51 protein-coding genes and 5 pseudogenes are annotated in these 47848 nt (G+C 58.4%); 31 read left to right on the forward strand and 25 right to left on the reverse strand.

Annotated features, from left to right (window positions below; translation table 11 throughout):
• The 5 genes from AC1DJO_RS28435 to AC1DJO_RS28455 form a co-directional block, all read left to right on the forward strand.
• A partial coding sequence (locus AC1DJO_RS28435) for a TCP-1/cpn60 chaperonin family protein (protein WP_477973971.1) occupies nt 1-339 on the forward strand: 339 nt, incomplete at its 5' end.
• A 59-nt stretch (nt 340-398) separates the two neighbouring features.
• Nucleotides 399-644, forward strand: a complete 246-nt coding sequence (locus AC1DJO_RS28440; RefSeq protein WP_477973972.1) for a hypothetical protein — start codon at nt 399-401, stop codon at nt 642-644.
• A 42-nt stretch (nt 645-686) separates the two neighbouring features.
• Nucleotides 687-1109 (forward strand): hypothetical protein, encoded by a 423-nt coding sequence (locus tag AC1DJO_RS28445; RefSeq protein WP_477973973.1) that lies wholly within the window; start codon nt 687-689, stop codon nt 1107-1109.
• An 89-nt stretch (nt 1110-1198) separates the two neighbouring features.
• A complete protein-coding gene (locus AC1DJO_RS28450) occupies nt 1199-2293 on the forward strand; it encodes a glycosyltransferase family 4 protein (RefSeq protein WP_477974003.1) in 1095 nt (364 codons plus the stop codon).
• 16 nt (nt 2294-2309) lie between these two features.
• Entirely contained in the window at nt 2310-4514 is a 2205-nt protein-coding gene (locus tag AC1DJO_RS28455; RefSeq protein ID WP_477973974.1) for an amylo-alpha-1,6-glucosidase, read from the forward strand.
• 28 nt (nt 4515-4542) lie between these two features.
• Here AC1DJO_RS28455 and AC1DJO_RS28460 read toward each other — a convergent pair whose 3' ends face one another.
• Nucleotides 4543-4764, reverse strand: a complete 222-nt coding sequence (locus AC1DJO_RS28460) for a hypothetical protein (protein WP_112389076.1) — start codon at nt 4762-4764, stop codon at nt 4543-4545.
• 215 nt (nt 4765-4979) lie between these two features.
• Here AC1DJO_RS28460 and AC1DJO_RS28465 point away from each other — a divergent pair, with 215 nt between their 5' ends.
• The 11 genes and pseudogenes from AC1DJO_RS28465 (at nt 4980) to AC1DJO_RS28515 (ending at nt 13803) form a co-directional block, all read left to right on the forward strand.
• Nucleotides 4980-5456 carry an Hsp20 family protein gene (locus AC1DJO_RS28465; RefSeq protein WP_477973975.1) on the forward strand — a complete coding sequence of 159 codons (477 nt, stop codon included), beginning with the start codon at nt 4980-4982 and terminating at the stop codon, nt 5454-5456.
• Between the two features lie 98 nt (nt 5457-5554).
• Nucleotides 5555-6064 carry an Hsp20/alpha crystallin family protein gene (locus AC1DJO_RS28470; protein ID WP_168600395.1) on the forward strand — a complete coding sequence of 170 codons (510 nt, stop codon included), beginning with the start codon at nt 5555-5557 and terminating at the stop codon, nt 6062-6064.
• Between the two features lie 74 nt (nt 6065-6138).
• A complete protein-coding gene (locus tag AC1DJO_RS28475) occupies nt 6139-6897 on the forward strand; it encodes an NADH dehydrogenase ubiquinone Fe-S protein 4 (RefSeq protein ID WP_348633587.1) in 759 nt (252 codons plus the stop codon).
• A gap of 9 nt (nt 6898-6906) precedes the next feature.
• Nucleotides 6907-7260: a DNA-directed RNA polymerase subunit omega gene (gene rpoZ / locus AC1DJO_RS28480; RefSeq protein ID WP_477973976.1), complete on the forward strand. Its 354-nt coding sequence runs from the start codon at nt 6907-6909 to the stop codon at nt 7258-7260.
• A 3-nt stretch (nt 7261-7263) separates the two neighbouring features.
• Nucleotides 7264-7629: pseudogene (locus tag AC1DJO_RS28485) on the forward strand (SPW repeat protein).
• A gap of 105 nt (nt 7630-7734) precedes the next feature.
• Nucleotides 7735-9120 carry a DegQ family serine endoprotease gene (locus AC1DJO_RS28490; protein ID WP_477973977.1) on the forward strand — a complete coding sequence of 462 codons (1386 nt, stop codon included), beginning with the start codon at nt 7735-7737 and terminating at the stop codon, nt 9118-9120.
• A 141-nt stretch (nt 9121-9261) separates the two neighbouring features.
• Nucleotides 9262-10185, forward strand: a complete 924-nt coding sequence (locus AC1DJO_RS28495; protein ID WP_477973978.1) for a DnaJ C-terminal domain-containing protein — start codon at nt 9262-9264, stop codon at nt 10183-10185.
• Between the two features lie 2 nt (nt 10186-10187).
• Nucleotides 10188-10520, forward strand: a complete 333-nt coding sequence (locus AC1DJO_RS28500; protein ID WP_477973979.1) for a chaperone modulator CbpM — start codon at nt 10188-10190, stop codon at nt 10518-10520.
• A gap of 295 nt (nt 10521-10815) precedes the next feature.
• On the forward strand, nt 10816-12258 hold the full coding sequence (locus AC1DJO_RS28505; RefSeq protein ID WP_477973980.1) for a DUF7125 family protein: 1443 nt from the start codon (nt 10816-10818) through the stop codon (nt 12256-12258).
• Nucleotides 12255-13304: a sensor histidine kinase gene (locus AC1DJO_RS28510; RefSeq protein ID WP_477973981.1), complete on the forward strand. Its 1050-nt coding sequence runs from the start codon at nt 12255-12257 to the stop codon at nt 13302-13304. Before AC1DJO_RS28505 ends, AC1DJO_RS28510 begins: the two co-directional genes overlap by 4 nt.
• Before the next feature lie 136 nt (nt 13305-13440).
• Nucleotides 13441-13803: a response regulator gene (locus tag AC1DJO_RS28515; RefSeq protein ID WP_477973982.1), complete on the forward strand. Its 363-nt coding sequence runs from the start codon at nt 13441-13443 to the stop codon at nt 13801-13803.
• Nucleotides 13804-13929: 126 nt separating this feature from the next.
• On the opposite strand, the gene AC1DJO_RS28520 is transcribed toward AC1DJO_RS28515, so the two are convergent.
• From AC1DJO_RS28520 to AC1DJO_RS28535, 4 genes and pseudogenes are all read right to left on the reverse strand, one after another.
• The gene (locus tag AC1DJO_RS28520; protein WP_477973983.1) at nt 13930-14133 is read right to left on the reverse strand and encodes a hypothetical protein; all 204 of its coding nucleotides are present in this window, start codon (nt 14131-14133) and stop codon (nt 13930-13932) included.
• Nucleotides 14134-14182: 49 nt separating this feature from the next.
• Complete coding sequence (locus tag AC1DJO_RS28525; protein WP_477973984.1) at nt 14183-14608, reverse strand: response regulator; 426 nt, start codon at nt 14606-14608, stop codon at nt 14183-14185.
• Nucleotides 14605-15731 (reverse strand): annotated as a pseudogene (locus AC1DJO_RS28530) (PAS domain-containing protein). Before AC1DJO_RS28530 ends, AC1DJO_RS28525 begins: the two are co-directional and overlap by 4 nt.
• A gap of 62 nt (nt 15732-15793) precedes the next feature.
• Entirely contained in the window at nt 15794-17554 is a 1761-nt protein-coding gene (locus tag AC1DJO_RS28535; protein WP_477974004.1) for a PAS domain-containing sensor histidine kinase, read from the reverse strand.
• Nucleotides 17555-17808: 254 nt separating this feature from the next.
• Between AC1DJO_RS28535 and AC1DJO_RS28540 the strand changes: the two genes are divergently transcribed.
• Entirely contained in the window at nt 17809-18045 is a 237-nt protein-coding gene (locus tag AC1DJO_RS28540) for a hypothetical protein (RefSeq protein ID WP_112445734.1), read from the forward strand.
• Nucleotides 18046-18201: 156 nt separating this feature from the next.
• Here AC1DJO_RS28540 and AC1DJO_RS28545 read toward each other — a convergent pair whose 3' ends face one another.
• From AC1DJO_RS28545 to AC1DJO_RS28555, 3 genes are read right to left on the reverse strand one after another with little or no spacing between them, the layout of a single operon-like run.
• The gene (locus AC1DJO_RS28545) at nt 18202-19518 is read right to left on the reverse strand and encodes a hypothetical protein (RefSeq protein WP_477973985.1); all 1317 of its coding nucleotides are present in this window, start codon (nt 19516-19518) and stop codon (nt 18202-18204) included.
• On the reverse strand, nt 19518-20117 hold the full coding sequence (locus AC1DJO_RS28550; protein ID WP_477973986.1) for a hypothetical protein: 600 nt from the start codon (nt 20115-20117) through the stop codon (nt 19518-19520). The genes AC1DJO_RS28545 and AC1DJO_RS28550 overlap by 1 nt, the downstream gene beginning before the upstream one ends.
• A 5-nt stretch (nt 20118-20122) precedes the next feature.
• Nucleotides 20123-20677 carry a hypothetical protein gene (locus AC1DJO_RS28555; protein ID WP_477973987.1) on the reverse strand — a complete coding sequence of 185 codons (555 nt, stop codon included), beginning with the start codon at nt 20675-20677 and terminating at the stop codon, nt 20123-20125.
• 96 nt (nt 20678-20773) lie between these two features.
• Here AC1DJO_RS28555 and AC1DJO_RS28560 point away from each other — a divergent pair, with 96 nt between their 5' ends.
• A complete protein-coding gene (locus tag AC1DJO_RS28560) occupies nt 20774-21406 on the forward strand; it encodes a hypothetical protein (protein ID WP_477973988.1) in 633 nt (210 codons plus the stop codon).
• 17 nt (nt 21407-21423) lie between these two features.
• Nucleotides 21424-24402, forward strand: a complete 2979-nt coding sequence (locus AC1DJO_RS28565; RefSeq protein WP_477973989.1) for a TrlF family AAA-like ATPase — start codon at nt 21424-21426, stop codon at nt 24400-24402.
• A 9-nt stretch (nt 24403-24411) separates the two neighbouring features.
• Here the strand turns inward: AC1DJO_RS28565 and AC1DJO_RS28570 are convergent, their stop codons facing one another.
• Entirely contained in the window at nt 24412-25701 is a 1290-nt protein-coding gene (locus tag AC1DJO_RS28570; RefSeq protein WP_477973990.1) for a hypothetical protein, read from the reverse strand.
• Between the two features lie 342 nt (nt 25702-26043).
• On the opposite strand from AC1DJO_RS28570, the gene AC1DJO_RS28575 reads away from it, so the two are divergent.
• From AC1DJO_RS28575 to AC1DJO_RS28590, 4 genes are all read left to right on the forward strand, one after another.
• Nucleotides 26044-27138: an ABC-three component system protein gene (locus AC1DJO_RS28575; RefSeq protein ID WP_477973991.1), complete on the forward strand. Its 1095-nt coding sequence runs from the start codon at nt 26044-26046 to the stop codon at nt 27136-27138.
• Nucleotides 27126-27617, forward strand: a complete 492-nt coding sequence (locus AC1DJO_RS28580) for an ABC-three component system middle component 2 (RefSeq protein ID WP_477973992.1) — start codon at nt 27126-27128, stop codon at nt 27615-27617. The genes AC1DJO_RS28575 and AC1DJO_RS28580 overlap by 13 nt, the downstream gene beginning before the upstream one ends.
• Nucleotides 27614-29461, forward strand: coding sequence for an AAA family ATPase (locus tag AC1DJO_RS28585; RefSeq protein ID WP_477973993.1), 1848 nt, complete (start codon nt 27614-27616; stop codon nt 29459-29461). Before AC1DJO_RS28580 ends, AC1DJO_RS28585 begins: the two co-directional genes overlap by 4 nt.
• A gap of 173 nt (nt 29462-29634) precedes the next feature.
• Nucleotides 29635-30735 carry a hypothetical protein gene (locus AC1DJO_RS28590; RefSeq protein ID WP_477973994.1) on the forward strand — a complete coding sequence of 367 codons (1101 nt, stop codon included), beginning with the start codon at nt 29635-29637 and terminating at the stop codon, nt 30733-30735.
• Nucleotides 30736-30764: 29 nt separating this feature from the next.
• Here AC1DJO_RS28590 and AC1DJO_RS28595 read toward each other — a convergent pair whose 3' ends face one another.
• A complete protein-coding gene (locus AC1DJO_RS28595) occupies nt 30765-31910 on the reverse strand; it encodes an RHE_PE00001 family protein (RefSeq protein ID WP_477973995.1) in 1146 nt (381 codons plus the stop codon).
• A 478-nt stretch (nt 31911-32388) separates the two neighbouring features.
• Nucleotides 32389-33180, reverse strand: a complete 792-nt coding sequence (locus AC1DJO_RS28600; protein ID WP_477973996.1) for an alpha/beta fold hydrolase — start codon at nt 33178-33180, stop codon at nt 32389-32391.
• 142 nt (nt 33181-33322) lie between these two features.
• Between AC1DJO_RS28600 and AC1DJO_RS28605 the strand changes: the two genes are divergently transcribed.
• Together AC1DJO_RS28605 and AC1DJO_RS28610 are read left to right on the forward strand one after the other, a co-directional pair.
• Nucleotides 33323-33790 (forward strand): MarR family winged helix-turn-helix transcriptional regulator, encoded by a 468-nt coding sequence (locus AC1DJO_RS28605; RefSeq protein ID WP_442208021.1) that lies wholly within the window; start codon nt 33323-33325, stop codon nt 33788-33790.
• Nucleotides 33791-33944: 154 nt separating this feature from the next.
• Nucleotides 33945-34085, forward strand: coding sequence for a hypothetical protein (locus AC1DJO_RS28610; protein ID WP_477973997.1), 141 nt, complete (start codon nt 33945-33947; stop codon nt 34083-34085).
• A gap of 135 nt (nt 34086-34220) precedes the next feature.
• Here the strand turns inward: AC1DJO_RS28610 and AC1DJO_RS28615 are convergent, their stop codons facing one another.
• On the reverse strand, nt 34221-35132 hold the full coding sequence (locus AC1DJO_RS28615; RefSeq protein WP_477973998.1) for a LysR family transcriptional regulator: 912 nt from the start codon (nt 35130-35132) through the stop codon (nt 34221-34223).
• A 96-nt stretch (nt 35133-35228) separates the two neighbouring features.
• On the opposite strand from AC1DJO_RS28615, the gene AC1DJO_RS28620 reads away from it, so the two are divergent.
• From AC1DJO_RS28620 to AC1DJO_RS28630, 3 genes are all read left to right on the forward strand, one after another.
• On the forward strand, nt 35229-35558 hold the full coding sequence (locus AC1DJO_RS28620) for a nuclear transport factor 2 family protein (RefSeq protein WP_477973999.1): 330 nt from the start codon (nt 35229-35231) through the stop codon (nt 35556-35558).
• A complete protein-coding gene (locus tag AC1DJO_RS28625; RefSeq protein WP_112444912.1) occupies nt 35555-36343 on the forward strand; it encodes an SDR family oxidoreductase in 789 nt (262 codons plus the stop codon). The genes AC1DJO_RS28620 and AC1DJO_RS28625 overlap by 4 nt, the downstream gene beginning before the upstream one ends.
• Nucleotides 36344-36474: 131 nt before the next feature.
• A complete protein-coding gene (locus AC1DJO_RS28630; RefSeq protein ID WP_112444914.1) occupies nt 36475-37056 on the forward strand; it encodes a DNA-3-methyladenine glycosylase I in 582 nt (193 codons plus the stop codon).
• A gap of 707 nt (nt 37057-37763) precedes the next feature.
• Here the strand turns inward: AC1DJO_RS28630 and AC1DJO_RS28635 are convergent.
• The 3 genes from AC1DJO_RS28635 to AC1DJO_RS28645 all read right to left on the reverse strand — a co-directional run bounded on the left by AC1DJO_RS28635 (nt 37764) and on the right by AC1DJO_RS28645 (nt 40087).
• Complete coding sequence (locus AC1DJO_RS28635; protein ID WP_112539132.1) at nt 37764-38327, reverse strand: hypothetical protein; 564 nt, start codon at nt 38325-38327, stop codon at nt 37764-37766.
• 75 nt (nt 38328-38402) lie between these two features.
• A complete protein-coding gene (locus tag AC1DJO_RS28640; protein WP_477974000.1) occupies nt 38403-39338 on the reverse strand; it encodes a pirin family protein in 936 nt (311 codons plus the stop codon).
• 89 nt (nt 39339-39427) lie between these two features.
• On the reverse strand, nt 39428-40087 hold the full coding sequence (locus AC1DJO_RS28645; RefSeq protein ID WP_477974001.1) for a hydrolase: 660 nt from the start codon (nt 40085-40087) through the stop codon (nt 39428-39430).
• Nucleotides 40088-40224: 137 nt separating this feature from the next.
• Between AC1DJO_RS28645 and AC1DJO_RS28650 the strand changes: the two genes are divergently transcribed.
• Nucleotides 40225-41100, forward strand: coding sequence for a LysR family transcriptional regulator (locus AC1DJO_RS28650; RefSeq protein ID WP_112444960.1), 876 nt, complete (start codon nt 40225-40227; stop codon nt 41098-41100).
• A gap of 14 nt (nt 41101-41114) precedes the next feature.
• Here the strand turns inward: AC1DJO_RS28650 and AC1DJO_RS28655 are convergent, their stop codons facing one another.
• Nucleotides 41115-42032 (reverse strand): alpha/beta hydrolase, encoded by a 918-nt coding sequence (locus AC1DJO_RS28655; RefSeq protein ID WP_112539128.1) that lies wholly within the window; start codon nt 42030-42032, stop codon nt 41115-41117.
• 22 nt (nt 42033-42054) lie between these two features.
• Entirely contained in the window at nt 42055-43011 is a 957-nt protein-coding gene (locus AC1DJO_RS28660) for a quinone oxidoreductase family protein (protein ID WP_112444962.1), read from the reverse strand.
• Nucleotides 43012-43281: 270 nt separating this feature from the next.
• On the opposite strand from AC1DJO_RS28660, the gene AC1DJO_RS28665 reads away from it, so the two are divergent.
• On the forward strand, nt 43282-44022 hold the full coding sequence (locus AC1DJO_RS28665) for an SDR family NAD(P)-dependent oxidoreductase (protein ID WP_477974002.1): 741 nt from the start codon (nt 43282-43284) through the stop codon (nt 44020-44022).
• A gap of 457 nt (nt 44023-44479) precedes the next feature.
• On the opposite strand, the gene AC1DJO_RS28670 is transcribed toward AC1DJO_RS28665, so the two are convergent.
• The 3 genes from AC1DJO_RS28670 to AC1DJO_RS28680 form a co-directional block, all read right to left on the reverse strand.
• Nucleotides 44480-44902 (reverse strand): type II toxin-antitoxin system VapC family toxin, encoded by a 423-nt coding sequence (locus AC1DJO_RS28670; RefSeq protein ID WP_112444926.1) that lies wholly within the window; start codon nt 44900-44902, stop codon nt 44480-44482.
• Nucleotides 44899-45153, reverse strand: coding sequence for a type II toxin-antitoxin system Phd/YefM family antitoxin (locus tag AC1DJO_RS28675; RefSeq protein WP_112444963.1), 255 nt, complete (start codon nt 45151-45153; stop codon nt 44899-44901). Before AC1DJO_RS28675 ends, AC1DJO_RS28670 begins: the two co-directional genes overlap by 4 nt.
• 480 nt (nt 45154-45633) lie before the next feature.
• On the reverse strand, nt 45634-45768 hold the full coding sequence (locus tag AC1DJO_RS28680) for a hypothetical protein (protein ID WP_442208017.1): 135 nt from the start codon (nt 45766-45768) through the stop codon (nt 45634-45636).
• 236 nt (nt 45769-46004) lie between these two features.
• On the opposite strand from AC1DJO_RS28680, the pseudogene AC1DJO_RS28685 reads away from it, so the two are divergent.
• Nucleotides 46005-46049, forward strand: a pseudogene (locus AC1DJO_RS28685) (hypothetical protein); the annotation flags it as partial.
• Nucleotides 46050-46126: 77 nt separating this feature from the next.
• On the opposite strand, the pseudogene AC1DJO_RS28690 reads toward AC1DJO_RS28685, so the two are convergent.
• From AC1DJO_RS28690 to AC1DJO_RS28710, 5 genes and pseudogenes are all read right to left on the reverse strand, one after another.
• Nucleotides 46127-46306, reverse strand: a pseudogene (locus tag AC1DJO_RS28690) (putative quinol monooxygenase); the annotation flags it as partial.
• A gap of 246 nt (nt 46307-46552) precedes the next feature.
• Complete coding sequence (vapC, locus tag AC1DJO_RS28695; protein ID WP_112444930.1) at nt 46553-46954, reverse strand: type II toxin-antitoxin system tRNA(fMet)-specific endonuclease VapC; 402 nt, start codon at nt 46952-46954, stop codon at nt 46553-46555.
• Nucleotides 46954-47184 carry a type II toxin-antitoxin system VapB family antitoxin gene (gene vapB / locus AC1DJO_RS28700; RefSeq protein ID WP_037086583.1) on the reverse strand — a complete coding sequence of 77 codons (231 nt, stop codon included), beginning with the start codon at nt 47182-47184 and terminating at the stop codon, nt 46954-46956. Before vapB ends, vapC begins: the two co-directional genes overlap by 1 nt.
• A gap of 102 nt (nt 47185-47286) precedes the next feature.
• Nucleotides 47287-47706, reverse strand: a pseudogene (locus tag AC1DJO_RS28705) (GNAT family N-acetyltransferase); the annotation flags it as partial.
• Nucleotides 47703-47848: type II toxin -antitoxin system TacA 1-like antitoxin (locus tag AC1DJO_RS28710; RefSeq protein WP_477974005.1), on the reverse strand; the 146-nt coding region annotated here is incomplete at its 5' end. The gene AC1DJO_RS28710 and the pseudogene AC1DJO_RS28705, both read right to left, overlap by 4 nt.

The raw sequence follows: 47848 nt of genomic DNA on the forward strand, positions 1-47848 counted from the left end.
ACCGCCAACCAAGACCAGAAGGTTGGTATCGAGATCGTCCGCAGGGCGATCGAGGCCCCCGTTCGCCAGATCGCCGAAAACGCTGGTGCCGAAGGCTCCGTCATCGTCGGCAAGCTGCGTGAAAAGACCGACTTCTCCTTCGGCTGGAATGCGCAGACCGGCGAATATGGTGATCTCTATGCTCAGGGCGTCATCGATCCAGCCAAGGTCGTGCGGACCGCGCTTCAGGATGCTGCGTCGGTCGCCGGTCTGCTGGTGACCACGGAAGCGATGATCGCCGAGAAGCCCAAGAAGGACGCCTCACCCGCCCTGCCCGCTGGCGCCGGCATGGACTTCTAAGAGGTAATTGCTGGGGCTCGCCCGTCGACGCGGGCGAGCTCCGATAAGGAGGTGAAAGGATGGTTCATGCAATAACAAAACCTTTGCCAACTCCTTTCGACAGCCGTGATCTTGCCGTCTGTCAGAGGGTTTTCGATGATATCCGGTCGGGCGCCGGAATTACCAGGGAGTCCGAGGAAGCGGAGCGAATGGCGGCCATAACAGTGGAATTATACAGGCAAGGTGTTCGCGAGCCGAGCCATCTCAGAACAATGGTCGAGTCCGCGCGAGGTCTGTTCGGGCGCCAGGGAATTTTACAAAGCTGAGCCAAACAACAACGTCAATTTGGCATCACATGGGGTCAAGCTATGAGAAAGGAAAGCTTCGAAAATTCAACACCAGTGAACGCGGCAGCAGCAATCAGCGCTGCTCATCTGCTGCATCCGGGCAGGCATTTTGCTCATCCGCGCGACGTTCTTGCGGCCGACGAAATCGGCAGGGACGAGAAACGCGCCCTTCTTGCGTCCTGGGCATCCGACATCTTCGCCATCGAATCCATTCCGGCCCTTCGCCTTTATCCAGGTACGGACAAGGCCGTCTCCTATGACGAGATCATCGAAGCGCTGAAGACGTTGGACCGGTCTGATATGCTGCCCGGAAAGCAGGACGCATCCCGTAATCAAGACAATCAAAGATGCCGCCGTCGCCGAGTTCAATCACGTCGGTTTGGCGGCCTTGGTCTGTGCAGCTATCGGAAAGGAGGACGCCACCGACAACCATTCGAGATATAGAAATCCAATCTGACGTGCCGCGTGCCTCTTTGAGGACGCGGATCTGGTTTTTGCCGACGACTCTTTGCTCAATAGAGGAGGTTTTGCCGATGAAGATCGCTCAGATCGCACCACTTGCCGAAAGTGTTCCGCCCAAGCTCTATGGCGGTACCGAACGCATCGTATCCTATCTCACTGACGCACTCGTCGCCCAAGGTCACGACGTCACACTTTTTGCCAGCGGAGATTCGATCACCGCCGCGAAGCTCGTATCGTGCTCAGATGTGGCGCTCCGTCTTAATCCTGCCGTTAAAGATCATCTGCCCCATCAGGTTGTGATGTTGGAGGAAATTCGCCGGCGGGCGCACGAATTCGATGTGCTGCACTTCCACATCGATCTACTACATTTCCCGCTGATCCGCGAGTTCGCCGACCGCACGGTGACGACGCTGCACGGCCGCCTTGACCTGCCGGACCTCAAGCCCTTCTACTCGGCTTTTCCCGATATCCCGCTGGTGTCAATCTCCGATGATCAGCGCCGCCCACTGCCGCCGGTCAACTGGTCAGGGACGGTTTATCACGGCCTGCCTCGCGAGCTGCTGCCATTCACGGAAAAGCCGAAGGGCAACTACCTCGCGTTCCTCGGGCGAATATCGCCGGAGAAACGGCCTGACCGGGCAATCGAAGTCGCGGCGAAAGTTGGCATGTCCTTGAAGATGGCCGCAAAGATCGACAATGCCGACAAGGCCTATTGGGAAACGGTGATCGAGCCGATGGTGAGACGCCATCCGAACGTCGAATTCATCGGCGAGATCAACGAGCGTGAGAAAGCCGACTTCCTCGGCAATGCCGGCGCCCTGCTCTTCCCGATCGACTGGCCCGAGCCGTTCGGACTGGTGATGATCGAAGCGATGGCCTGTGGCACGCCCGTCATCGCCTTCGGATGCGGCTCCGTGCCGGAGGTCATCGACAACGGTATCTCTGGAATCCTCGTCGATAGCGTGGCCGACGCGGCCGAGAACATCGAATGGGCGCTCAAGATGGATCGAAAGAAAGTCCGCGCGACATTCGAGGCGCGTTTTAGCGCCGAGCGGATGGCACGAGATTATCTGGACATCTACCGCAACCTTCCTGGCGTGCGCACCAAGGCGGCCCCACTACGCCGTGCCAACGGGCAGGACCTCGATCTGCAGGTCGTTGCATAATCCGGAGGCCAGTAGCATGTCGATCGCTTCTGTACACGACGCTTCCGAGCCAGCAGGCGGCCACGCACCGATGGCGCAATTTTTCATTCCGGCCACAGCATCACTGCAAGAGCGACGGCCGCGCACCCTGAAGCACGGCGATACATTCGCCGTCTTCGACCACAATGGTGACGCGCTTTCTGGGCCCGGCAGCCCGGAAGGCGTTTTCCATCGGGACACGCGGTACCTCTCCCACCTCCATCTGACGATTAATGGCAAGCGCCCGATGCTTCTCTCGTCGACGCTGCGCGACGACAATGCGACGCTGACCTGCGATCTCACCAATCCCGACCTCTTTGATGAGAAGGGGAAGCTCACACTTGAGCATGATCTCATTCATATGCGCAGGACACGCTTTCTGTGGAATGCCGGTTGTTACGAGCGCTTGGCCGTAAGGAACTACGACGAGCGACGACAACAAGTGCGTATCGAAATTTCGTTCGAGGCGGACTTCGCCGATCTGTTCGAGGTTCGCGGAACCGTCAGGGCGAGGAGGGGCCGCCATCTTCCGTCCGTGATGGAACAGGATCGCGTTCTTCTCTCCTATATCGGCCTCGACGATCTGAAGCGCGTCACGCAGTTGTCGTTCGATCCCCGCCCAGACGAACTTGGGAGTGATCATGTCATTTATGATCTTGATCTGGCGCCACATGAAACGCGGTCGCTGTTCATCCAGATCTGCTGCGACCAAGACAAAGACCGGCCTCTCGGCTACCAGTCTTTCTTTCTGGGCCTACGGGATGCGCGCCGTGCATTGCGCTCCTCTTCCTCCCGCGCGGCATCGATCGTCACATCCAACGAAATATTCAACGAGGTGGCGCGGCGCAGTGTCTCCGATCTATATATGCTAACGACCGATAAGCCCGAAGGTCCCTACCCCTATGCCGGCATCCCCTGGTTTAGCACTGTTTTCGGACGTGATGCGCTGATTACAGCGCTCGAAACGCTGTGGCTTGATCCGCACATTGCCCGCGGTGTCCTTGGCCATTTGGCCGCAAACCAGGCCACGGAAGTCGATCCGGCTGCAGACGCCGAACCTGGAAAGATCCTCCACGAAGTGCGCTATGGCGAAATGGCTGAACTGGGTGAAGTGCCCTTCCGCCGCTATTACGGCAGCATCGATTCCACGCCGTTGTTCGTCCTGCTGGCAGGGGAGTACCTGAGGCGAACAGGCGACCTTGCCACGATCAACCATCTTCTGCCAAATATCGAGGCAGCGCTCACCTGGATCGACGAGCACGGCGATCGCGATGGCGATGGTTTCGTGGAATACGGGCGGTTAACGCAAGAAGGCTTAATCAATCAGGCCTGGAAAGACAGCCACGACTCGGTATTCCACGCCGATGGTACGCTCGCCAAAGGCCCGATCGCCATTGCCGAGGTTCAGGCCTACGTCTACGGTGCCTGGCAGTCCGCAGCCGAGATCTTCCGCCGGCTCGGCAGACCTGAACGCGCGGCAAAGTTCCTAGCACGGGCCGAAGGCCTGCGTCGTGCCTTCGATACGAGTTTCTTCGATGAGGAACTCGGCACCTTTGTGCTCGCGCTCGATGGGAATAAGCGGCCTTGCAGGGTCCGCTCTTCCAATGCCGGTCATGCCCTGTTCACCGGTATCGCCTATCCCGAGCGAGCCGTCCAGGTTGCCAGGACACTGATGAGCGCCTCGTCCTTCTGCGGTTGGGGCATCCGAACCATCGCCTCCACCGAGGCACGCTACAATCCGATGAGCTATCACAATGGCTCGGTTTGGCCGCATGACAATGCAATGATCGCCAGCGGTCTCGCCCGATATGGCTACCGGGCTGAAGCGGCGCGCATTTTCGAGGGGCTCTTTGCCTCGTCGACATATATCGACCTGCGCCGCCTTCCGGAACTCTTCTGCGGCTTGCCACGCCAGCGGGCTCAGGGACCGACCTTCTATCCTGTTGCTTGCTCTCCGCAGGCGTGGGCGGCCGCAGCACCGCTGCTTCTTCTGCAATCCTGCCTCGGCCTGGACTTCGAACCGAACGCCCTGCTCATCAGCTTCACGGAGCCGCAACTGCCCTCCTTCATGGATGAGGTGATCCTGCGACACCTGCAGGTCGGAAACGGCTCGGCCGACATTGCCTTACGCCGCTCGGGACGCAGCGTCGTGGTAGACACCCTCGGTCGACGGGGCGAGGTTCGCGTACTGACCACCGCTTAGGCAAGCCGCTTCCAGACAGGCGTCTTGCCTAGTCCAGTTCGTCGTTGTCTGAGACCAGCAGGTCAATCAACAAGGCGATTTTGCCCGTGGGTGGCGGCCGTCGTTCATTCATCAACGCTTCGTCATTGTTGACCCATGCGAAAGCTTCCGCCAGTTCAGCCTGACTGGCACCAGTGGCCACGACATCAGCTATCAAAGTTTCGTCGACAGGTCCGAGGATGTCGATGACGTCTTCGGAGGTCATTGTCATGCCGATTCCTCCTTTTGTGTCACCACACGAATCTGGTGGCCCAAACAAAAAAATCAAATTTTTTACACCAGGCAATTCCACAGCTCTTGAAACTGCAAGCCACTGAATTATATTGATATTGTTCGATCGCCCAATGGGGATCGACAGGTCCAGGAGGCGCCATTGTGCTCTTGGCGCCTCTTTGTATCCATGTTGCTTACAAGGAGGATATGGTTATGAGGACAAACCTCGATTTTTCTCCCCTGTTCCGATCGAGCATCGGCTTCGACCGAATGCTGAACGCGCTCGAGGCTGCAAGCCGCATCGAGACGATCGACAACTGGCCGCCTTACGACATCGTCAAGACCGGTGAGGATGAGTACCGCATTGCCATGGCAGTGGCGGGCTTCACGCAGGACGAACTGACGATCACGCAAGAGCAGAACATGCTCTTCGTATCGGGTCAGAAGGCGAATGCCGACGATGTGCAGTATCTGCATCGCGGCATCGCCGGCCGCTCGTTCCAGCGCCGGTTCGAACTTGCCGACCACGTCAAGGTCGTCGGCGCCGGTATCGTCAACGGTCTGCTGACCATCGATCTCAAGCGCGAAATCCCTGAAGCGATGAAGCCGCGCCAGATCGCGATTTCGACCGACACGGCTATGCCGCAGGCCGAGATCAAGCAGATCGAAGCAGAGAAGCACGCGGCTTAAGCTCCAGCAACAGCATAGTCGGGAAAGACGGCGCCGGGTATATCGTCCGGCGCCACCAGAGAAGCTTTGCCAATCGAACCAACGGAAAGGAGAAAACCATGAGTGTTCGTGATCTGATTCCCTGGGGCCGAAACAATGGCAACCAGGCCCCGACTGTCCTGCGCGACGACGACCGGGATCCCTTCCTGTCGCTGCATCGCGAGGTGAACCGCCTGTTCGACGACGTCTTCCGCGGCTTCGGCTCCGGCCTGCCGGCCTTCGGAAGCGCTTCTGCCTTCGGCGCCGGCTGGCCGAACGTCGAGATCGCCGATACCGACAAGGAGATCAAGGTGACCGCCGAGGTGCCCGGCCTTGAAGAAAAGGACATCGAAGTCCTGCTCAACGACGGCGTGCTGACGCTGAGAGGTGAGAAGCGCTCCGAGAACGAAGACAAGGATCGTCAGTTCTCCGAGCGCTACTACGGCCGTTTCGAGCGCCGCATCCCGCTTGGCGTCGAGGTCGATGAAGACAAGGTCGATGCCAGCTTCAGGAACGGCGTTTTGACCGTGACCCTGCCGAAGACCGAGAAGGCGCAGACGCAGGTCAAGCGGATCGCCATCAAGAGCTAACCGAACCAGCCTGCCCGGCGGCCGGCCTTGTTAGGGGCCGCCGGCATCCTTCGCCAATAGGGAGGGATAAAATGATGGAGATTATTAGAGAGACACACACCAAACCAAGCAAAAGCCTCGCTTCCGTTAGCCAGGCCTCCAATGATAACCGGCGGAAGCGTCTCGCTTTCGGCCGCTCCGTGTTTCCCGAAGACGTCGTGGCCCGCATCTTCAGACCATCACACTCGGTGATGACATCGGGCAAAGCACGAATGAACGGCTGGCTGCTTGTCTTCGAGCGCCGCAGCGCGCCGTTCATTGAGCCTTTGATGGGCTATACGGGCACCACGGATACGCTGACGCAGGTGGAGCTGGAGTTTCCAACGCTGCGATCCGCCATCCGCTATGCCGAGCGGCAAGGCCTGACCTATGTCGTGCAGGGTCCGGCAAGCAAAGCTGCGGCCCTGACAAAGAAAGGAATTCGTCGCCGATTGAACCGGCCATCTCACGCCTTCTCCGATGCGACATTGGAGCGGCTCGGCCTCGCCGCGCTTCAGGAGAGCTACGGTCAGGCAATGGTCGAGGCGGCGGAACGGCACGATGCTTCCGGTCCCGCCACATGGTCATCGCCCATAGATGTCATCCGTGATCCGACGCTGTCTCTCGAAGCAAAGCGCTCGATCCTGATGAACTGGGCATGGACCGAATATCTGATCGACCAGGCGACCAACGAAGGCATGCCGGTGAACAATCGTCCGTCCCGCCTTAATGAGGTCGAGCAGGCGCTGCTTGCGCTCGAAGGAGACGTTGAGCGCAGGCAGGACCGTACCACTGCCGATCGGAAAGCTGCATGAGGTGCACCCATGGACCCGCATGTCGTTTTCGGTTGCCAGGAGATTGTGCCGAACAGGTTTACGCTGACGATGGCCGCAGCTGCCCGTGCCCGTGCCCTCAACCGCGGTGCGGGGCCGAGGCTTGATCTGCCGCATGCCAGTGTAAGCGATCTTGCGCTGCGTGAGATCGCCCGTGGCGCGTTCAGCCACGACGAGCTCGCGCCGTTCTTGCCCGAATTGGCAGCAACAACGCTTCCTCCGGCTCCTAATCCAACCACAACAAGAGCTTCGCGGCGACGGCGCGGCAAGCGCCGCCGCCGCACCCGCCTTCTGTCCGCAGGAGACGGTTCAATGATGATGCAACCAACCGATGAGGAGAAATGAACGATGCTGAAGTCCCTGTCTTCCAACAACCGGACCGCTTTCGATATCGTCAATATCGTTGCCGGTCTTGGTCTTCTTGTCTCACCGTGGCTAATTGGCTTCGCCGCTGAGACCTATGCCGCCTAGAATGCCTGGCTCGTCGGCGCGGCCATCGCCGTGATCGCCGCTGTGGCTCTCTATGCCTTCTATGAGGCGGAGGAATGGGTCAACCTAGTGCTCGGCATTTGGGCGGTAGCTGCTCCATGGGTTCTCGGCTTCGCGGGCGTGACGGCTGCGATGTGGGTCCATGTTGTTGCCGGTCTTGTCGTCGCGGTGCTTGCCGCCGGCAACATCTGGTTCGGCCATAACCGCCCGCTCTCGACTGCGTGAGCCGATCAAGAGAGGCGGATCTGGACATCCGGACCCGCCTCTTTTTTCAATCCTCCGTCGGTCACGCCAGGAGGGACACCCATCATCAGATTCAAGGAGCAACCGATGTTCGATCTCGCCCCGAGGCTTCGCACGATTGCCATTTCCGCAGCCGTCGCCGTTGGAGCCATTTTCTTCACCACAAGCCCGCTGCCTGCGCAAATGACGGGACCCGTTTCTTCGTCCACCGGCCTGCCGACATTAGCGCCGATGCTGGAACAGGTCACACCCGCCGTCGTCAATATCGCGGTTGTCTCCCGAGCGCCGGCGCAAGACAACCCGCTCTATAGCGATCCCAACTTCCGAAGGTTCTTCAATCTGCCGGAGCAACAGCAGCAGGCTCGGATGAGCGCCGGCTCCGGTGTCATCGTCGACGCCAACAAAGGATATGTGCTGACCAACCATCACGTCGTCGACGGCGGATCAAAAATCTCGGTCACGCTGAAGGATGGCCGACAGCTCCCGGCAAAACTGATTGGCAGCGACAAGGAGACCGACATTGCCCTGCTCCAGATCAATGCCAAAAACCTGACAGCCATTCAGATCGGGGATTCCGATGCCCTTAAGGTCGGGGACTATGTCGTCGCCATCGGCAATCCCTTCGGACTTGGTCAGACGGTTACCTCCGGCATCGTCAGCGCGCTCGGTCGCAGCGGGCTCAATATCGAAGGCTATGAGGACTTCATCCAGACCGATGCCTCGATCAACCCTGGCAATTCCGGCGGGGCGCTCGTGACGCTCGACGGCAAGCTGATCGGGATCAACACTGCGATCCTTAGCCCGGCCGGCGCCAATGTCGGCATCGGCTTCGCAGTCCCGAGCGACATGGTGCTATCGGTGATGAACCAGTTGGCAGCCCGTGGCGAGGTACGCCGCGGCAGACTCGGCATCGGCATCCAGGACCTGACACCCGACGTGGCCGAGGCGCTGAAGCTCGGTGAGCTGCGCGGCGCACTGATTGCCAGCGTCGAACCTGGCTCAGCGGCCGCGCGGGCCGGATTGAGGACCGGCGACGTGGTTACCGCGATCGACAATCGCCCCGTCCACAGTGCAACGGACCTCAGGAACCGGATCGGCCTCACCCCGATCGGGACCAGGATCAATGTGACGGTAAAGCGCGGCGATGGCGAGCGGGTGATCGCCGTCAAGATCACATCGGAAGACCGGTCGTCCGCCGACCTCTCCGGCACGCCCCTCGATGGCGCCAAAATGCGGGGAGCATCTGCCGAAGAGGCTCGCCAGGCAGGTGCCCCCGGCGTTGTGATCGAAGGCATCGCCTCGGGCAGCATGGCGGCCCGCAGCGGACTGCAGGCCGGTGACATAATCCTGGCGGCCAATCGCTCGCCGGTCTCTTCCGTCGCGGATTTGCGTAAGGCGCTTGCCGACAAACCGGCAATCCTCGCGCTTGAACTGATCCGAGATGGCGATCCTCTCCTTCTCGTCGTCCGATAGCGGAGCGATGATTAAACGGTCCCGCTCACTTGCGAAGCGGGACCCAATCGACCGTTCGTCTTGCCCTCCAACAGGAAACCGGGCCGCCTATATGAGAGCAGAATTGATCGCAGTGTATGTTGCCTGTGACAGGAGATATGTATGAGCCGAGATCCATATGAGCTTCTGGGCGTGAAACGGGATGCGCCGCAAAAGGAAATCCAGAGTGCATTCCGCAAGCTGGCCAAGAAGCTGCATCCCGACTTGAACCCCGGCGATAAAAATGCCGAGGCCAGGTTCAAGGAGATTTCCGCGGCCTACGAGCTTTTGAGCGATGAGCAGAAGCGCGCCCGCTTCGACCGTGGCGAGATCGATATGACGGGGGCCGAACAGGCGCCCCGCAACTTCTATCGCGACTATGCCTCGGCCAGCGGTCCCGGTGAGCCCTACCACAATAGCGGCGGGTTTGCCGATTTTGGCGATTCGGACGATATTTTCGCGAGCTTCTTCTCGCGCCGCGCCGGCGCTGGCGGCGGGTCCCCGTTCCGCGCTCCCGGACGTGACCGCCATTTCTCGATGGAGATCGATTTTCTCGATGCGATGAAGGGTACCAAAACCCAGGTTAAGCTACCCGAGGGTCCGGCTATCGAAGTGCAGGTTCCCCCCGGGACACGTGATGGCCAAACGCTGCGGCTGCGGGGCAAAGGCGAACCCGGGTTCGGGGGCGGTGCCGCCGGCGACGCGCTGATCGTTATCAGGGTGCGGCCCCACCGCTTTTTCACGCGCGACGGTGACGACATCCGCCTCGAACTTCCGGTCACGCTCAGCGAGGCCGTGCTTGGCGGCAAGGTGCGCGTGCCCACTCCCTCCGGCCCAATCGACCTAGCCCTCCCCCCCAATTCCAACAGCGGCAAGGTCTTGCGTATCAAGGGCAAGGGTGTGCCGCGCGGAAATGGCAGCGCCGGTGACGTCTATGTGACTGTGAAGGTCGTGTTGCCCGACCGTCCGGACGAAGATCTGACCAGCTTCATCAAACGCTGGGCTTCTGGAACGACACAAAATCCGAGAAAGGGCATGGAGGGCTGACCATGGACGATCATGAATTCTGTCTTCGCCTCAAAATCGAAGTAACCGAGCTCGAACTGTGGATCCGGGAAGGTTGGCTGGCGCCGCAGATCGCCGAGCACCAACGCCGCTTCCGGGATGCAGATCTAGCTCGCGCCCGGCTGATCCTAGATTTGACGCACGGCATGGGCGTCAACGAAGCCGGAGTTGATATTGTCATGGATCTTATCGACCAGCTTCACGGCATGCGCGGCGCGATGCGCAACATCATAACGGTCGTCAGCGGAGACGATGTTGCACTCCAACAACGTTTGGTAGCAGCTCTGGACAAGCTCCACACCAATTGGCGAATGTGAGAGGATTCGCGGCAGGAAGAAAGCAATCTCGTGGCGAATGTTCCTATGACGACATCATTGAGGCGCTGAAGACGTTGGACAAGAACGATGAGCGCGAGGACGAGGTTCGTCCGCCGCGATGAGAGCGAGCCTGCTGTAAAGCTGTAACACTCCCTTTAGGTAGGTCTGCGGCTTCACCACAAACAGCCTGTCATTGATGTTTCGAGAAACCTAAATATAACGGAAAAGCATCTTTCAACGACGATGATGCGCGCGCTCCGGCCCGGATCACGCTAACAGTTCTGAAAGATGAGTTATGCCGAAACGAAAAGCGCCAGCAGTTGTCAGCACAGGCATCACAGGATTGAACGAAATCCTGCGTGGTGGTCTGCCAGCATCCAATCTCTATATGCTGCAAGGAGCTCCGGGCTCCGGTAAGACGACAGCCGCGCTGCAGTTCCTTCGCGCCGGGGTGGAAGTAGGAGAGAGTTGCATCTACGTGACACTGTCGCAGACGGCGGCAGAGCTTGAAGCCATTGCTGTTTCACACGGCTGGACACTCGATGGCATTCGGGTCGAAGAACTGTCGACATCCGGTTCGGTCAGCGAAGCCGATGACCAGAGCATATTTCTGACCGCAGACCTCAGGCTCGACGAGACGCGAAAGGCGATCGAGGCAGCTATCGAAGAACACAAGCCGCGGCGCCTTGTTTACGACTCCCTCCTCGAAATCCGCCTGATCACCGGTGACTCTCCTAGGTTTCGTCGTGAACTAATCGGTTTCAAGTCCTTTCTTGCCAAGCGCAACGTCGTCGCACTTCTTCTTGACACCCAGACAACCGGCTATGACCGCAGTGGCGAGGAAGTTGAGGGATTGGCTCATGGGGTCATCCGTTTCGACAAGTCACTGGAGGAGTACGGCGCTGTGCGGCGTCGTGTGGAAGTTTCCAAGATGCGCGGTGTCCCCGTTGCCGATGGTTATCACGACATGGCAATCCGGGAAGGTAAAGGGGTCATCGTTTTTCCTCGCATTATGCCCAACACTGCATCTGAGGCCACCAAGCCGGAACTGATCAAATCAGGTGTTGCAGCGCTCGACGACATGTTTGGCGGCGGCCAGGAGGCTGGAACTACGACGCTGGTCATCGGACAGTCGGGTACTGGCAAGTCGACTATGTCGTCACTCTATGCGACCGCAGCGCTCGACCGCGGCGAGAACGTTGCGCTGTTCTTGTTCGAAGAGAGGCTGGAAACGTTCTTCCGCCGGTCGGAAGGCCTGGGAATGCAGCTTCGACAGTTCCATAAGGATGGCAAGCTCATCCTGCGGGATTTCAATCCGAACGAAATCTCACCGGGTGAATTTGGGCAAATCGTCCAGGACGCGGTGACGCAAAACAAAGTCCGCGTCGTCGTCATCGATAGCCTGACCGGCTATCTGAACTCGCTACCGCATCGGGAAAAGGCGGTCCGCGACATTCAATCCCTTCTTAAATTCCTGGCTCGTTCGGGCGTGCTGACGATGCTGATTGTCGCTCAGCACGGCCTGATTGGTCAGAATGTCGGCATCGACGTAGATGTAAGCTTTCTGGGCGACACCGTGCTCCTGCTCCGGATCATGGAGCATGAGGGTCGGCTGCGCCGCAACATCACCGTTGTCAAAAAGCGCCACGGTCCACATGACCTCAACATCCAGGAACTGCTGATCGAGAGCGGCAGCGTCAGCGTCGTTTCCTATAACCCTCTTCCTGACCCGAAATGAATGAAACACCGAGTGAACTGGATTGGGTGCTCATACTTGCCCCGTTTCGAAAGGACGCTGAGTACATCGCGGCTTCCTTGCAGGAGCAGAACGTCGAGGTCCGGCAAGGCCAGATTGGCGAGGATTTGACTGAAAATTTAGCGCTTTCGCCGGGCGTCATCCTCATCACCCATGAGGCGCTGAGCCCGCCCGTCGTCGCAACCATTGGCGATCATCTCGCCGGCCAGCCTGATTGGTCCGAAGTCCCAATCCTGGTCCTGCTTGAGCGCGCGGCTCCCGTTGCACAGATCCGCACTCAGCTTCAAAACGCCTGGCCGAGCGCTCGCCTCCAATTCTATACACGCCCAGTCGCGCGACTGGAGCTGGCCAATAGCATCCAGACCAATCTGCTCGTCCGGTTGCGCCAGAAACAGGTGCGCGATGCCATTGAGCGCGAGGTCGAGCTGCGGCTGGAGCTCAATCATCGGATTAAGAACATTCTTGCCAGCGTCACCTCGATCTTTCAAATGACGCGACGCGGCGCGTCTACGGTTGATGAGCTTGCGGCAGATTTCACAGGCCGGCTCCGCGCTCTCTCTGACGTCCATACCGCAGTCTTCGAAGCAGGCGGAGATGAAGTCTCTCTGTTATCGGTGATTGCCATGACCGTCGCCCCCTATAACGGTGATAGCCTGAAGCGGATTGATATTGCCGGCCCGGACCTCCTTGTCGAACGGATCGCTGCGACAACCATCGCCCTTTGCCTCCACGAACTGACGACGAATGCCATCAAGTACGGCGCACTGTCTCAGGGCAACGGCAGGATCAACATTGCCTGGTCCGTTTCGGAGGAAGATCCGCCAGTATTTTCAATGAACTGGATCGAATCGGGCGGCCCCAAAGTCGTTCAACCAACGCGGCAGGGCTACGGCACAAAATATGTTCGCTCGGCTCTCGCCTCGCTCTTGGGGGCAGCGCCGACGATCACTTTCGATGGCAATGGGTTTCGATGCCACGCCGCGGGTCCGGTAGCAAGACTTGTGCGGCAGTCGGCAGAAGCTGTTTGATACAGTATACGTTATCGGAAGGGTTAAACACCTTATTGAAGACATTCCCGAACCTGGCGGATCATATTCGTACGAGAGACGTTATCACACTCTTGGACCATTTTATCTGCCTGTAAATCACGAGGGAGCGTAGGGGATGGGCGGCAACGGTATAACGGTCCTTGTCGTGGAGGACGAGGCTCTCGTTCGGATGGATATTGCGCTATTTCTAGAGGACGAAGGTTTTCAGGTGCTGGAAGCATCGAACGCCGACGATGCTATCAGCCTTCTCGACGCACACCCGGAGGTTCGTCTGATGTTCACCGATATCGATATGCCTGGCAGCATGGATGGCTTGAAACTTGCGGCCGCGGTTCGAGATCGATGGCCACCAGTCAAGATCATCGTAACATCGGGTCATCGCCACATGAGCGATGATACCCTTCCGATCGTCGGCCGCTTTTTCAGTAAGCCCTATGATCCGTCACGTGTGATTCATGCGATACGCGAAATGATCTAACACGATGAGGTCCTAAGCTGAGCGAGACTGTCAAGCCAAGGATGCCGATGCTGGCAACTCTGCAATGGCAACCGCCCACCATGCTGCCCGATGCGATCATTACCTTGAAGGCAAGCAAGACAAGACTTACTTGGTCGCCGACGGCCAATCGTTTGAGGGCTCGTCGATCTGATGATCTGGGATCCCGTCCATCGTATCACGAAGCTGGGCAGATTCCTTCTCGATCATGTAGATCACTGCGGATCTCTCGGCACCTTTAGCGACGAGCTCATCGATCAACGCGTGCAGCCTCGGTTTGACCTCTTTCAAAATGTTTTGGTTGTCACTCATCAATTCCTCCCATTTTTGCTCCGTGTTGGCCGACGCTCCTCCTTGGGTCTTAGCCAAACCGCTTCCCTGCATTCGCGTCATCCGCCAGAACCAGACTTGCGGGCGGTGACTCACTTTCGTCGCCTCCGACGATTGCGGAAATGTAAGTCAGGGCATTTTTCATTCCGTTCATGGTATAGGGCTTTTCGATTGCACCGAGTGCGCCGGCAAACCCTTCCGGGATCTTCTTGATATTGCCGCTCACGAAGACATAGGGGATGCCCGCAGCTGCTAGTTCGCGACCCACGTCGATCCCGGTCGGGCCATCCATGAGATGGATATCGACGAATGCGAAATCAGGCTTCGACGCGTTGATCTGCTCGCGCGCCTGGATGCTGCTCATGGCGAGGCCTGTAACCTGATGGCCCGCCATCTCCACCTCGCTTTCAAGCTCCATGGCGAGCAGCATTTCGTCTTCGACGATCATAACTTTCAATGTGTATTCTCCTGATGGTCGCCGACAAGCAGCACCACATCGACAACCGTCTTTCGTCCATCTTGTTTACGTTCGATTTCGGCGCCGAGCTGCAAAGCAGACGCCTCGATCAACATGCGTCCGAGCTCGGTGCTTTCAATATCAGGCTCAACTGGTTCGGACGTGTCCTCGACACGGATCAGAAAATGACCGTTGAGGCGTTTGACCAGCACGTAGATGTCGCCGCCGCCGTCCATGAGACCCCGTCGAACTGCATCGCCGACCAGCTCATTGACGATCAGCGACAAAGGCGTGGCTTTGACAGCGGGCACGAGCAGCGGCGAAAGATCCAAAGACAGACGGATGTCGTTGCGGCCAGTGGCATCGACAAGATCTGTCACCAATTCCTTTGTGAACTCTGAGATATCAAACTTCGACACGTCGTCGAGCGTGAACAGCTTTCGCTGAACTGTACTGAGGGCCTCTATTCGGTTGAGGACCGACATGAGTGTCTGCCTTTGCCGATAATCGGTGGTGATGCGTGCCTGCATTTTTACGATGGAAGCCATCGTCAGCAGATTATTTTTCACCCGATGGTCCACCTCGTGGACGAGCAGCGTGCGCGCCTCCAGTGCCGCCTTGAGGGTGGCGGTGTTTTTTGCCACCTCCGCCTCCGCTCATGGCGCGCAGCCGCCAGGTCTGCTTCCCGGCTTTTGACAGTTGTGAAATCGAGCTGGGACGCAAAGAAATAGATGATTGTCCCTGCCTCGTCCCGGACGGGGCTGATGAATACCGCATTCCAAAACGTAGTGCCGTCTTTTCGGTAATTAAGGATATCGACAGCAACGTCGTGGCCGGCCGCGATGCCCTCCCGGATCTTCGCGATCGTTGCTTTGTCAGTCTCTGGACCCTGCAGGAAACGGCAATTGCGCCCGATTATCTCGTCATCTCTGTAGCCCGTGAGCCTTCGGAAGGCTTCGTTGCAGAAGATGATCGGATTGTCGGACTGGTGCGGATCGGTGACGATCATTGGCATCCGGGTCGCCTTGAACGCGGCCGCAAATGGATCCTCGCTTACATGTCCGGCGACGAGACGGTCGCCGGCGTTGCGGGCATCGGTCCGATATTGATCCTTTTCTTGCATGGGGGTCCTGATCATATTGTCCGCAACAAATGCCGCGGCTTGGGAATTGGTTCCGGTCTTTGTCAGTGCAAAGACGTTATCGTCGCCTCGATCTCGCAAATCACACCGGACGGATCATAGGCGATTGTCGATTTGCCGTTCAGCTCCGCGGCCAACAAGCGTTCGACGAGGCGGGACCCGAAGCCCTTGCGGGTCGGAGGGAGAACCTCCGGTCCGTCCATCTCCCTCCAAACGAGGCGAAGATCTCCGGTCTCTTTAGCGAAGCTCCATCTGATGGCAATTCTGCCTGTCGCATTGGAGAGTGCACCATATTTGGCAGCATTTGTGCCGAGTTCATGGAGAGCGAGCGAGAGTGACGCAACGACTTTTTGCGGCAGCAAGACCGGATCGCCAGAAACATCAAACCGCTCTGAAGGATATGGAGCGATAGCCTGCTCTACCACAGCCTTAAGATCGGCACTCTGCCAATGCCCCTCGGCGAGAAGGTCGTGGGCATGCGCCATGGCCGAAAGGCGAGCCTCGAAAGCGGTCACCGCACCGCTGGCCTCAGCGTCTTTTGCCAGGGTTTGACGGGCAATCGCCATGACCGTCGCAAAAACATTCTTCACCCGGTGGTGCAACTCGCCGATCAGCACCGCCTGAAGCCGATCCGCTTCCTTTTTCGCCGAAATATCGTGAGCGATCTTAGATGCGCCGATAATCCGGCCGGCACTGTCGTAGATTGGCGAGACGCTGAGGAGAACATCGACGAGATGACCATCTTTGTGACGGCGTCTGGTTTCGTAAGGCTCCACCGTCAATCCGGCCCTGACGCGGCTCAACAGCGTCGGCTCCTCGTCGATCCGATCAGCAGGCACAAGGATCAGTACAGACTGACCGATGATCTCCTCCGCCTTGTAACCGTAGAGCCTCTCTGCCGAGGCGTTCCAGGACGTGATAGTCATATCGAGATCGATGCCCAGAATGGCATCATTGGAAGATGCGATGATCGACGCCAGCTTGCGCTCGACCTCCTGCCCTTTTTTGCGTTCGCTTATATCGATCGAGACGACCGCAACCTGGCGAATCCTGCCGCTATCGTCTCGAAGCGGTGAGACGGTGTTGTTCACCCAGACGAGACTGCCATCTTTTCGGACGTAGCGCTTTTCGAGATCGAAGCTCTCGCCGGTCTGTGCAAGCCGCTGATACAATCGGGTTTGCTCGGGCATATCGTCGGCATAGGTGATGTCGCGGATGTTCTTGCCGAGCAGCTCCTGTTCGTCGTAGCCAACAATCTCGCAAAATCGCTTGTTGACGTGCAGGATGTCACCATTGAGGCTCCCTTGGCCAATCCCGGCCGCCGACTGCGATATTACCGCCCGCAGCCGTTCTTCGCTTGCCTGGAGCGCCCGATCGCCGCGGACGCGATCCGTGGTCTCGTTGACAATGCAGAAGACGCCGCAAACCGTCCCGTTTTCATCGCGGACCGGAGAATAAGAAATGTCAAAATAGACAGTTTCCGGGTAGCCGTGCCGCTCGATATAAAATGGGCGGTCCTTGGCGGCGACCGTCTCGCCTTTGTCCAGGACTTGACGCAGGAGCGGTTCGAGGTCGTCCCATAGCTCGCTCCAGTTTTCTCGTGCCGGGCGACCGAAAGCCTTCGGGTGCCGTTGTCCGATCGACGGCGCATAGGGTGCGTTGTACAGGGCGACGAAATCCGGCCCCCAGAACAAAACGATCTGCGCCATGGAAGGCAGCATAATGTCGACGGTGGATCTCAGGCACGGAGGCCAAACCGAAGGCGGGCCAAGCATGGACTGGTCCCAGTGTCCCCGCTCAAGCATTCGAGAAATTTCGTCCTGCCCTGAGAAAGTTGTCCCCGTTTCGTTCTGCATCGGCGCCCACTCTAAATCGTTGCGACGTCGCAAACGTTCGTCCCAGTGCTCAATGTATAGCGTGAGATGGTCGCAGCAAGGTCTTTTCGCAATGAAATCAGCTTCTAATCCGACAGACCGCTACCGATTTCAGCTCACCAAAGCAGCAGACTTGACCCTTTCTGGCTGATTTCCCATATGTGCGCCGCGAGAAGGGAACGGGTATGCGCGCATTTTTAGAAACGTCATTCGGTCCGAACGAATTGTCGGTTATCGACCAATCATTCAAAGACTGGTTGGAAACTCACCATGTGACTAAAAACAGCGCAGAGGCTGAGCTTGCCGCTGCGATTATCATAAACCTGTATCGCGAGGGACATGACACCAGGCAGGAATTGGACACTGCCATGTCCCTGCATCGCGGTCTTGCCGATCTTGGCGAGTTGGCATCGCGCTCTTGAAAGGATTAGAACCATCGACCCTATAATTCTTATAAGCTAACACGCTGAAATTGTTCAGTGGCGAGAGTCGCCGTGTCTATCACGGAACGGCTAATTTGGGGCAAATTCCAGACTGTCAGCTTCTCATCACCTATAACGATATTGCGAACTAAGGGCCTACAGGTACTGCACGCCCTGATCGAGAAGATCGCCCAGCGCGTCCGCCCGCGGCCGTGCGCCCTTCAGGGCGACATCGACCAGCCCGCGTGCTACGCCGCGTGCCAGGCCTCGCGCCATGACACGTTGGGCAGTCGATACTTTTTGGAGACCAGCACGTCCGTGGACGAATGTGCTGCGCAGCTCAAAAAGGTCCTTGTACGCCTGCACACTCGCGCGGTCGTTCAAAACAGCCGCGACTCGTGCCGCGACCCGCTCGGTTGCCGATGAGACCTTTTTGTGACGATCAGGCTTGGGACGAAGCCATTTCTTGTGGTCCATCTCCAGGCCGACGGCAGCCTCGATCGCGGTCATGTGCGCCATCACCTCGTCCATGCCGTCCGCGAGGAAGGCGCGCACGAGAAAGTGGGCGATCGGTGTCTCAAATAGCGCGGAGGACCGTGCGGATTCGAGTTGCCGCCACGCGCTGTCTGTAAAGAGGGCCAAGCCATCCTGGGCCTCGTCATCAAGGCGCAACGCGGTTGGCCGTTCGAGTTCGACCTCCTCGCCCCAATTGTCTTGAACGATCCAAGGCTCGAGCGTCAGGCTATCGGCGCTCGGCGGCGGTGACGGCCTGATGAACAGGTCGTCGTCCATCGTGTGGATCCAGGGCACGCGAAAGCCTCTCCAGTCGACTTCCTGCATCGTCGACCAGCGCTCCCACGGCGCTAGAAGTAGAAAGAAGAGCGCGGCTTCCACGGCCGGCGGGAAACGGCCAAGATGTGGATCAATTTCACCGAAGTCCCGGTCGAAGTTCATGTATAGGAAAGGCGAGGTACGGGCCTCTAGTAGAGAATCGATTTGGATCTCTTCTTCGACCACTAGCCAATGAAATTGCGCTAGCCGCCGGGCCTCGAAGGCCTGGTTGTGAAAGTTTCGGGCGAGCCGTTGTGCGTCGAACAGGTGCGTCAGCTCGTCGGCGCTGAATTGCGCGACGCGCGCGCGACCGAAATTCATCGGTGGGAGGTCGTCAGCCAGATCGAGAGGGCACATATGCCGTCGCAGGGTCGTCTTGCGCCGGTAGGTCTCATCGATCGCGTGTGCTGCAGTGACAGGGTCGAGGCTAAGCCTGGCTCGGTCTGCCGGCAGATGACAGGGCAGCCCGAGCGAACGCAAAGCAGCGCTGAGAGCAAATGTTGGTTTGCCGCCACCATAGTCCGCTTGGCACACCTCACTCAGCGCGACAAAGGCAGGAGCGGCCAAAAGGTTATCCGGACCTGGTCGCGGAACGCGCCAAAGAGCTTCGACCGCTGCGATCATCGACGGACTTGCTGCCATCAGCCGCGTCCCTCCGAAGTTCGTAGCACGCCCAAATTTGCGCCCTCGGCGATATAGTGCCGGTACGCGAAGTTGATGAGATCGCGTACGAGTTCCAGGAGACCGCCGGTGGGCAGGCCGTCAAAAGGATCGCCATGTGCGAGCGTGTTTCGACGCTCGGCGAGGGTTGGCCGGATTTCGCCGATCAACTGACCAACGACAGTTCCGCCGCAGCGAGCCACCAACGGGATTTGTTCGTCTGTCAGACCGTCCGAGGTGACCATATATTTGAGGAGCGTCGAGAAGGTTCGCTTCCCCTTCGAGACGAATCCACCGTATCGATCCATCACTGCCAACTCCAACGCGATCAGGGCGGCGAGTTCGCCCGCCTTCACCACACTGAAATCCGCCCAGCCCAACAGGTAGAGCGTTTGCGCACGTTCGAATTTCGCGCGAACGACATCCGGTATCCGCGGGTCGATGCCGAGCCCATCGACGAAGTGCCGCCAATCTGCAGCCTTCTTGAACTGGAGAAATCCTCCCGGATTGCCCGGCGTCGGCCAGGCGACTAGCAGCGGCTGGTTACGATCGGTCAGCTCGATGTGTGATGGATCGGTCATCGAAATCAGGCGCGGCGGAGCATTCGTTCGATGCGGATGCGCTGGAAGCCATGGGCATTCACATGCGTGCGAAGCTTGCGGATATCGCGCACGCCAAAGGCCACGGCTGCCTTCAGCGGGCTGGCAAAGGTCGCGTAGTAGGACCACCGCGCGTCGGACGGGAGTGGCGCATTCTGGCGGCGATCGGTGATAACGACGTCGCGCGGATCGCTGGTGTTGCGGAAGGCGTAGAAAGTGATCCAGTCGGGTCGGCGATACCGCGCGGCCTTGCTGAACGGCACCGACTGAACCTTCACGTCGGTCTGATCCAGCACCCAGTCGCGCTGCTCCAGAATTTGGCGGACCATGTGGCCGACCATCTGCTTGACGCGATCGGCGAGGATATCCTCGCGAAACTCTTCGAGGAGTTGCTCCTCGATGCCTTCCACCGCGGGCTTGCTCAACTGGGAGGCTGTCTCCAGCCGTGCAACGTTCTCGGGCTGCGTCAGGAACGCCCAGATGCGCTGACCCAGCTCGGTCTCATAGAGCGACGCGAATTTATCGGGATTATAGGCAAACATGACAGGGTCTCCTTTACCGGGCAAATATGACCGGTTCTATTGACCTGTCAATGGGTGTCGGTTAGTTTCGCTCGGCGATGCGATAGGAGGTGGGCCTTGGACTTTGAGGATCTGGTGACGGCGCTTGCGCCGCCTCCGAACCGCGTCGGCAAAGCCGATGGCGACCACGAGCATCATCTCTATGAGGGCGCCGTGATGATTGCGTACGCGATGCACCTGCTTCGCTGGGAGGGCGCGCAGCATGTGCGCATTCACCCAGACGGCGAGCACGGCAAACAATTCGATTTCGCTGGCTGGCTGGGGCGCCGAGGGTTTCGAAAAGTCTCCACACTCGGCACCACGGCCTATGGCGGTGCGTATGAGAATTCCGCCGGACAGACGATCACCGTGAATCCAAGATCCGGGCTCGGTGATGTCGTCGCCGAGGTCGGGAACCTCATCATCTCCGCCGAATGCAAGGGCGGCATCATCAACACCAGGCATCCCGGCCAGGCCTCGCGGCTGTACAAGGGTCTCTGCGAGACGGTCGGCATGCTCATGGCGACGCCGACGCAGGGGCGTCAAGTCGCGGTGGTGCCGTTGACGGCCAGCACTTTGCGTCTTGCAGAGCGCCTAGCGCCGCGGTGCGCTCTGGCTGGGATCGAAATCGCTCTCGTCGGAAGTCGTGGCGAGGTCATGGACGTGAAGTCGCCGAGAGGCGCGGAGCACGCTACAAGTATGTTGAAGTAAGAAGGAAGGTTGGGGGCATGCTAAGTCGGGGATCTGAATGGCGGCGATGGGAACCGCATATCCATGCGCCTGGAACGGCGATGAACAATCAGTTCAGCGGGCCAACGGCTTGGGAGGACTATCTAACCGCGCTCGAGAAGGCGACACCTCTGATCGAAGCGATCGCGGTCACTGACTATTACGTGACGGACACCTATGAGGAAGTGTTGCGTCACCGGGCCAACGGCCGTCTTCCGCGCGCCAAACTCATCTTCCCCAATGTCGAACTTAGGCTGGATGTGGCGACGGCCAAAGGTGGGTTTGTCAATCTGCATCTCTTCGTGAGCCCTGAAGACCCAGACCATGTTGAAGAGCTGCGTCGGCTGCTTTCACGGTTGCAGTTCAACGTTATGCAAGACCGTTTCGACTGCACCAGGGAAGACCTGATCCGTCTCGGCAAGAAGGCTGATCCTGCCATCACCGATGATCGTGCCGCGCTGTCCTACGGGGCCAACCAGTTCAAGGTGAATTTCCAGAAGCTGCGGGAAGTTTTTACCGAGAGCGGCTGGGCGAAGAAAAACATCCGGATTGCGGTTGCGGGCGGAGCAAATGATGGAACCTCCGGCGTCCGCGAGGCGGCAGATCAAACCCTGCGGCGCGAGATCGAGGGATTTGCGGATGTGATTTTCGCAAGCAGCGAAGCGCAACGTGAATTCTGGCTCGGCAAGCGAGATCTTGGACCAGCGGAGATTCGCACGCGATATGGCGGTCTCAAACCCTGCCTGCATGGAAGTGACGCCCATAAGCTGGAAGACGTTGCCACTCCGTTTGGCGATCGCTTCTCTTGGATCAAGGGTGATCTTGAGTTCGACGCGCTGCGCCAGGCCTGCATCGATCCGGGCGGTCGGGCGCATGTCGGCGCCGAACCGCCAGCATCGGCCACGCCTTCGCAGGTTATCGCCCAGATCGACATCCTCAACGCGCCGTGGGTGACCACGCCCGCCATCCCCCTGAATCCGGGTTTGGTGGCGATTATCGGCGCCCGTGGATCTGGCAAGACGGCGTTGGCCGACATGATTGCGGCAGGGTGCGACTCTATCGCCGACGAAACCTGGAACGCAGACGAATGGGCCAACCCATCGTTTCTTGTCCGTGCCAGGCCCTTGATCGGCGACGGCAGGGTCAAGGTGAGCTGGGCGGCGGGCGAACCGAGCGTAAGATCGCTCGATGGCTCCGACGCAAACGGCCCGTTTGCATACGAGCGAGTGCGCTATCTATCTCAGCAATTTGTCGAGGAGCTCTGCCGATCGACCGGACTGACCGACGGTCTGCTTCGCGAGATCGAGCGCGTGATTTTTGATGCCCATCCAGACGAAGAGCGCGATGGCGCGCTCAATTTTGAGGAGCTGCTGGAGCAGCGAGCAACCCGGCATCGTCTCGCTCGCGAGCGTGAGGCGGAGGCGGTTTCGCAAATCTCCGATCGGATCAGCGCCGAACTTGAGAAGGAAAAGCTTGCCGCGACCTACGAGGGTCAGGTGGGGCAAAAGAAGAAGTTGATCGACGCCTACACGGCCGACCGCGCCAAGCTGGTTTCGGCCGGGAGCGAACAACGCGCGCAACGGCATACCGAGCTGGCGGGAGCGGCAAACACCGTGCGGGCGAACCTGCGCCGCTTCACCGGGCAGCGCCAGACGTTCCTGGCGATGCAGGATGAAGTGAAGGATCTGCGCCGGAACCAAGCTCCGGAAACCCTTCGCCAAGCTCAGGCGCGTCATCCCAACAGCGGTATGTCTGACGAACAGTGGGCGGCGTTCCTGCTCGACTACAAGGGGAAGGTCGATGACAACCTCGAAGGCTATGTGAAATGGGTTGACAGCAAGATCGCCGAACTGAAGGGGACCGCGCCTCCCTTTGCCGACCCAAGCAAGCCCTTCTTTCCCGACGCCACTGACCTGACCACTCTGTCGCAGGCGATGCTCGACGCAGAAATGAGCCGGCTGGAAAAGCTGGTCAGCGCCGATAAGGACATTCAGAAGCGATACACCGCGTTGTCCGGGAGCATCGCGACCGAGACTGCGGCGATGCAGACGTTGAGCGACAAGCTGAAGGACGCGCAAGGCGCCAAAGAAAGGGCGCGCGAACTGCAAACCGAGCGAGAGCAAGCTTACGGCAGGGCGTTCGATGCGCTGGTCGCCGAGCAGTCGGTTCTTGAGGAGCTGTATGCGCCGCTAATGACGAGGCTTGCCGCCTCATCCGGCACACTGAAAAAGCTCTCTTTTTCGGTCGCCCGGATTGCGAATGTCGAACAGTGGGCGAAGGAAGCCGAAGACGGGCTCATTGATTTGCGCGAGACTGGGGCGTTTCGGGGAAGGGGTACACTGCTTCAAAAGGCGAACGAAGTATTGAGAGGTGCTTGGGAAACCGGCGATGCTGCTGCCGTGTGCGCGGCAATGGCCGAGTTCCGTCGACTCTATCAACGAGATTTGCTCGATCAATCGCCGATTGCTCACACAGACCAAGTCGAGTTTCGGGCATGGTCCAAGCGCTTCGCGCAATGGCTTTTCAGCACCGATCATATCTCGATCCGATACGGTATCGACTATGATGGAGTAGACATTCGGAAGCTGTCGCCCGGCACGCGCGGGATCGTCTTGTTGCTGCTCTACCTTGCTCTGGATGACAGCGACGATCGTCCGCTCGTGATCGATCAACCAGAGGAAAATCTCGACCCGAAGTCGGTGTTCGACGAGTTGGTCCACCTGTTTGTGGAGGCCAAGTCGCATCGCCAAGTGATTATGGTGACGCATAACGCGAACTTGGTGATCAACACTGACGCAGACCAGATTATCATCGCGGAGTCGGGGCCGCATCCACACGGAGCTTTGCCGCCAATCACTTACACGTCCGGAGGCTTGGAGAGCGCGTCCATCAGGAAAGCGGTATGCGATATCCTGGAAGGCGGCGAGGGCGCTTTTCAAGAGCGCGCCCGACGACTGCGTGTGAGGTTGGAGCGCTAGCCGAGGAAATCACCAGCGCCGCCGTCCTTGCCAGGGATGGCGGCCGTCATCCGACAAAGTGTCGCGCCATTCGCCAATGCGCTCGTCCATCTGCTGCATCAGGTCGCCCTTGGCGTCGATATCGGCGACAAGGGCGACGCTGACGAAACCCGGTTCGCCCTCAACAGCCGGCAAGCGCCAGACCTCGTACCGCGTAACGCCGTTCCTCGTTCCGACCGGTGGTGTCGGGTTTGGCCCCCACGCATCGGCAAGCTTCGGGTCGCGTGCGCGCAGTTCAGCAAAGTCGATCGTCCATCGCTGATCGGACACCGTGCCGAAGGCGGGAACAATGCCGGGGATGAGGTAATCTCGCACGATGTTGTCGAGGTCATGAAGAACCGCTGCCGGGGTCTTAGGGTTTGGTCGCACAACGACTTCCAGCGCCACAGCGACCACGAGAGGACTGATGATCCAGTCCCAGCGTTTCTTGAATGCGGCGATTTCGTCTGACACATTCTGCCTGAAAGCTGATGAGCCGCCGCTCGCAATTGGCAGTTCGCCGACCTGAAGCCGAAGCTTGGATTCGCCAACCAACCCAGCCCACATCGTCTTGTCGAACCCAGTCGGAAGGCCTCGTGGGAGGCCATACATCCACCCTAAGACAGGGATATCGACGCCGCTGCGGCCGAGGAGTGCGCGCTGCGCGCTCCAACGCACCATCTGCCGATACGCCTCGTACATCTTGTCGCCGAGGGATTTGCGTTGTGCTTCCTCGTCTCGGATGAGCTCGCGAAATGTGTCGACCCACTCACCTTCGCGCTCCCGTTCGTAGTGGGTTTCCATGCTTTCCACGGCTCGCAAGGCAACGCCCGCGAGTTCCAGATCATCGAGCATGGCGGGAAAGGGCCTGGCCTCTATGCGTATGCTGGGGTGATCTTCGCCGTGGCGACAGGACACCGATAGCGCCTGGATTTGACTGTCATCGGCATACAGAAGGCTCTTTTTCGGCCAATTTACGCCGGTCATTCGAGGGCCAAGAAGGTCCAGGAGGTTTTTGGCGATCGTATGTGCATGCGGCGGGGACTTGCTGGCCGTTGCCAAGTCGAGCTTGAGCGCTATGTCACCCCTGAACGTGCTGCGTTTGATCGACGTGAGATCTTCGGCAACCGCCGTCTGAAAGGCCGCTCGATCGGCGAGTGACATTTTTTTCGACTGCGGCTCGATATCATCGATGCTGATGTGGATTCGCCGCCCGCGTCTTGCTTGATATCGGGCGGACGCGCCTGCGTCGCTCGCCATGAAACTTTTAAAATCGCTCAATGCCGTCCGGATCCCATTGGTTGGAGAATTTCTATCCGATCAAGATCGCCGGCACTGTCGACCTCTCCGATGTGCCTCATTCCCACGGCCCCCTCGACACGAGCCTCGGTAACAGATCTCGAGCTCAGGTCCGAGACAAATTACATTTCAGCAGCTCCTACCACAACGACATGCGCTCGCGGATCGTGGAGACACTAAGTCTAAATTTATAGTGAGAAAATGTAGGTGGAAAGAGGCAGCCACGAACACGAAGTGACGTACTTGGGGTTGCATGAACCATTGCCGCTGATATGAGTAAGATCCTCAGTTGATTTTTGATTTTGCTCCGATTGCAAGGCTGAAATGCAGGCTACGTTGATTTCTTTACAGGACGCGGTGAAAGACCTGCCGTCGGCGAGGATCCTGCTGGCGCAGGAATTTGAGAACGGTCCAAGAATTGATCCTCTCAAGATCATTCAGATCTACGAGGCCAGCGAGTGGGAAACGTTTATCGACGAGTGGGTACATTCGCTTAAATCTGCATATATCAACGTTATGCGTCCAACCGGCGCTGGCGATAAAGGCATCGACATCGCTGGCTTTTGCGACGGTGACAAGCTGCTCGGCACTTGGGACAATCATCAGTGCAAGCACTATAACGCCCCGCTGAATTTTAGCGTGGCCGCTCCGGAAATCGGCAAAATGCTCTGGTATTCGTTTTTAGGCGAATACAAAGCCCCGAGAGCATGCCGCTTTATTGCGCCAAAAGGCGCCTCGACATCGCTGTCCCTGTTACTTACCAACGCGGATAAATTGAAAACGAAGGTGATTGCGGACTGGGACAAATCCATCGCCGGAAAAATCACCTCAACCGATTCGATCAAACTGGAAGGGAGATTTCTCGACTATGTCAGAGGTTTCGACTTCCGGATCTTTTCGGCTGAACAGCCACGAACAATCATCGAGGGCCATTCCAAAACGCCTTACCATCGTGGACGGTTCGGCGGTGGACTGCCCTCCCGCCCTCAACCAGACGCCGTTCCGGTCGAGGTCGAAGAAGCTGAGGTGACCTACACGAGCAAGCTGCTTGATGCCTACGCAGAGCATAAGGGTGAGACGGTTACCGCAGTCTCGCATCTCGACAAGTTCGCCAACCTCAAGACGCACTTCCAGCGATCCCGCGAGGCATTTTACCATGCCGAGTCACTGCGGGTGTTCGTGCGGGAGAAGGTAGAGGCAGGCACCTTCGAGGGATTGCAGGCCGAGATTTTAGACGGTGTCCTTGACACCTATGATGGCGAGCACCCTGACGGTTTTGCGAGGGTCATTGCCGTGACCGAAAAGGCGCAATCTATGGCTCTCGATGCGCACCCGCTGAACAAAAGCGCTCTGCCGAAGGATCGCCGGGGAATTTGTCACCAGCTCGCGAACGATGGGAAGCTGACATGGCGACGCTAGTGCCCTCTGCCTCCGCATTCAATGGTCCGCTCGAAACCGGCGTGAGGGCGGTCTTTGTGCTGCACGCGCATTTTCCGCGGGCAGTAGATTTGAATCGGCTGACCGCCATGGACTACCTTGTCGTGAGAACCAGCGTACTAGATGGTCCCGCGGATTTGCATCCGCCGACCCCGATCATGTCGCCTGTCACGCAGGTTCGAAGAAAGTCCGTCCAATCCGCTGTTGCCTTGATGATGTCCCGGGGCCTGGTTGAGCAGATTGTGGACGAAAGCGGCATTCTGTTTCAGGCGGGAGATAATGCGGAGTTCTTTGTCACCGCGCTGCAGACGCCGTACCTGCAACAATTGTATGAGCGCGCCCAATGGCTAGCAGGCTATTTCGAGAATTACAGCGACGAGGGGTTTGACGATCTGATGCGAAATCTCCTCTCGAACTGGGTATCTGAGTTTCAAGACGAAGCATCGGGACCAGCATCATGACATATTCAGGCTTCCAGATCCGTCACCTCTCCTTTCACGGCAAGGACAGAAAGCCGGCAATCGTCTCGTTCCAGTCGGGCCTCAACGTCGTCTATGGAGCATCCGACACCGGAAAGTCGTATATCGTCGAAGCAATAGATTTCATGCTTGGCGGCAAAGGTCCCCTCCCCGATATTCCGGAGGCAAAAGGCTATGAGCGCGTGTTGCTCGCGATCGCTTTCGACGACGGATCGGAAACGACGCTGCTAAGAAGCATGGCTGGCGGACAATTCCAGGCGTTCGATGGTTTGCACACGTCGATCCCGGATACAGCCGGCAGTTCCCTTGGAGAGATCCACAACGAACGCGATGAATCGAACCTCTCTTCTTTCCTCCTATCAAAAATCGGCCTGGCGGGTAAGAGAATCAAAAAGAATGCGAAAGATGACACCCAAGCCTTGAGCTTCCGAAACCTCGCGAGACTGGCGATCGTCAACGAAGAGGAAATAATTCAGAAGCGTTCCCCGTTGTCGGACGGAAATTATACCGCAAATACTGCTAACACCTCCGTATTCACAATGCTTCTGACCGGTGTCGATGACACCGCCCTTCTATCGCGCCAAAGCACCTCGTCCGAGGAGCAGAAACGTTTGGCGCAGATCGATCTTCTCGATCAGCTGATCGCGGAAGCTCAAAAGCGCATCACGTCGATATCCGGCTCGCGAGATGAACTGTCCGATCAAGAGGACCGGCTCACGAAGGCGATGGACAATCGCGTCGAGCAGCTCTCGTTCACCGAGGAAAAGTTCAAAAAGATCTCGACCAAGAGGCGGACGATTATTCAAAAGCTCGAAGCGACCAACGAGCGATATACGGAAATTGCCACCCTCCTCGAGCGTTTCAATCTTCTGCGGCAACACTACGGTTCGGACTATGAGCGTTTGGTGGGCATCCGGGAGGCGGGAAGCTTTTTCTCGGTCCTCGAACAGGAGGTTTGCCCGACCTGCGGCGCCTTGCCCGATCATCATGATTCCAGCGCCGTCTGCCACGGCGATGTTGCGGTGACCGTCCTGGCTGCCGAAGCAGAGATGCAGAAGATCGAAGCGCGACAATCGGAGCTGATGACGACGATGACCGCCCTCAAGACAGAGGCGCAGTCCATCGAGAAATCGCTTCCCAACATGAAAAATTCCCTGAGAGAACTCTCGATCGAGATCGAGACAGTCGTCTCACCGGACCTGCGGAAACAACGCGCAACCTACAAAGAGCTGGCTGACAAAGGAGCAAATGTTCGCCAAGCACTCGGGCTTTTTAGCAATCTGAATGAGTTGACCAACCGTAAAGCCGCCCTGGAGCGGCAGAACGACGGGGGCTCAAACGATGCCGCTTCGAGCACTCGTCTAACGAGCACCATCGTTGCCCCGTTCGCTGAACTGGTCGAAAGTGTCCTCCGCCAATGGGGGTTTCCTGGTGTGGACCGCGTCCACTTCGACACGACTACAAAAGACCTGGTCATTTCGGGCAAGCCCCGAACCTCTTATGGAAAAGGGCTGAGAGCAATCACGCAATCGGCTTTCACAATCTCGCTGCTGCAATATTGCGCCGACAACGATCTGGCCCATCCGGGGATCGTCGTGCTTGATTCCCCGCTGCTTTCCTATCGCGAGCCGGAGGGAGCCGATGACGATTTGAGCGATACTAACCTGAACGGAAACTTCTACCGATATCTTCTCGGGCTCGAAGACAATAGACAGGCGATCATCGTTGAGAACATGGATCCACCGTCAGACGTCGAACTCGGTGATCGAGTGATTCATTTTTCCGGGATGGTTGATGAAGGTCGCTTCGGCCTGTTCCCTCGGTAACCAATTCTCTGCATTCGAAGCATGCCACAAGTGAGTAAATCGTTGTGATCATCCGAAACTATCTCCGATGCCTGACATGCGATCAAGTCCACATGTTGCGGATAGCCATCGGCGACGCAAAGCGACAGCCGCATCACGTTGCGTGCAGGAATTGCGGAGAGGAACTTGAGGTCGTGCTTACCCTTGGGACTGGAAGCGGCGAAGGCGCATTCTCGTGTTCCGAGAACGCCGCATTTTGCGACGAAGATGCCGAGGCGCTTGTTGTCAATCTGGACCCCAACTTTGTGATTCCAAAAGATCAGGCCAATTCGCCGCTCTCGTTTCCCCGCCTTGAGCAGATGAGAACTATGGTGAAGGCGATGGAGGCGCGCGGCGTGTCGCTCGATCAAATGGCCCGAGCTTCGCGCGAACGAGGGCCGACGTTTCCGACGGAGTGGACGCACCTGAAAAAGGCGATCGGACTCGAAACACGAGGCAAATCGAAGCTTTCAAGGCGCGAGATCGACACCAGTAGTGCGCTGTTTTACGAAGGCGAAAGGCTAGATAGTCTGGACGATTGGCTGATTCGATTTCTACGAAGACTCGTCGGCCCGGACAATGACAAGCTCTTTGAAAAAATCAGCAAGGAAGCTGAACGCATCATTGAAAGTAAAGATACGACCGGCATGATGAAGCACTATTTTGCCGATCTTAGAACCGCTAGACGAGACGCATATTTCGCGATTGTGACCGACTTCTTCCGGAACTACTCTGAGTTTTCCCAAGTGCTCTATCGCGTTCGACTGGGCGCCCCACCGCCAGAAGACGCAGCCGCCGGCTCCACGAATTTCGAGAATGTGAAGACCTTCTACGGAGATGCGTTTGAGACTTTCGCCGGTCTGGTCGAGCTTTTCACGATGCTCAACAACCTGGACGCCGGTCGCGAATACGACCAGGGAGAACGGCTCACCTTGAAGAAATATCGGGAACTCGACAACGCGAGCAAGTTCAATCCCTTCGCCGGAAACGCGGCCTTCACGGACCTCTGCGTCGAAATCGACAACCAAATCCGAAATGCTTCGCACCATCGAGGGATCAAGCTTTCCGCGGATCGTCACACCGTTCTATACCGCGCTGGTAAGGGGGGCACCGGGGAGGAACAGTCCATGACCTACGTGACCTATCTTGATCGGTGCGCGCGTATCTTTATGCAGATCGTTGTATTGCTCTGCGTCGAGATCATGATGAACTTTCGCCGGGGACAGGCTCTATTTGGAGGTGAATCGACTAGCTAGTGGATTCAGCGTCGCAAGGTGCGGCCCCTTCAAATAATTCCCCATGCCCGAAACCTCCCCCTCCCGGTCATCTCCCTGAGCCCCAGATCCTCCACAATCCGCAGCGCCGCCCGCGGCGTGACGGCAAGCTCTTTCGCGATCATTCCGGCCGACACCAGCGGCCGCGAGATCACCAAACCGATCAACTCGGGCAGTTTTGACGAAGCGCGTTTCCCGATCAGTCGGCGCTCCATCATCTTTCGCGCCAACGCCAGCCGGTCATGCTCTTTCAGACCGAGATCGGCGGCCGCCAGGATACCATGCGCAATCGCGAGGAGCCGGGCCTCCCGGTCGCGATGCCAGCGGCGATCAACGGGGATGGTTTTCAGGCCGAGATTGAAGGTGGGCAGATGCCCCGCCGTCGTCAGCCCGGCCTGGCGCATGATCGATGCTGAAAGCAGCCTTCCAAGCCAGGGCGCATGCTGCAGCACCGACAATTGATTCCAGGCATCGAGGGCAAGCATCGCCTGCAGCACTGCGGGTAGCTCTTGCGTCTGCTGCAATACGCGGCGCCACTCTTCAAGCCGCTCGTCCTCATCCCAGTCGAGATCGTAAACCAGCGGATCTTTTTCCCGGGCCCTCGCGCTTAAGGCGGGGCCAGGCTGCTTCGCCTGTTCGATGGCCGCAGTCGATCGGGCGAGCACGGCATCGATGGCCGCGAATTCGTTGTCCGACCGAGTGTCATCGCCATCGCCGTTCTCCCCCTCCCCGCCTTCGACCAGACCGTCGGCGGCCGGCTCGTCATCGCCGCTCGCAGCGACACCATTCAATGCCACCGTCGTCGCTTGGCCCCGCAGGCTGCGGAGACCGTCCGGCGACAGCGCCCAGCCGGGTGTCTGCGCCGCGATGCGCCGGCGAGTTTTCAGAACGTCGCGGGCGATGGTCAGTTCGTGGGTCGGCGTGCGAATATCCTTGGTGGCGTCGTGCAGCACCAGATCCTCGAGATGCACGAGTTCGCCGTCGATCCACAGCGAGGCGCAGGCGTCGGCGAAATGCGTCCGCTCGATCCAGCCGTCGCCAACGGGAGAACGGGCAATGCGCTCATCGAGACGGGCCAACGCCGACCCCGCGTCCGAAATCGGCCGCAGCAGGCTTGAGATGGGCAATTTTGACAAATCGTAAGACATTGAAATCATGGTAAATGATTCGCTAAACAGACACCAGTGGGTAGTTTGTGTCCGTCACCAGATGGTTCTGCGGGCTAGAGTTATAATCATCGATAACTATCTGTTATCGATGGTAGATTGATATGACCCGCAAATCATGCTGTCGGTCGCCCTGGATGACCGGAAACGCCTGGTTTTCCGGTCTTCTTGGCAGATTTCGGCTTGGATCGGTGGAACGGTAGCTGCTCCGCGGGCCGCTCGGCGGTCCTGGCATTCGGCCATGATGCGACTTCCCTCATCATTGTTCTGCTCAGCCGACCGTTCTTGCCCCTCCCCTCCTCCGATCTCCTTATTTTCAGGCATTTCCGCCACAGATGGCCGCCAGGGCGCGTTTCACGCTGGTTACGGCCAGATGCCCGTTCGAGATCGCATTTCGAGTCTGGCGGGGCTGCATCTACCCTATAAAACACGCTTGCAACTGGTTGTTTCCTGCCGAGGCTTTGTTTGGTCACTTCGTTTTGGCAGAGACAGCCTTCGCGGCCTGATCGATGGTATCTGCGATGACGACCGGCTGAGTCATGAACAGCGCATGGCTTGCCGAAACCTTGGTGATCTTAGCGTTGATGCGCTCAGCCATATGGATCAGCATGGCCTGATCGAAGGCCTTGTCTTCGGTTGCGATAACAGCCCAGCTGGGCTTTGTGCGCCAGGCCGCATGTTCGAGCTTCGTGGCGAACGCCGACATGTTGATCGGCACCTGCGAAGCGCTCATGAACGCCGCCTCATCATCGCTGACGTCATGCGCGAAACCGGCCTTGAACTTTGCCGGACTGACATAGCCGAAACCGTCCTTGGTGGTCTCAAGAACAAATTCAGATGCGGGTGCAAACCCTTCATACTGCTGCGCCGTTGTCTCCCCGGCGTCGGGTGAGAGCGCGGAAACATAAACAAGGCCGGAAACCTTCTCATCGCTCCCGGCTTCCGTGATGACCGTGCCACCCCAGGAATGACCGACGAGAATAACCGGACCATTCTGGCGCTCGAGCGCACGCTTGGTAGCGGCAACATCGTCTGCCAGTGATGTCAGAGGGTTCTGCACGATCGTGACGCGATATCCGCGCTTTGTGAGGTTGTCGTAAACACCCTTCCAGCCTGAACCATCGGCAAATGCGCCGTGGACCAGGACGACGTTCTTGACCTTCTGGTCTTGCGGTAATGTATCAGCGGCTGCCGGCAACGAGGCCAAAATGGAGGCTGCGGCTGCAATTGCGGCAACGCTAGTGATTGTCTTGTCTGCCATGGCTTTCTCCTTCTCTTTTAGCGATAAGCATTATCGCGATAACTATAAGCTTTCATATCTGATGATGTCCGTCAACACTTTTCTTATCGCGATATTGGTTTTTGCGATAAGTTAGGTTATAAGGGTGTCATAGGAGTTCGAAATGTCTCAACGCCACAATGATCCCCCGCCCCTGCGCGACCAGCTGTGCTATGCGATTTACACAGCGGGTATCGCGATCCAGCGCGCCTACAAACCGCTCCTCGACGAGCTTGGGTTGACATACCCCCAATATCTCGTTCTGAACGTCCTGTGGGCCCAAGACGAGCAGACGGTCATATCGATCGCTGATCAGCTTGCTTTGGATTCCAGTACCTTGACGCCACTTTTGAAGCGTCTCGAAATTGCCGGACTGGTGCGACGGGCACGAAATCTCAGCAACGAAAGGCAGGTCCTGGTCACGCTGACTGATCAGGGTTACGCCTTGCAACACAAGGCAGGCTGCCTGAGCGACGCTTTGCTTGCAGCCTCGACCCAAACACCCGCCCAACTCGCCGCTCTGAACCGCGACGTGCGACATCTGCGCGACGCTATTTATCTGCAAATTGGCGGATGGGATGCGCCCGCCTGACCCCAGCGGTCTACTTTAGCAAGACTGCCGTCCAGAAACCTTCATCCGGCCATGGGCCACAAGTCAAAGTGGCAAAGTAGAATGGGTAGGCCGCGCAGGATCGGTCGAAGACGGAGACTACATCACATCATCGGGCGTATCCGCAGGCACCGATATGTCTCTCGCGGTCGTCGAGAAGGTCTACGGGCGTGAGGCCGCCGAGCGTTGCGCCAAAGGTGCTGACTATATCTGGAGTGGCGATCCGAACAATGACCCCTTCGCAGTTGAGATCTCTAAAACGGAACTGAACGACTGACGTAGGCCGTGTTTTTGAGCCCAATGTACTGCTAACTAATCAGCCTCGCCCCGACTGGTCGGGGTCCGCTTTCACGATCTGATCGGCACTGTTCAACACGCCGTAAGCGCGGCGTCGCTGACGCCAAGCAGCCCCTTAGGGTGGTGAAAGCCGTCCGGCTGCGAAGTCGCGCGCAACCGCGATAAAGGCCTGAAAGGCCGCTGAGGAATTGCGCCGATTGTAGTAATAGAGGCACAACGGCGCAAGCGGTGGAGTCCAGTCGTCGAGAATGCGCACAAGCCGTCCTGCAGCGAAGTCATCGCGCACATCGGCTTCCATGAAATAGCCGATCCCCACGCCGTTCGTCACCGCGATCCGCGCCAGGGATGCTTCGTCAAGAGTGATTGGCCCCTCGACGTCGAGCTGCAGTTCTTCGCCATCCTTTTCGAACCGCCACCGGAGCAATGTGCCGTCTGGAAGCCGTCCGCGAACGCAAGGATAGGAGAGCAGTTCCTGCGGCACTCGCGGGACAGCCCTGTCTTCGAAAAAGGCGGGTGACGCGGCAATCGCCATGCGCCTCATCTTGCCAAGCGGAATGGCGATCGCGTCGCTTGGCACAAAATCCGCGCTGCGCACTCCCAGATCAAAGCCCGCCGCCACGACGTCGACGAGCCGCCCTTCCGTGACGATATCGATATGAACCTGCGGATAGCGCTGCAAATAGCTCAAAACCAGCGGCGCCATAATTTCACGCGCCGCCGTGGCGAATGCATTGATCCGCAGTATGCCAGAAGGCGTCTCCTGCTGCGATCGCGCGGTATTCATGGCTTTCTGGATACCCTCAAGCGATGGTTTAACCTGTGCAACGAATATCCGCCCTGCATAGGTGAGTGAGACGCTCCGCGTCGTACGATTGAATAATCGCACGTCAAGCTGACGCTCTAGCTTGCCCACCGCATTGCTGATGGCCGTGGTCGACATGCCAAGATCGGTTGCCGCCGCGCGAAAAGAGCCGCATCGGACGATAGCGAGAACTGCCTCAAGTTCGATCAATGAGTGGCGCGTCATTGTCCCGCTTTTCGTGATGCCCCATGGCGATTTATCTTGCTTATCAGGCGAAAAGTCCAACGCTAAATTGGCGTCATCACCACTCAGGAGATGAACATGTCACTGAACCTACCCAAGCCGATCGCCGCCTATATCAAGGCGAATGCCCACCTCGATCTTGAGGGCATGATGAGGCACTTCACGAATGATGCCGTCTTTATCGACAACGGCAAGCGGTACGAGGGGCCAGCTGAAATCCGCAAGCTACTCAGGGACGAAGCGATCGCGGTAAAGGCGATCTTCGAGCCCGATACGTCTCGGGAAGAAGACGGCATGGTGGTGCTTGAAGGCCCCGCTCATGGTGAGTTCCCCGGCAGCCCTCTGCGCTTCACCTATCGTTTCACGCTGGCAAATGACGCCATCAAAGTTCTGGAGACCACCGTATGAGCATTCAGGCAGATCCCAACGAGTTCGCCGGCAAGCGCGTCCTCATCAGCGGCGGCACCAAAGGTCTGGGGCGCGCAACGGTTCAGCGGTTCCTCGCCGGCGGAGCTCGTGTCGTCACGGCTGCCCGCACGATCAAGGATCCTATCGAGGGTGTTGAATATGTCCAGGCGGACCTGACCTCTGCGGAGGGAAGCGAAGCGCTAGCAAAGGTAGCACTTGAGCGGCTGGGCGGCATCGACATCCTTGCCCATGTGATTGGCGGATCGGCTTCGCCGGCGGGTGGCTTCGCCGCGCTGACAGACGACCACTGGCTCGCCGAGCTGAACCTGAACCTGCTGGCGACTGTCCGTCTCGATCGCCTGATGATCCCGCAGATGCTGGAGCGGGGCAAAGGTATCGTGGTCCATGTTACCTCAATTCAGTCTGTTCTACCGCTGCCCGAGTCCACGACCGGCTATGCATCTGCGAAGGCCGCATTGCGGACCTACAGCAAGTCGATTTCGAAAGAACTCGGTCCCAAGGGTGTGCGGGTCAACTCCGTATCTCCAGGCTGGATCATGACTGATGCCACGGGAGACTTTCTCGAAATGCTGCGGAAGGCCAATGGCGGCACGATAGAGGACGCGCGGCAGTCCGTGCTCGATGTCTTGGGCGGGATTTCGATCGGGCGCGGAGCTGAGCCAGAAGAGGTGGCCGACCTTATCGCCTACCTCGCGTCCGACCGGGCTGCTGCGATCCACGGCGCCGAGTTTGTCATCGATGGCGGGACTATCCGAACTGTCTAAGGGTGAGACCCGGCATTCGCGCAAGAGCGGATGCCGGGAACTCGCTGTTCCTCGACCATGGGAAAGCCGTCACGGATTGCTGCTTGGAGCAGTTGGCAACGATCGGCGGCGATCAATAGGAAGCTTTAACAATGCTTGACACTTCATCCTGCGAGCGCTGCAGCTGGGCTCAAGATGACCCGATGATGCGGGGATATCATGATGCCGAATGGGGCGTACCACAGCGAGATCCGCGGATGTTGTGGGAAATGCTCATGCTAGAGGGGTTCCAGGCCGGACTTGCCTGGATCATCATCCTTCGTAAGCGAGATGCTTTTCGGGCCGCCTTCGCAGATTTTGATCCAGCCAAGGTCTCTGCTTTTGACGAACGAGATATTCAGCGCTTGATGGCGGACCCTGGCATCGTACGCGCACGGGCCAAAATCGAAGCCACAATCAAGGGCGCACAGATCTACTGCGAGATGCGGGGTCGCGGCGAGGACTTCTCGGAATTCTGCTGGTCTTTCACCAAAGGCATTCCTGTTCTTGGTGACGGGAAAAGCTGGGTCGCGACCACGCCCCTCTCCGAGACGATCTCTAAGGAATTGAAGCGGCGCGGTTTCAAGTTTGTCGGCCCGACGATCACCTACGCATGGATGCAGGCGGTCGGCATCGTCAACGATCATTCTATTAGCTGCTTTCGACGTCACTTAGAGCCTGAATGTAGGCGCTAGGACGATCGTCATGCATCAACCGCCATCGTGCGAGGCCAATCTCCATCGGAGGGGGACAACAACCTCGCGCCAAAATGCGCTCGAGCTGCCCTTCTCCTGCGCGCATGTGGGCGATGGCGCTTGGCGTGCCAGCGCTGCGCCGTGCTTTTCAATTCTTGCTGAAGGGAAGAACGATGTTTGCCGTCTATGGAAAAGACGCCAATTTCAACGACCCACTCGCCTCAGTGGTTGTCGGAGAATGTCCGCAGCCTCTCGTGAAAGAGGGATGGGGTGCGCGTGAAGGTAACCCACGCCAGCCTGAACCGGCACGACCTTTTCACCCGTCACTACGTGACCTATAATTCCGGAGGATCAACGTCGATCTCCGCCGACCAATAGTGTTTGGCAATGTTCTGACTGTTGCGAATGACGTGGTAAGCCATTTCAGGATCCCCTCCGGCCAACGTGCGGGATCAGCGCCGCACACAACGCAATACATGCGCTGATGGACGAGCGCAGCGAAGTATTCAGGGGCCGGCGTCGCGTCCTCTTGTCCGATAGCCGCCATGTCTTCTGCGGCCTGATATCTCGCATCCTGCAGAGCGGCGAAGATCGCTGTGGCCAACCATTTGTCGGCACGCTCAATGACGTCGGCGATTTCCCTATCGGCGGAACTGCCAGCAGGATTGTCTCGTCATGCCTCTTTCCTTCGGCGGTAAGGACGGTCGTCAGCCGGTTGATTTGGTGAAGAGCGCTAGGTAGTTTCGCGCGGTTTCGATGAAAGCTCGCTCTGCTTCGGAGCCGTCGGCGAGTTCGGCCGCACGGGCATCCACCGTCGCTTGTAGCCGAGCGTCGATCTGCGGATCGGTGGCACGCGCTTTCTCCATCAAGGTACGAAGGACGGTTCTCAAGGCAAAGCATTCCGCCGATCTAACCAACTGTTGACGTTCGCTTTGATTCTTCGCGATATCGTCTGCGCGTTTATTCTTCTGTCGCATCGACACTGGCCTGCCTTGCTGCCTTTCCCACCTCCGAGCGACGTTGCGCCCGGCATAGAGAATCTTCCAGGCGACGTCGGGATCGCCATTCTCGAATGTTTGGGCATCGGCGCCGCAAAGGCGCATGAAGAGGTCGCGAAGCGCTCCATCGCTGAAGTAGTCGTGTGGCGCAGCGGAAACGCCGAGGGACTGGAGCGCGGCGCCGGCGGCTCGAACGGCTTGATCGATCGCTTCATCAACCGCTCGGAACAAACTCTCGTCTGCCTGATGTACCTCGTCTATTGTCATCGACATGAGCCTCTCCCACGAATTAGCTCTCTTCGTTGAATGACATCGGGTCAGCCCTCGCGTCCAGGCTTACATGAAGCATCAATCGGGCAAGGGTATGAACTCACCCCGGTCGTCAGCAGGAAGGTCGAAACGGCCCTTGCCCCACTTTCCGGCTCGCCATTCGGCCTTGGCTTCCTCGATACGTTCCATCGACGAGGCGACGAAGTTCCACCAGATGTATCTTGGCCCGGAGAACGTTGCGCCACCGAGTATCATAATCCGGGCGCCGCGTTCGCCGGCCGCGACGGTTATCCTGTCTCCGGGACGGAACACCATCATCTGCATTGTGCCGAATTCCTGTCCAGCGACCGAGATCGAACCTTCAACGACGTAGATGGCGCGGTCTTCGTGTTCATCTGGCATCGGAAGACGGGCGAGCGGATCCAGCTTGACGTCGGCGTAGAAGGTCTCTGAAAACATCTTAGCGGGAGCGCGCTCGCCATAGGCGTTTCCGAGGATCAGCCGCGCCGAGACGCCTTTGTCTTCGATCATCGGAAGCGCGCTCCGGCCGTGGTGCTCGAAGGACGGCGCCACGTCCTCCTGGCCGTCAGGCAGGGCGAGCCACGTCTGTATTCCGAACAGGCTGTTCGGTCCGCTCCTTGCCGCCGCGCTCGTGCGCTCCGAGTGCGATATGCCTTTGCCCGCGACCATCCAGTTCAACTCGCCCGGCCTGATGATCTGGTCGGCACCGGTGCTGTCCCGGTGATGAAAGTCTCCTTGGTACAGATAGGTGACGGTGCCGAGACCGATATGCGGATGTGGCCGGACGTCGACGCCCTGCCCCGTCAGGAGTTCGGCGGGACCAGCATGGTCGAAGAATATGAACGGGCCGACCATCTGTCGGTTCGGTGCGGGCAGCGCCCGTCGGACTTCGAAACCGCCAAGATCGCGAGCGCGAGGAACGATTAAGGTCTCGATCGCCTCCACGCCTATCTCATCGGGGCATCCTGGTTCGATCGCAGGGTTCCAGCTCATGTGTTTCGTCCTCTTCTTCGGCCGATGATCATCCATTCAAAGCGAGAGGCGGTGACGCGTGACGCACCCGCTCCTCTTTTTAGGCGTGCTCACGCTCCAGCACCAGCCTTGGGCGCGGCAGTGTTGAGCAACTGCTGCTCCCACAGATATGCGATTCCGCTCCCGCCAGAATGCTGGACGATGACGTCGGTGATCTTTGCAGCCTGTTCGGCACGGGACCAGTCGCGCTGCCATTCGGCTGCGAGCGCGAGCCAGGTCATCATGTTGGCGCCGGCTGCGATCATACGCTGGATTGCGACCTGATGCGCCTCGGGCGAGACTGCGCCAGAGGCGTCCGTGATGACCGTGACATCCCAGCCCTCGCCCGCGGCCTGAATAGCCGGCATAGCAACGCACACCTCTGTCCACAGACCCGCAATTACCAGTTGCTTGCGACCGGTCGACTTCACCACGTCGACAACCTTCGCATCCTGCCAGGTGTTGATAAGCGTCCGGTCGATGATTTCCTGGCCTGGGAAGACGTCGGCGATCTGTGGGAAGAGTTTGCCGCCGCGCTCCGCGATTACCGTTGTGAGGATGGTCGGAACGTCGAAGGCCTTGGCCGCCTTTGCAAGGCCTACCGTGTTGTTGACCACCATCGTCGGTTCGTGGCTGTTCACGTTCGCGAGCTGATACGGCTGATGGTCGATGAGGACGAGAACCGAATCTTCAGGGCGGAGAAGCGAGGCGAGGCCGTTACGAAAGGTCATGAAACATCCTTGTTTGTTGGTTCGTCGAAGATGCGAACGCGCCCGTTGGACGTCGATCCACGAAAACCTTGTCAGTGCCAGCCCTGATGCGGTAGGCCTCGAAAACGCGAGCTGTGTTGCAGAAAGGGGAACGCAAGATGGAAATCGACGATCTCAGGACCTTCGTGGAAGTCGCCGACGCAGGAGGGGTGACACCCGCCGCTCAACGGCTTGGCGTCTCCAAGTCGATGGTCAGCCGGCGTATCGCTCGTCTTGAGGCGGAGTTGGGCGTTCAGCTCGTCGCGCGAACGACCCGCGGCATCGCTCTGACTGAGGAAGGCGCGACGTTCCGAGATTATGCGGCGAGGGTTTCGGCGGAGATCGATGCGGCCCGCGAGACGATATTGCCGGCGGGCGAGCTTCGCGGGCGCATTAGGGTCGCCGCCCCACTGTCGTTCGGGCCGACCCACCTCGCTCCCGTCCTGTCTCAGATGGCGCGCCGACACCCGCATCTTCAGGTCACCTCGTGCTACACCGACCGCTTCGTCGATCTCATTACGGAAGGTTTCGACTGTGCGATTCGGATCGGATATCTGCCGGATTCCAATCTCGTTGCCAGGCGCGTTGGACCACTCTACGCGAAATTCGTTGCTAGCCCCGACTACATCACCCGGAATGGCTCGCCCGAGACGCCGGACGAACTTCTCAAGCATGAGGCGCTCATGCAGGGAACTGAGAGTTGGCAAGTCACAGATGGCGACCAGGTACTCAACACCCGGCCGCAAGGACGGTTCAAGGCCGACAACGGAGTAGCATTGCTCGCCGCCGCGCTGGAAGGGCTAGGCATCGCCAGACTTCCGAACGGTCTTACGGACCAACACATCGCCTCCGGTGCCCTCGTCGAAGTGATGCCGAAGTATCCGCCTCCCACCGCCGGCATTTTCGTGGTCAGGCCTCCTGGACAGCATCCTGCCAAGAAGGTGCGTGTGCTGACAGAGATGCTGATCGAGTGCTACGACTCCGGCTCGTCCTAGCAGCCCGCCGAATCCTACGGCGCAAGATGTTCTGAAAAGAACTCGGCCAGCCGTGCGGTCGCCGGGCCGACATATTCCGGCTTGTAGTACATGTCGTAGTGTCCCGCGCCCTCGACTTCCAAGAAGTGCTTCGCCCTCGACGGAGAAAGGTCGAACAGACGCCTCCCCGCCTCGTATTGTCCGGTCGGACCCCGGCGCCCGCCGACGATCACCTGCAGCGGCTGGGTCAGTAGCTCGGGCAGGCTGAACGCGTCGAAACCCAGCAGGGCGCCATAGCTGACGAACAGCAGGCGGTTCGTCGAATTCGGATGCCGATACTCCGACTCTCGATAAAACGTGACCGCCTCCAGCAGCTCGGGATCAGTGATGCCTGCAGCCTCGGCTTCCACGAGGCTATCAGGAATCCATGGATCTCTCCGTGCCGCGGCACCGCGCGCTTGCGCAGTGCGCTCCGCCGCAACATCCAGGAGCGTCTGCCGGGCGTCGGGAAGCAGGCGGCGCATCGCTTCGCCGATGTCATTGGCGACGACCGTGCCCACCGCCTTGAAGCGCCGTTCGGTCAGTGCTGCCTTGATCGCGTAGCCGCCACCTGCGCAGATCCCAAGGAGTCCGATCCGCGCATCGTTGACATAGGATAGCGTCGCCAGATGATCGACAGCGCAATGAATGTCTTCGACACGAACGGCTGGATCTTCGAGATCACGCGGTTCGCCGCCGCTCTCGCCCTGATATGACGGGTCGAACGTAAGCGCTATGAAGCCCTTTGCGGAGAGTCGCTCGGCGTAGATCGCGCCGATCTGTTCCTTCACGCTGCTGCCCGGCGTCGCAAGGACAACCGCGGGATATGCGCCACCCTCGTCGAAGTCCGTCGGCAAGTGGATATTGCCGACGACTTCGATCCCTCTGTTACTGAACGAAACCCGCTTGATCATAAGGTGGTCCTCTTTCCATCGTTCATGGGGTCATCACGATCCGCCCGAGAGGCTTTGCGGCCTCGGCGTAGTCGTGCGCGTGCGCAGCGTCTTCAAGCGCGAAAGATCGGTCGATCACGACGTCGATCTTTCCGGCTGCGGCGGTGGCAAGGAGATCGTCGACGGTGCCGTGCACCGAAGGCCGTTCGAAGATGGATCCCATGAATACCCCGTGGAGCGTCTGATTGTTCTGCATCGGCTGCCATAGATCGACATCGAGCTTTCCGCCGCCGGCATTGCCAAGGAAGACGAGACGCCCTTCCTGTGCGAGTGCGGAGAGCGAAGCTTGCAATGTGGAGCCGACGGGGTCGATCACCAGGTCGACGCCCTTCCCATTGGTCAGTCGGCACGCTTCTTCCACGACGTCGTGCTGGAGTCGGTCGATGACGAAGGTGGCGCCGAGTTCGATTAGACGGGCCTGCCTTTCGCTCGCGCTTGCGACGGCAATCACGGTCGCCCCTGCCCGCTTGGCAAGCTGTACCGCCGCGAGCCCTACGCCACCGGCCGCAGCGTGAATTAGGATCGTTTCGCCTATCCCGACAGCGCCTCGGGTGACCACGCTGTGATAGGCGGAGCCGAAGGAGATGGGCAGCGCGGCGGCCCTTGCCATGTCCAGTCCCGCGGGAACCGGCCACGTTCGCGAAGCAGCGACAGCCCAGAGTTCAGCATGCGATCCCTCCATGCTGAAGGCAGCGACCTTGTCGCCAACGGCACGGGTGGTCACGTCCTCGCCCACGCTCACGACCGTGCCGGCCGCTGCATATCCGACCACCCACAATGGTACCTGTGACGTCGATCTGCGATTGATCAGATCTCCGCCTTCGATGGAGATCGCTTCCACCCTTATGAGGACTTCGTCCGCCCCGCAGACGGGATCAGGCACGTCGACGTATTTAAGCACAGACGGAGGTCCCGGATTGTCGTAGACGGCGGCCTTCATCATCACTCCATTCTTCAACTTCTAGAGACATTTAGGTTGTCTGTGCTCCCGAGAAAGGGTTCGCCATCGGGAACGTCGTGTTGCGCGAGCTGCAACGAGCGGGATCGGACGCGGTCGCCGTTCCCCACCGTGCAACAAGCTGTCGCAATCATCGTCACTTCAAGCGCTGCCCCACGGCCACAAAATAGGAGGCATACCCTGTCGGGCGCATCCGCATAGCTGCGGTTCTCCCGACTTCCCGACTGACAATGAAGAAAGGAATCGAGGCAAATGATCGATTTGAGTGGAAAGCGCGCTTTGGTCACGGGCGGCTCGCGCGGCATCGGCGCGGCCATCGTTGAAGCGCTTGCGGAGAACGGTGCGGATGTGGCGTTCACCTATCAAAGTTCGAGCGAGAAGGCTTCGGCGGTTGCCCGCTCCGTTGAAAGCCGCGGCCGCCGCGCCGTCGCCATCCAGGCCGACAGCGCCGATCCGCAGGCGATCGCGCGGGCTGTCGAAGACGCCGTGGCCGCCCTCGGCGGGCTGGACATCCTCGTGAACAGCGCAGCGATCGGGCATTCGGGAAACATCGCTGATCTGAACCTGGATGAATATCAAACCCTCATGGACGTCAACGTTCGGGCGCCGGTGCTGTTTGCAAAGGCGGTCATCCCGCATTTGGGAAACGGCGGCCGCATCATCACGATCGGCTCGGCGCTCGGCGAGCGGGTGCCCTTCCCTGGTATAACTCCTTACGCCATGTCGAAGGCGGCGCTCACGTCCTTCACGCGCGGCCTTTCGCGTGAGCTTGGGCCGTCCGGCATCACTGTGAACCTGGTGCAGCCTGGGGCGACGGATACGGATGCCAATCCGGCCGACGGCACGGCAGCAGACTTCCAGCGAAGCCTGACGTCGCTGGGGCGCTACGGCGAGCCGAAGGAGATCGCAAACGCCGTTGTCTTCCTGGCAAGCTCCGCCGCGAGCGTCATTACGGGCGCGACTATCACCGCGGATGGCGGCGCGATCGCCTGAGCCATCTTAATCCACGGACGGCCTGACGGACGGGCCGTCCCCTTTCGCTGTGCTCGGGAGGACCTAGGGAGCGCGTCCGACCTGGAGGTTGCAGACGCGCCATGGGGCGTTCATGCCGCATCAAGCGACAGAGCAAGCATATCACTGTTTACTGCTGACCCTGACGCTTTAAAGTCCGAAGTTGCATCGCATCAAGAATCTGAAATCAAAAGCCGAGGATATCGACACGCGATTGATCGAGGCCTGGCCTCGCGACAACCGCATCGCCCGGCGGCGTTTCGAGCTGTTGTCACGCGCCTATGTCGAAGCCCGATATTCCGCAAGCTACGAGATCACCAAAGACGAGCTTCACTGGCTGACAGAGAGGGTGAAGGTTTTACAGGACCTCGTGGAGAGAATTTGCCGGGATCAGATGGATCAAACGAAGGACGGTTGGCGTCGTTCAATGTGTCGAAGCTCAAGCGCTCCATGGATCCACGAGGACAACGCCAGTGCTCTGAAAATCTTGAATATTGCGCGTCACAACTGCGAAACCGTGAACAAGCGCCGTCGCGGCAATGATCGCATCTGCCTCATTGCGGCGGTCCGGAATATGTAAGTGAGCACACCGCGTCGCAATGGCATCATCGACAGATATGACCCGCTCTGCAAACTCCGGGCGAACCCGACTGTCCATCCATTTCCGCAAGCGTGAACCCTGTACCCCATCTCGCCGCTGAATGCTGAGTATTCCCCGCTCAAGTTCCAGAATTGTTATCGCGGATAAAAAGAGGTCACGAGAGTCCTGCGCACTGATCCAGGCCGCCACATTCGGATCAGCTTTACCGTCGCCGACTTTGCGCAGTTCTGAAATGACATTAGTGTCGAGCAGATACTTCAAGAAAAATCGATCTCTCGAGTGGTGATGACCGCCCGTGGTAGATCAAACTCAATATTTGACAAGCCAGGCATCGAGAGCGCATCGACCAGGTTATGGCTCTTGCCGGTCAGGCGCTCGTAGTCGCCGAACGTCATTAAGACATGCGATGGTCTGCCTCGATCTGTAATGACAACCGGGCCGGCCTCAGCAGCCTTTTTCGCGCGGCTGACATCGTGATTCAATTCACGACTAGTTAGACTGATAGTGCCCAAAGCAACCTCCATGTAGGAACGTACCTACATATAAGGTCTCGCGGTCCAAGATGCAAGTCGTTTGAAGCCGCCCAAACGGTCACGGACGGTTGCTGCCACAAATGCTGGCAGCAAAGATCCTAACCGCGTATGGGAAGTGGCTTAGAGGCCCGCCGCTAACGTTCTATCGACAATCTTCAGCAGGTGCGCGGCGCGCGAGTGGCAATTACTTCGTACACTGAATTGAGAATTGGATACCTGGTTCAAATCAAAGGCGCTAGTCTCCCGGATGCAGTGCAGGCGTTCTCCGATGTTGAGGCGCCGAGCAAATCCTAGCACCGCAACAGGTCAGCGCGCGCCCAAACGGCAGCGGGCTGACCACGTTGAAACTCAGAAGGATCAGCTCGCCGATTGAGCAGAGTCGGACCACGGCCGGTTTTAGGCTATGGTGATCGTGAGCGTGGTATTCCCATCGTGGATCCGGGTTCCGCAATCGGATCCCTAGTTGGATCCGCCGGATGGATATCGAACGTAGGCGAACGACTTCGAGTCCGGCGACCAGAATGCCACGTTGATGCTGCCCTGCCCGCCGTTGAAGCTGTTGATGTCGGCGATGTTATCGCCTTCGGGGCTCATGGTCCTGATGATGACGTCCTTGAAGGCAGGATGACCCAGTGTGCCCTGGGGAAATGCAATGTAGGCGATGATTTCACCGTCTGGCGATGGGGGAACCAGTTGACGCGTTCGTCATGGGTGAGCTGCTGTACCTAAAGCCTTCCCGCCCTTTTCAGAGAGCTTGCGCGATTGATGGCGAGCTTCAAAGGTCTTACCGGCACCAGGCTCTGCCAGAATGAGGACGCGATTAAGGTTCTCCAAAGCTCGCCAATGTTGGAGAGTTCCGCCGGCTAACGGGTTGAGAAACACCCAATCCTCGCGCTGTGGTGCCGCGGAAAGAAACGGCTGACGGGGATGACTGTCTGATCTTTCATTTGCCATCGTCGAACGCATCGAAGATTGCAAACGAGCTCGGGCCTTCCTGCATCGCATACGAGGAAATCGTGCCCGGCTCCGCGTTGACGAGAGGTATGGCTGATCTCAGGAAATCGGCGACCTCCTGTTCCTTGCCGGGTTTTGCTTCAAGCGGAACGTAGAGCGCGAATTTGGTCACGGCCATCTCCATGGGCACCTGATCGCGCCGCAAACTACTATACCACGTTCAGCCGCCGGATGTTTCGCGATCGGGCAAATAAAGAAATCCATAGGAAAGCTCGGGGTTGATCTAGGATGGTGAACCCCTCGGAAATAATTTGAAAATAAAGCTCACGGGATCGCGCTCCTGATGGGGATCCGGTCCGAAAACCCGGTGGTTAAATGCTTACTGCAATTCGCGAGATCCGGCTATGTGATTAATTATTTGAAACTAAGTTGTCCAATCTTCCACTCGTAAGCCGGGCACGCGATCAAATTCCCGTCGATTATTGGTAACCATAATCAGTCCCCGCGAGCGGGCGTGTCCCGCAATCAATTGATCATATGGACCAATCGGAGTTCCGCTACGCGCCAGTTCAGCTCGCAGTTGACCGCTATGGCCTGCTGCCATTTCGTCGTACGGCAATACCTCGAGGCGCCCTACGAAGCCCTCCACAACGGAGAGGTTCTTTTCAGGACTGGCTGACTTTTCCGCTCCGTAAATCAATTCCATTAGGCAAACCGAGCTGATGCACAGCTGATCATGGGAACGATTGAATGCGTCTCGCACCTGCTGCGGTCGATTTTTGATCGTAAAGATGCAGATATTGGTATCGAGCATGTACTTCAGCATCAAAACGCCTCACGCTCCTGCAAAGCAGGTTGATCACGCTCGCTCATGAAGTCGGATGTCGCCTCCGCTCCTTCAAACCAGCTGTCCCAGATCTCACCAGCTGGTGCAATGATACGAGTGCGTCCCACCGCAACGATGTCGACACGCTTTACATCATCAGGCAAGGCAACCGCCTTTGGCAAACGGATCGCTTGGCTACGATTGCTCTGGAATACTGCACCCTGCTCCATCTGCACGTCTCCGAATTGCTTGATAACGACGTAATGTAAATAGCCTTCTTGCTGGGATATGTCAATGGGATATACAATTTAGGTTTGCCACACACATGCGAAGGCCTGCCTGCTGTCCTTCTCGGGATGTTTGTATTCAAGTCCCCCGCCCTCTCCTGCAAGTCGGAGGCAGCGGAGCGCTGCGGCGGCTAGGAGTTGGCCTCCCAGTCCCTGCCCGGCAACCGCGCGGTCGGTAGCCAGTCGTGCAAGCTTGAAGCCAGGCACGTCATGGCGGGCAAGACCGCGTGTCATTGCATCAGGCACAGTTGCACGCTCGACTGCCGAAGGCGCGATTGTATAGAACCCAAGAATGCGGTCGGATGCTGTATCATCGATAGCACAGAAGGTCTTCGAGGCGTTCTGCTCATGGCTTTGTYGGGCAAAGCGGAGCAGAAACTCGTTCATCTTAGCGTCGCCGCAATCGAACTCCYCCCGACGGTGAGACTTGGCAATCGGTTCCTCATGCCATGAAGGTAAAGTCATAGGCTGTCAGGCAAACCGGCGATTGCCGCGCGCAGCTTGGCGTTGGGTTTGGGCGGATTTTCCAGAAGCTCAAGAATGCGAAGATGATCGCGCTTTGACACTCTGATCGTTTCCGCTTCCTCGATAATAGCTTCTGCTTCTC

It is taken from the genome of Rhizobium sp. 05N430, assembly GCF_056396985.1.

Coding starts and splice junctions, on each gene's coding strand:
- AC1DJO_RS28440 (WP_477973972.1), top strand. CDS start 399: ATGGTTCATGCAATAACAAAACCTTTGCCAACTCCTTTCGACAGCCGT.
- AC1DJO_RS28445 (WP_477973973.1), top strand. CDS start 687: ATGAGAAAGGAAAGCTTCGAAAATTCAACACCAGTGAACGCGGCAGCA.
- AC1DJO_RS28450 (WP_477974003.1), top strand. CDS start 1,199: ATGAAGATCGCTCAGATCGCACCACTTGCCGAAAGTGTTCCGCCCAAG.
- AC1DJO_RS28455 (WP_477973974.1), top strand. CDS start 2,310: ATGTCGATCGCTTCTGTACACGACGCTTCCGAGCCAGCAGGCGGCCAC.
- AC1DJO_RS28460 (WP_112389076.1), bottom strand. CDS start 4,764: ATGACAATGACCTCCGAAGACGTCATCGACATCCTCGGACCTGTCGAC.
- AC1DJO_RS28465 (WP_477973975.1), top strand. CDS start 4,980: ATGAGGACAAACCTCGATTTTTCTCCCCTGTTCCGATCGAGCATCGGC.
- AC1DJO_RS28470 (WP_168600395.1), top strand. CDS start 5,555: ATGAGTGTTCGTGATCTGATTCCCTGGGGCCGAAACAATGGCAACCAG.
- AC1DJO_RS28475 (WP_348633587.1), top strand. CDS start 6,139: ATGGAGATTATTAGAGAGACACACACCAAACCAAGCAAAAGCCTCGCT.
- rpoZ (WP_477973976.1), top strand. CDS start 6,907: ATGGACCCGCATGTCGTTTTCGGTTGCCAGGAGATTGTGCCGAACAGG.
- AC1DJO_RS28490 (WP_477973977.1), top strand. CDS start 7,735: ATGTTCGATCTCGCCCCGAGGCTTCGCACGATTGCCATTTCCGCAGCC.
- AC1DJO_RS28495 (WP_477973978.1), top strand. CDS start 9,262: ATGAGCCGAGATCCATATGAGCTTCTGGGCGTGAAACGGGATGCGCCG.
- AC1DJO_RS28500 (WP_477973979.1), top strand. CDS start 10,188: ATGGACGATCATGAATTCTGTCTTCGCCTCAAAATCGAAGTAACCGAG.
- AC1DJO_RS28505 (WP_477973980.1), top strand. CDS start 10,816: ATGCCGAAACGAAAAGCGCCAGCAGTTGTCAGCACAGGCATCACAGGA.
- AC1DJO_RS28510 (WP_477973981.1), top strand. CDS start 12,255: ATGAATGAAACACCGAGTGAACTGGATTGGGTGCTCATACTTGCCCCG.
- AC1DJO_RS28515 (WP_477973982.1), top strand. CDS start 13,441: ATGGGCGGCAACGGTATAACGGTCCTTGTCGTGGAGGACGAGGCTCTC.
- AC1DJO_RS28520 (WP_477973983.1), bottom strand. CDS start 14,133: ATGAGTGACAACCAAAACATTTTGAAAGAGGTCAAACCGAGGCTGCAC.
- AC1DJO_RS28535 (WP_477974004.1), bottom strand. CDS start 17,554: ATGCTTGAGCGGGGACACTGGGACCAGTCCATGCTTGGCCCGCCTTCG.
- AC1DJO_RS28540 (WP_112445734.1), top strand. CDS start 17,809: ATGCGCGCATTTTTAGAAACGTCATTCGGTCCGAACGAATTGTCGGTT.
- AC1DJO_RS28545 (WP_477973985.1), bottom strand. CDS start 19,518: ATGGCAGCAAGTCCGTCGATGATCGCAGCGGTCGAAGCTCTTTGGCGC.
- AC1DJO_RS28550 (WP_477973986.1), bottom strand. CDS start 20,117: ATGACCGATCCATCACACATCGAGCTGACCGATCGTAACCAGCCGCTG.
- AC1DJO_RS28555 (WP_477973987.1), bottom strand. CDS start 20,677: ATGTTTGCCTATAATCCCGATAAATTCGCGTCGCTCTATGAGACCGAG.
- AC1DJO_RS28565 (WP_477973989.1), top strand. CDS start 21,424: ATGCTAAGTCGGGGATCTGAATGGCGGCGATGGGAACCGCATATCCAT.
- AC1DJO_RS28575 (WP_477973991.1), top strand. CDS start 26,044: ATGCAGGCTACGTTGATTTCTTTACAGGACGCGGTGAAAGACCTGCCG.
- AC1DJO_RS28580 (WP_477973992.1), top strand. CDS start 27,126: ATGGCGACGCTAGTGCCCTCTGCCTCCGCATTCAATGGTCCGCTCGAA.
- AC1DJO_RS28585 (WP_477973993.1), top strand. CDS start 27,614: ATGACATATTCAGGCTTCCAGATCCGTCACCTCTCCTTTCACGGCAAG.
- AC1DJO_RS28595 (WP_477973995.1), bottom strand. CDS start 31,910: ATGATTTCAATGTCTTACGATTTGTCAAAATTGCCCATCTCAAGCCTG.
- AC1DJO_RS28600 (WP_477973996.1), bottom strand. CDS start 33,180: ATGGCAGACAAGACAATCACTAGCGTTGCCGCAATTGCAGCCGCAGCC.
- AC1DJO_RS28605 (WP_442208021.1), top strand. CDS start 33,323: ATGTCTCAACGCCACAATGATCCCCCGCCCCTGCGCGACCAGCTGTGC.
- AC1DJO_RS28610 (WP_477973997.1), top strand. CDS start 33,945: ATGTCTCTCGCGGTCGTCGAGAAGGTCTACGGGCGTGAGGCCGCCGAG.
- AC1DJO_RS28615 (WP_477973998.1), bottom strand. CDS start 35,132: ATGACGCGCCACTCATTGATCGAACTTGAGGCAGTTCTCGCTATCGTC.
- AC1DJO_RS28620 (WP_477973999.1), top strand. CDS start 35,229: ATGTCACTGAACCTACCCAAGCCGATCGCCGCCTATATCAAGGCGAAT.
- AC1DJO_RS28625 (WP_112444912.1), top strand. CDS start 35,555: ATGAGCATTCAGGCAGATCCCAACGAGTTCGCCGGCAAGCGCGTCCTC.
- AC1DJO_RS28630 (WP_112444914.1), top strand. CDS start 36,475: ATGCTTGACACTTCATCCTGCGAGCGCTGCAGCTGGGCTCAAGATGAC.
- AC1DJO_RS28635 (WP_112539132.1), bottom strand. CDS start 38,327: ATGTCGATGACAATAGACGAGGTACATCAGGCAGACGAGAGTTTGTTC.
- AC1DJO_RS28640 (WP_477974000.1), bottom strand. CDS start 39,338: ATGAGCTGGAACCCTGCGATCGAACCAGGATGCCCCGATGAGATAGGC.
- AC1DJO_RS28645 (WP_477974001.1), bottom strand. CDS start 40,087: ATGACCTTTCGTAACGGCCTCGCCTCGCTTCTCCGCCCTGAAGATTCG.
- AC1DJO_RS28650 (WP_112444960.1), top strand. CDS start 40,225: ATGGAAATCGACGATCTCAGGACCTTCGTGGAAGTCGCCGACGCAGGA.
- AC1DJO_RS28655 (WP_112539128.1), bottom strand. CDS start 42,032: ATGATCAAGCGGGTTTCGTTCAGTAACAGAGGGATCGAAGTCGTCGGC.
- AC1DJO_RS28660 (WP_112444962.1), bottom strand. CDS start 43,011: ATGAAGGCCGCCGTCTACGACAATCCGGGACCTCCGTCTGTGCTTAAA.
- AC1DJO_RS28665 (WP_477974002.1), top strand. CDS start 43,282: ATGATCGATTTGAGTGGAAAGCGCGCTTTGGTCACGGGCGGCTCGCGC.
- AC1DJO_RS28680 (WP_442208017.1), bottom strand. CDS start 45,768: ATGAGCCCCGAAGGCGATAACATCGCCGACATCAACAGCTTCAACGGC.
- vapC (WP_112444930.1), bottom strand. CDS start 46,954: ATGCTGAAGTACATGCTCGATACCAATATCTGCATCTTTACGATCAAA.
- vapB (WP_037086583.1), bottom strand. CDS start 47,184: ATGGAGCAGGGTGCAGTATTCCAGAGCAATCGTAGCCAAGCGATCCGT.